The following is a 57,671-nucleotide window of genomic DNA, read 5'->3' as shown; positions in this document are numbered from 1 at the left end:
AGTATGAAATTGCCACAGGCGATAGAAATATCAATGGCGAATTATTAAAATCCTTTAAAAAGAACAGCAAAGACAATGGGCATTATCATTCTAATTGGCTTAATATGATGTTGCCACGATTGCATTTGGCTCATACTTTACTTTCTGATGATGGCGTGATATTTATCAGTATTGATGATAATGAACAGGCTCAATTAAAATTATTATGTGATGAGATTTTTGGGGGAGAGAATTTTGTTGCCACTCTTCCAAGACAAACATCAGCTCAAAGACCTTCACAAGAAAAATATATTTCTATTACGCATGACTATCTATTGGTTTATGCTAAAAATAAAAATTATGATTTTAACTCTGTAATTGAAAGAGATTTGTCAAATATCAAAAAAGATAGTAACGGAACATACATAGAAGGGGATACAAGCCCTATTCTAGCATCATCTACTCAAGGTTATTCGGCTGGTGGGGATTATGATATTGAATTCAATGGAAAAATATTTAAGCCTGAAGATAGTAGAGGGAACAGAAGACGCTGGCTTTGGACAAAAGAAAGAATGAATAGGGCGATAGAGTTAGGGATTATTATTGAAACAAGAACAACATTGCGTGTTAGAAATTATATTGATAAAGAATTTCAAGTTGGGACAAATATTTTAGTGGATAAAAATCCAAATTTAATTCTCACTTCCAATGATTTAATTAATCCAAATTATACCAATCACAAAGGCACGGCTTGCTTGCGAGATTTATTGCTAGAAAATTATTTTGATTTTTCAAAACCATTAGATTTAATCAAAATTTTAGCAAAATTACTAAATGGCGACAACTCCATTATCCTAGACTTTTTTGCAGGTTCGGCAACCACCGCCCACGCTGTCATGCAATTAAACACAGAAGATAATGGCAATCGACAATTTATAATGGTGCAATTACCAGAATTAACCGATGAAAAAAGCGAAGCCTATAAAGCTGGATTTAAAACCATCAGCGAAATATCCAAAGAACGCATTCGCCGTGCAGGAGCAAAAATCAAAGCCGAAAATCCCGATAAAACCCTTGATACAGGATTTAAGGTATTTAAATTAAGTGATAGTAATTTTAAAGCGTGGCAAATTGACGATGATGATATTGCCAAGCAATTAGAAATGTATATTGACCCCTTAAAAGATAATGCCAATGAGATAGATATTATCTATGAACTGTTATTAAAAATGGGATTAAAATTAACGGCGGATATTAAATTTGATAACGGCGTTTATTGGCTAACTTGTGAAAATAAATCGTACGCCATTGTGCTAAATTCATTATCCCAAGATGAGTTTAACGCCATTATTGCCAAAAAACCCGCCAAAACCACTGTATTGGACAAAGCATTTTTAAATGACAGCGAAAAATCCAATATAATTTTGCAATTTAAAGATGCTGGACTAAATTTTGAAAGTATTTAATCAGGGGAAATAAGAATGCAGCTCAAATACGAACATCTGGATTATCAAAAACAGGCGATTGATAGTATCGTAGATTTATTTCAAGGCGAAATTACGCATCATCAAGATGATTTTAGCTTGTCGGACAAAGACAATATGCGTGTGATTGCCAATGAATTATCTTTATCCAAAGATGATATTTTTAATAATTTAAAAAATATCCAAACGCAAAATCAGCTTTCTTTATCTGATAAATTGGATAATTTGTATTTTAGTGTAGAAATGGAAACGGGTACGGGCAAAACTTTTGTTTATTTAAATACCATTTTTGAGCTTTATCAACGCTATGGCTGGCGAAAATTTATCATTGTTGTGCCAAGTGTCGCCATTCGTGAAGGTGTATTACAAACTTTAAATAGCACAAAAGCCCATTTTAAAGATGAATTTAATTCGCCAATTTATCATTATGGTGAATATAGCGGTCAAAAAACCAATGCATTAAAACATTTTGCGACAAGTACAAATATTGAAATTTTGGTGATGAACATTCAATCTTTTGAAAAAGAAAGCAATATCATTAATCAACAGCGAGAAAATGGCGTATTAATGGAGTTAATCCAAGCAACGAATCCAATCATTATTATTGATGAACCACAAAATATCAGCAGTGATAAACGCAAAAATGCCATTGAAAATTTAAATCCATTATTTACGGTTGGATATTCGGCAACGCATAAAGAAATTATCAATAAAGTATACAGCCTAAATCCTGTACAGGCATTTGAAAAAAATTTGGTAAAACAAATTGTCGTTAATTCGGTGATATCACAAGATAAAAATAATGCCTTTATTGAACTAAAAGAAATCACAAACAAAAGCGGTTTGAAAGCCAAAATAATATTTGATATTAGCGAAAAACAGCAATTAAAACGCAAAGCAATTACCGTTAAGCTGGGCGATGATTTATATGAAAAATCAAAGCAAAACCCCAACTATCAAGGATTTATAATTACAGGCATTGATTTAGAAAACCAAATGATTAAATTCTCTAATGGTATCGAAATTGCCCGTGGTGTAAATATGGATTGTCTTAGAGATGAAATAATGAAACAGCAGATTCATTATACTATTAAAGAGCATTTAAAGCATGAAAAGGAGTTAAATAAAGACGGCATAAAAGTATTATCACTGTTTTTTATTGACAAGGTAGAAAATTATCGCACCAATGCACAAGGTGAATTGGGGAAATTTTATGAGTGGTTTGAAGAATTGTACGAATTAGAAACCAAACAATCAGCTAGTGGCGTACATAAAGGCTATTTTAGCCAAGACAAAAAAGGCAATGCTAAAAACAGCAATGGTACCACCAAAGATGATAATGATGCCTATGAGCTGATTATGAAAGATAAAGAGCGGTTATTGTCGCTTGATGAGCCTGTGCGATTTATTTTTAGTCATTCGGCATTAAAAGAGGGGTGGGATAATCCCAATGTTTTTCAAATTTGTACTTTGAATGAAACCACATCTGTAATTAAAAAACGCCAAGAAATTGGGCGTGGGCTTCGTTTACCTGTGAATCAAAAAGGCGAGCGAATTTATGATGAAAAAGTCAATATTTTGACCGTGATTCCCAATGAAAGTTATGAGCAATTTGCCAACAGTTTGCAACAAGAATATATTGATGATTGTGGCATTAAATTTGAAAAATCTCATCTTAAAAATGCCAAAAATGAACGCACGGTAACTTATCGTTTTGATGCGTTTACCGACCCATTATTTTTACAAATTTGGGAGCGTATTCGCCATAAAACCAGCTACCGTGTACAATTTGATAGCGATGAATTGATTGACAATGCCAGTCAAAAAATCCATGTCATGCCAAAAATTGACACACCAAAAATTGAAATTAAAAAAGCAAGGATGGTGCAAAACAGTGAAACAGGCATAGAAACGCAAGAGATTTTTTCTCAAAGTGAACATATTCAAACGAAGTTTGTGATACCTGATATTTTAAAAGTATTGCAACAAAAAACAGGTTTAACTCGCAATACATTGGTACAGATTTTACAGCAATCTGGTAGAATTGATGAAGTTAAGAGCAATCCACAACGCTTTATTGAAACTGTAGCAGAAATCATCAATGATGAATTGTACGATTTGATGAAAAATGGTATCTATTATCAAAAATTGGATAAAGTGTACGAACAAAGTTTATTTAAGACTTATAAAATTTATGCCAATCAATATACTTTTAATGTAAATAAAATGGATAAAACCATTTATAATGGTGTGTTGGATTTAGATTCAAATACCGAAAATCAATTTGCAACAGATTGTGAAAATTATGATGAGCAAGTGGCATTTTATTTTAAATTACCCAAAAAATTTAAAATCCCAACGCCGATTGGTAATTACAACCCAGATTGGGCGGTGGTTATAAAAAAGAATGGCGAGCAGGTTTATTTTATTGCTGAAACCAAAAATACAGGCGATAAATCCATTCAAGATGGGGTGGTGGTTGATAAATTGAAGTGGGAAGAGCGGTTTAAAATTGCGTGTGCAAAACGATTTTTTGAAATAAATGATGAAGTGGATTATCAAGTGGTACAAAAGATCAATGAATTGACCTAAAATAATATTAAACGATGTAAATATGTTAAAATAGAAAAATTCTTTACTTTTAGGACATAGCCATGCCAACTTTTGAACAACATAAACAAGCCCTACTGTGCAACGACCCACAATCCATCGCCGATTATGAACGCACGATGACGCACGCCGTCCAAGCGGTCAAGACATGGCTACAAGATGATAACATGTATACAGGTGGCAGTATCAGCCAGTTGCGTTCACAGATTGCTTTTAATCCAACCAAAGACGGCTTAGGCATTGATGGGGCGTTAGAGCGTGCGATAAATCTGTTTTTAAACAACAGCCTAAAGGTGCATCATCCGCATTCGCTTGCCCATTTGCATTGCCCAACCATGGTAACATCACAAATCGCCGAGATACTCATTAACGCCACCAACCAATCAATGGACTCATGGGACCAGTCGCCAGCAGGTTCACTCATGGAGGTTTTGCTCATTGACTGGTTACGCCAAAAGGTGGGTTATGGGGCAGGACAGGCAGGTGTGTTCACATCAGGCGGTACACAGTCCAACCTGATGGGCGTGCTTTTGGCTCGTGATTGGTGCATTGCCAAACATTATACCGATAAAGACGGCAAACCGTGGTCGGTACAGCGTGATGGTATCCCCCCCGATGCCATGCAAAATGTCAAAGTACTGTGCTCCCAAAATGCCCATTTTAGCGTACAAAAAAATATGGCGATGATGGGCATGGGTTTTGCTTCGGTTGTAAGCATCCCTGTCAATGACAATGCCCAAATGGATACCCAAGCTTTGGCCGATATTATGGCAGATTTGCACGCTGATGGTAACATCGTGGCGTGTGTTGTGGCAACGGCAGGGACAACCGACGCAGGGGCGATTGACGACATTAAAGCCATCCGTGCCTTGTGCGATAAATTCGGTGCGTGGCTACATGTAGATGCGGCGTGGGGTGGGGCGTTATTACTGTCTAATGATTATCGTTCTATGCTGGACGGCATTGAATTGACCGATTCGGTGACGCTGGATTTTCATAAGCACTATTTTCAAAGCATCTCTTGTGGGGCGTTCTTGCTAAAAGATGAGCAAAATTACCGCTTTATGCACTATGAGGCGGAGTATCTCAACTCAGCCTATGATGAAGAGCATGGCGTGCCAAATCTGGTCTCAAAATCCTTGCAAACCACACGCCGATTTGATGCCCTAAAACTGTGGCTGACGATAGAGGCGTTGGGCGAAGAGCTGTACGGCTCTATGATTGACCATGGGGTAAACTTAACAAAACAAGTGGCGGATTATATCCGTCATGCTGATGGGCTAGAATTGCTCGTTGAACCGCAGTTTGCTTCTGTGCTGTTTCGTGTCGTGCCAAAGGGTTATCCTGATGAGTATTTGGACAGCCTAAACCAAAATGTGGCAGATGAGTTATTTGCCCGAGGGGAAGCGAACATTGGCGTAACTCGTGTCATTGACAGCCGTCAAGATGTGCAGTCGTTAAAGATGACGACACTTAGCCCCATCGCAACGCTTGAAGATGTCAAAGCCTTGCTGGATCAAGTATTAGCAGAGGCACACAGAATTGGCGATGCCATCAAAGACGGCACTTATACGCCGCCCATTGGGTGAGTTGGGTGTTTTTGTTTTGAATGAATAAAAGTAAACAAAAGCCGCTTTGATCAATCAGCGGCTTTTTATTATTCATTATTCATGCAATGCCTTATAAATCGTACCAGCCAGCATGGGCCCAATGCCTTTGACCTGTGCGATCTCATCTTGTGATGCACCAAGCAGCTGTTGTATACCGCCAAAATGATTTAATAAATCACGCCTGCGGACTTGCCCAAGCCCTGGGATAACCTCAAGCACTGAGCTTGAGCGTTTTTTATCTCTTTTTTTGCGGTGGGCGGTGATGGCAAATCGATGCGCTTCATCTCGAATTTGCATGATGAGATGCAAAGCCTTGCTATCAGCAGGCAAATCTATCGGCTCATGTGCCACAAAATGTAGTACCTCAAGACCAGCTTTACGCCCCTCACCTTTTGCCACACCGACAAGCAAAGTATCGGTTAATTTGCCAAGCTCGCTTAATACTTCGATGGCAACATTTAATTGACCCTTGCCACCATCAATCAATAATAAATCAGGTAACGGATGTTTGGTATAGCGACGCATTAAGACCTGACGCATGGCCGCATAATCATCGCCTGCGGTAATATCATGAATGGCATATTGACGATAATCACGCTTTTTTGGGCCATTTTGGTCAAACACCACACATGAGCCGATGGCAGCTTCGCCCATGGTGTGGCTGATGTCAAAACATTCAATACGGTCAATGGTGCAAGTGGTGATGGGGGCAAGCACTTGTTTTAACTGCTCAAATCGTGCTTGTAGCTCCCGACTGTCTTTGAGCTTGGCTGATAACGCATTATTGGCATTTAAGTTTGCGATGGATAACCAATCATCACGGTGTGTGGTTACTTTGTGCTTAATCGTGGTGCGTTTGCCAAACTGTACTTGCAAAATATCTGCCAATATAGATGCCTCTTCAATAGCAACAGAGCTGATAATTTCATCAGGCAAATCATCACTCACCTGAAAATAAAACGACAATAAAAATTCTTTTAAACGCTCTTGGTTGCTCTTAATGGCTGGTTCGATATCATCAGGAAAATAGTTTTTTACCCCCAATACCTGACCGCCTCGCACCGTCAAAACACACACGGCAACCGCACCAGCATCAGCAGCAATGGCAAAGACATCCGCTTCACCCTGTAGGCGAAATACTGCCTGTTTGGCTTGTAAATCGCTAATCATGGCAAGCCGATCTCGATAAAAGGCGGCTTGTTCAAAGTTTAATGCCGCAGCAGCTTCCTCCATTTTTTTGACCAAAATGGCTTGCACTTCATGAGAATGCCCCTGTAAAAATGCCAAAGCAGCACGCACATCGGACTGGTATTGTTCGGCAGAAACCATACCAACGCAGGGCGCTTTACACCGTTTAATTTGGTATTCTAGACAAGGACGCTGCCTTTGTGCAAAAAAACTGTTCGTACAGCTTCTAATCATAAATAATCGCTGCATCAGCTGTACTGATTCTTTGGCATTGCGTGCCGATGGATAAGGACCAAAAAAACGCCCTTGAGTATACCGACCTTTACCACGACCAATGGACAGTCTGGGAAATTTATCCGTACTGATATAGATGTATAGATAAGATTTATCATCTCTTAGTAGGACATTATAAGGCGGTCGATGGTTTTTGATGAGATTTTGCTCGAGTAATAACGCTTCGGTTTCGCCACGGGTGATGATAATCTCAATCTGTTCAATGCGTTGTACCAGTGCTTGGGTTTTTGGGTGTTCGATGGTTTTGGCAAAATAGCTACCAACACGATTTTTTAGTGATTTTGCTTTACCAACATATAAAATCTCGCCTGATTTACCCAGCATTTTATAAATGCCTGGACGATTGGGTAGGGCGTTGGCGTGTTGTTTTAGTCGCTGTCTTTTTTGTGTTGGGCTTTCAGCTTGGGGGTGTGTTGTTGTCATGATATGAATATCAATTTAAGTAATGAATAACATTAAGAAGCTTAAGATAAAAAGAGCGTTAAGATAAAGCGGGATTGAGTGAACTTTATTGTAAAATATGATTCATTAAAGTATCAAAATCATCAAACGCAGCATCAGGGTTTGCTAAATCAATTTTTTCACCATAATTATAGCCATAACGCACAGCAAGCGTAGTTATGCCAGCGGCTTGCCCTGATAAAATATCATTTTTGGAATCACCAACCATAATGGCATCAGTCGGTGCGATGCCCAGTGATTGACACAGGTATAATAAAGGCGTTGGGTCGGGCTTTTTGACGCTGAGCGTATCACCGCCAATCACTTGGTCAAACAGTGTCAGCCATCCAAAATGTGATAAAATTTTAGGCAAATAACGCTCAGGCTTATTGGTACAAATTGCCAAATAAAACCCCGCTGCTTTTAATCGTTCAAGCCCTTGTATAACCCCTGCATAGCTTTGCGTATTTTCAATTGTTTTATGGGCATATTCTGCCAAAAATAACTCATGGGCATGGTGAATCATAGTCGTATCATAGATATGATGTGCTTGCATTGCTCGCTCAACCAATTTTAGCGAACCATTGCCCACCCAGCTTTTGATGATATCAATTGGCATAGGCGGTAAGTTAAGCTTGGCATACATGCCATTGACCGCCGCCGCCAAATCAGGGGCACTATCGATAAGCGTACCATCCAAATCAAATATAATCAGTTTTTTGCCAGTCATTGACAGTGTTTGCATGCTTTTTCCTTATTCTTAAAATTGGCGGCTGTTTGGTATTTTTTAAATCAGTCAATTTTTACCATTTGTCATATAATGACAAAGTACAAATTTAGCAATATTTTAGTGCATTTTTTGGCGAAGTTTTATGAAAACTGGTCATTGGTTGCAAAACTTTACACAGTACCTATAAAACTTGCACAGTTAATAAGAAATATTTTGTTACTATAGGGGCGTCATTTGGAACAAGACAGTTATTTGTAAATAGTTATTTGCAAAAGACGGCTAAAAGACAGAACAGCGTTTGTTTCAGTGATTAACTAGGAGAAAAACAATGAAAACTTTAAAAACACTATTGGCAGTATCAGCTTCTTCGTTATTGGCGATGAGTGCTAACGCTGCCATCAGCTATGGCAATTCTGCTGATGCCCAACCTTATGTTGGTGCCAAAATTGGTCAAGTAGATGCCAAGCAAATCAACGGTAAAAATACCGCTTATGGTATTTATGCAGGTTATAACTTTGACCAAAATTTTGGCGTAGAAGCCGAATTTGTTGGTTCAGACGCCAAAGAATTTAATGCAGGTATGAGTCCTGTAAAAGGTGATGTGAAGTCTTTTGGTGCTTATGGCACATATCGCTATAACTTCATCAATACCCCATTTTATGCCAAGGGCAAATTGGGCATTGCTAAGACTAAAGTAGATGTTACCAGCCGTAATGCAACTACATACTCAAACAAAAGCGACAAAACCAGCCTAGCAGGCGGTGTTGGTGTTGGCTTTAAACCATTAGCAAATGTGGGCGTTGAAGCAAGCTACAACTATCTATCAGAAGATGCCAATGCAATTAGTTTGGGCGCTCATTTGGCTTTTTAATTGCTGATTGATTAAATAACATAAAAAAGATCCTCGAATTGAGGGTCTTTTTTATTGACTGGTCTATCCGTAAGATAAGCCATCATGATAAATCATCTTTGCTTAAATGATGGCCAAAGTGTGGCGATGCGTTAACGGGGTATTATCCCAATGCTCAATGGCGTGGCGAAGAATCTTATGCGGTTTGGCGGCACGCATTTCTTTGACGGTGTGTTGACCTAATAGCTTTAGTGCGTATAAAAGCATTTCACTGGGCTTGGTTGTATTGATTGGTGTGGCAAGATTTTGTTTGGATAGCTTTTGCCCATCTGTATTCATCAGTAATGGCAAATGATAAAAATAGCTCGGTATTGGTAGGCGACATTTATGTAAAATATTAATTTGAGCGACTGTCATGGGCATAATATCCAGTCCACGCATGATGTGAGTGATATTTTGCAAACCATCATCAATGGCACAAGCCAAAATATAATTAATCATTTGGTTTTGGCGTTTGACCACAACATCACCAAGGCTTAACGCAGGATTATCCCAAATCACGCCTTGTAGCTCATCTACAAATGCTGTCTCAACATTGGGCAGCTGTAAGCGAATTTTACTTTTGGGGTGAGATTTATCCAAATCTTTATGTAGGCAAAAGCGTGGGTAGAGGGTTGGCTGGTTGAGTGCGTGGGGCTTAGCGTTTTGATTTCGGTGTGCCTCAAGTTGTTTTCTTGAGCATTGGCAGGCATAAGTGATGTCAGATAATCGATTGGATAAAATCTCATCATAAATATCTGTGCGTTTAGATTGGTAGGTAACTTCTTTGTCCCAATGTAACCCAAGCTTATCCAAATCATGTAAAATACTGTCTGTATACTTAGGCTGACAACGCTCAAAATCCACATCTTCGATGCGTAACAGCCAATCACCACCTAATGATTTGATATGACAAAAGCTCGCTACCGCCGTGGTCAGCGAGCCTAAATGCAGATGGTGTGTGGGCGAGGGTGCAAATCGCCCAATGGGTCTAGATATCAATGGGCTATTGACCGTGATTTTGTCTTTCTTTAATTTCAGACAGTGTCTTACAGTCGATACATTGTGTCGCCGTTGGGCGTGCTTCTAGGCGACGCAGACCAATTTCTGTACCACATGTCTCACAATAGCCATAATCTAAGGTCTCAATGTCAGCCAAAGACTTGTCAATTTTGCGGATAAGCTTACGCTCACGGTCACGGGTACGCAGTGCCAATGCAAACTCCTCTTCTTGAGTCGCTCGGTCGTTAATATCTGGCATGGTATTGGTTTCTTCGTGAATATAAGTCTTTGTGCGTTCAGCTTCTGTAATTAATTCTTCACGCCAGTTTTTTAAGATGGTGCGAAAATGTGCTAACTGTGCATCAGACATATAGTCTTCGCCTTCAGTAGGTTGATAAGGGGTAAAGGTGGCTGCGTTCATCATCCCGTTCATCCTTATGGGTGCAAGTATTCATGATAAAACAAAGCTTGCAGGCTATTAAACTGCCTTTCGGCAAAAAAATTGCGGTTACTATATCAAAAGATGATTAAAATAGCTAATATTAATTTGCATTATTAAGACAAAATGAATGCGTATTTTGCACAATTTGTATGTAACTTGATACGATGCCTTTGTTGTCAATCTGTATCATACGGCAGCCAGCAGGCGTGTCAGCAATTTGAAAATTATCCACAAAAGGCATGAATTGACGGTCTGTTGAAGGGCAGCTTAGCAACTGAACCTGATGTGCTGGTAGTGGATGCAGCGTATGTACTTGATGTACATGTCCGCACAAAATCGTGTGAACATGAGCGTGTTTTTTAATCACGCACCAAAAATCTTGATGATTTTTGAGTAGATGAGCATCTATCCAATCTGAACTGACCTTTGTGGGGTGGTGGTGTAGGGCGATGATGGTTTGTTCAAAGTGAGTGGTTAAAGTTTGATCAAGCCAAAGTAGTGTTTCATGAGTTAATAACCCAAATATTTCGCCTGATACACTGGAATTTAGTAATAAAATTTGCCAATCATGCCCTGCTTGAAAAGTATACCGAAAGCAATTTTTTAGGCGTCGATCGGGTAAAATCGGCACATGTATCCGCTCTTGGTGTGCCAAATGAATGCCAATTTCGTGTGTCACATCATGATTGCCAGCGACAGCCAAATAGGGTATTTTGGTTGCTTGTAGCTGATTAAATAACCAATCATAAGCATCGCTATTACCATCATTCACCAAATCACCTGTCAAAAGCCATAAATCTGGGTTTAGATGCTTTGCTGTCTGAAAAACTGCCAAAAATCGCTGATAACTGGGGGCTTGACCAATGTCCCCCGTTAGGTGTAGATCGGATAATTGAACGATATTAAAGGTATGGTTGTTGGTGATGTTAGGCATATTTGCTTAGGATTTTTTTGCAGGCAAAGGTAATAAAAAAACCAATGGCAAGCATGAGTACGATGGATAAGCCTGTTTGAATGTCAAGCCACACACTCCCCCAAACCCCTGCGGTAACAGCCATTTGGGCAAATATGATGGATAAAAATACCATCATCGTTGGCGATTGTGCAAACAAACGGGCAATCAAGGCAGGTAATATGAGAAGTCCGCTGATTAATAGACTGCCAACCGCCTGAAGTGCCACAGCACAAAATCCCGCCAAAAGCCCCATAAAAAATAGGTGTTGGTGTAATGGGTTAATGCCCTGAATTTGGGCAAGTGCTTCAGAGGTTGCCAGCTTAACCTGAGATTGCCAAATGCGTTTTAAAATAACTAAGCCCATTGCAATTAGTATACCCAGTCTTGGTAAATCCGACCAATCCATATCAAGCAAGCTACCAAACAAAAATCCAAGCACATTTGCTTGTTGCTGGGTTAGCTGAGTGAGTGTCAGTAACCCCAAACAAAGTAGCGTAGACGCTAACACTGCCAAGGTGGCATCATTGGGCAATCTTTTATCTTTGAGCAAGGTTAAAGCGATGATGACGGCAATGCTAATCATACCAATGCCCAAATCAGCAGGCAGGTTTAGCCATACGGCAAACGCTATACCGAGCAATGCACCATGTGCCAAAGTATCCGAAAAAAAAGCCATACGCCGCCACAAGACTAGGCATCCTAAGGGTGCGGATAATAATGCAATCAAGACACCAGCAATCCAAGCAGGTGCGATAATTGGTAGCCAGTCACTCATGCGGTGTCTCGATGTCTATGGTTGCTCTCAAGATGATCATGATCCAGATGATGATCGCAGTGTGTATGTTGATGGATGTAAGGTGCTTGATAGCCAAAAAGTTGTACAAATTCAGGTGCGATTGCAATTTGACTTGGCACACCTTGACAGCAGATGTGTTTATTTAAGCAGATGACACGGCGAGAGCCTTTCATGACCCAATGCAAATCGTGTGATACCACAAGCATCGCACATTGTAAAAACTCAGGCAGCTGATCTAAAAACTGATACAACCAGCTTTCACTTTCTGGATCTAGCCCTTGCATGGGTTCATCAAGGATTAATAGTTCAGGTTTATCTAATAAGGCGCGCACAAGTAGCACACGCTGCGTCTCGCCACCTGATAAATGATGCATCTGTTTGGATAATAACGATGTTATCGATAACTTGTCAAAAATATCATCTTTTTGAGCTTGATTTAATCGCTTTGGATTGGCCTGTCTGAGCAAATCTATGGCACGCAAGGGCAATATGGTTGGTATGTTAAAGCGTTGAGGCACATAGCTGATATGTCGCACTTTTTTGGTGATTTTACCGTGAGTTGGAGTTAATAAGCCCAAGATAAGCTTAACTAAGGTGGACTTGCCTGCACCATTTGGACCGATTAAGCTAATCATCTCGCCTGCATGAATATTCAGGCTGACACCACTCACCAAATCGCCATCGCTCACACGATAGCTGACTTGGTCTAATTGTAGGATGATAGGCGTATTATGGCTTTTGGTGGCAATCACGGCACACGCCTTTAAGCTCTATGGTGCTACGCTCAACCAAAAAGTTTGCATCTTTGGCGGCAAAATTCATCATACTATCAACAGGAAGATTGCTACATTCTTCCACTTTTTGACAGCATCGGCAGATTAAAAATGCCGCCGCGTGCCGATCTCTGGGGTGGCAACAAGGGACATAAGCATTCATGGAACTTAACTGGTGAATCAACCCTTCTTCAATCAAAAATTCCAATGAGCGATACACGGTTGGCGGTGCGATATTGGTTTTTTTTGCATTTGCATCAGATAAGCGGCTTTGTTGAAGTGCGCTGATTAAGTCATATGCACCCATGGGTTTTTCTGCTTGCAAAATTAGCTGAAAGACCTCTTCGCGCAGTGGCGTAAATCTGGCGCCTCGTTTGGCACAGTAGGCTTTTGCATCAGCCAAGCGCTGCTCGGGATTTTGATGATAACTATCATGATGATGGCTATGGCAGTGATGATGAGCTGAATGCATAACAACCTTTTAAAATTGGGTAATTAATCAATAATTATCAGTGATATCCGATTATGGGTATCCAATAATCCAATCACTGTGGGAGATTGATTTAGTCCATACATTGATAAATTTGACTGTGGATTAACGATTGACTTTATTTTTATCAGTTATATTATAGCAGTAGTAGTAATTATCAATCAAGACCATCATTTTAAGTTATATTACAAACAAAACCAAGTTATTATCCAATTTTTATGGCAAGTCTTATGTTATAAAATAACATTTTTATGACAGCTGTGCTATAATTTTAATCATTTTTAGACATCAGGGTACTTATCAATGACAACATTTGCATTACGAACGCTTTTTAAAAGCTCTGTTTTGTATCAATCTTTAAAAGCTGTGATCCTATTACCCATCACCACGATTTTTTCAGTATCTGCGATGGCTGGCATGGTCAGCGTTAGTAATTATCCGCTTGCACTTTTGAGCCATGAAGTTACCCAAGGTCAGCATGATGCCAAAGTGCTGCTTACCGCTGGAGATGTTGGGCATCATGGCTCACTATCACCAAGTAAAGTCAAATTGGTTGAAGATAGTGATTATGTCATTTGGTTTGGGGAATCGCTTGAACAAAATTTGGTCAAAACATTGGCAGATGCACCGAATGCAATTTCATTATTACAGTTTAATGCCTTCAACCGTCTGCCTTTAAGGCATATTGATGGCAGCCAAAAACCAGATTCAGAAGATGCACATATTTGGCTTGATCCAGAAAATGCTAAAGCCATTGTGCGTGCGTTGTCTGTGGTGCATGGTCATGCCAATCCAGAGCATAAAGCCAAATATGCCCAAAATGCCACAGATTTTGAGCGGCGTATGGATAAAGCCGTCCAAAGCGTACAGGTCAATGGCATGACACCATATTGGGCGTATCATGATGCTTTTCAGTATATCGAACAGGCGGCAGGACTGAAATTTGCAGGGGCTTTGACGCCTGATCATCACTTAAACCCAAAAGCCAGCCAATTTAAGCGACTGAATCAAACAAGACCGCAGCCATTTATGTGCCTTGCGTCTCAAGGGGTGGTCTCAGACGGCATTAAAAATAAACTTGGTAATGTCAATGTGACTATTATTCAAGAGGACATGAGTGGCATGGGTGAAGATTTTATCAGTGCATGGGTGGCACAGGTGAATGCACTGCAAACATGTGCTGGCATCAAATAATTCTTGCTTCGTGTCAGATGGCTCTTTATAATCAAGCCTTTTAATCAAAATCAAAATCATGAAGCTTATGAGCCGTCCTGCCCAGCGTAATAAAAAATCTGCCATCTATCAAGTCCAAATGCGTCAAATTTGGGTCGTTTTGGGCGTCATGATATTTGGCTTGGTACTCAGTTATGTGATGGCAGATGGCGATAGGCTGATTGCCAAAGGTTTGTCGATTGGTGCTTTGATTGCCTTTATTGGACAGTTGATTTTTACTCGCATCGCTTACCACACTGTGGGTGCTAAGCACGCTCGTCAAATCATGCTGAATACTTATTTGGGCTTTGTGATCAAATGGGCGACGACCTTAGCTTTATTTGCTTTTGTGTTCTTAAAGATTCAACCAATCAGCACAGTTTCGGTTATCATAGGATATATCATCTTGATTATCAGCCAAAATTTGGTCTTGATCAAGATGAAATAATTTGCCCATAAAATCCCCACTTGCATCATTTGTATCAGAATTATCAATCAATCAACCCATAAAGACCATGTATCTTAGATAGAAAAGCGAGTAATGTATCAGTAGCTTTTGTGAAACATTAGATTATTTTAAAATATTAGTAATATTAGCTATCATTGATAAAACTCTTGAAAATAGTTTGATAACAAATTGTTTGCTCTTAAGAAAATCATAAAATTATGCAATTTTCCCATAAATTTGTAAAATTTCGGCAATAAAATGGTGATTTGGTCTTTACATATTGCCAACACTAAAGTAAGATACTCTATTAGTTACAAGTACAATTTATTGTTATGAATTTCATAAGTATTTATGAAATTCATTGATTTTTTAAATCAATGCAAAAGTATGGATTTTGTCGAAATTAATGGACAAGGGAAGTACGGTTGATAAAATATTAATCAGCCAAGCTGCTAACAATGGATTGAAAAGAGTTAAATGGTAACTTCGTTTTTTGATTTGGCGTTTATCACCAATTTTTCTTTTTTGAGTTAAAATAAGAAGCTTATTTATGGCAGCCGAACAGACATCTACAGAATATATTGCTCACCATTTGACCAATTGGACATTTGGACACCACCCTGAATTGGGCTGGAAAGTGGCTCATGATGCCGCTGAAGCTCAGCAGATGGGATTTATGGCGATCCATGTGGACTCCATGCTTTGGTCAATTGGTTTGGGTATTTTCTTTTTGGCGCTTTTTTGGGCGGTTGGTCGTAAAGCGACTTCAGGCGTTCCAACTAAGCTACAAGCTTTTGTTGAGATGATTGTTGATTTCGTAGACAACAGTGTTCGTGAGTCTTACAATGGTCCATCAAAGCTGATAGCACCGCTGTCATTGACGATTTTTGTGTGGATTTTTTTGATGAACTTAATGGATTTGGTGCCTATTGACTGGATGCCAAGCCTGGCTCAATGGGTAGGTTCATTAATGGGTCATGATCCACATCATGTATATTTCAAAATTGTACCAACCACAGACCCAAATATTACTTTGGGTATGGCGATTGGCGTATTTTTCTTAATCATTGGTTTTGGTTTGAAATATAAAGGCGTTGGTGGCTTTATTGCAGAATTTACATTGCATCCTTTTAGTGCAAAAAATCCAATTTTGCAAGCTATCTTAATCCCAATTAACCTAGTACTTGAAATTGTTACCTTATTAGCAAAACCAATCTCATTGGGACTGCGTCTATTTGGTAACATGTACGCAGGTGAGCTTATTTTCATCTTGATTGCACTGATGCCATTTTGGATTCAGTGGGCACTGAGCGTGCCTTGGGCAATCTTCCATATTCTAGTTATTACTCTTCAGGCGTTCGTGTTTATGATGTTGACGATTGTATACTTGTCGTTAATCTCAGCAGAATCCGAACATTAATTTGAACCTTTTTTAATAACCCTTGATTTTAGGTCATAAGGAGACATCATGGATCCAGTAATCGCACAGTACACACTACTTGCAGTAGCTCTACTAATCGGTGCAGGTGCACTAGCAACAGGTATTGGTTTTGCTATCCTAGGCGGTAAATTCCTAGAAAGTACCGCTCGTCAACCTGAGCTTGGTTCACAACTACAGACCAAAATGTTCATCGTTGCAGGTCTGCTTGACGCTGTACCAATGATTGGTGTTGGTATCGCAATGCTTCTATTGTTCGCCAACCCATTCGCATAAGCTGAAACCGTCAGTTTAACGACCACCTTTGGGTCTTAGAAACAAAGGTGGGCATCACCTGACTTTCACTAACAACGAGGTGATTGGATGATCAATTTAACCATTTTCGGTCAGCTGATTGCTTTTGCAATCTTTGTGCTATTTTGCATGAAGTTTGTATGGCCACCACTGATCGGCGCGATTAATGAGCGTCAACGCAAAATCGAAGAAGGCTTAAATGCCGCAGAAAAAGCAAAAGCGGATTTGGTTTCTGCTGAAAAGCAAGTAGAGGCAGAATTTGCAGCTGCTAAAACCGAAGCTGCATCTATCATTGAGCGTGCGAATAAAACCGCTAACCAAATGATTGAAGATGCTAAAGAACAAGCTCGCCTTGAAGGCGAACGCATCATCGTTGCAGCTCATGCAGCTGTAGAGCAAGAAGCTGCCCAAACTCGTGAACAACTTCGCTCACAGGTTGCCAGTCTTGCTGTACTGGGTGCCGAAAAGATTTTGCAAGACAAAATCAATGAACAAGAACACGCCAGCATGCTTGAACAGTTGGCGGCTAAGCTGTAATTAGAGGATATCATGGCTGAACTTACTACCTTAGCTAGACCATATGCCAAAGCAGCATTTGATTACGCTAAAGAGCATAATGCGATCAGCAATTGGGAAGCTTTTTTGTTGATTGCAAGCGATGTTGTACGCAATGAAGATTTTGCTTCACTGCTGAACAATCCAGCCATTTCTGCACAACAAAAAGCAGATATTCTGATGGATGCCTATGGCAAATTAACAGCAGAGCAAGCATCACAAGCGTTAACCAACTTTATAAAACAGTTGGCAGAGCATGACAGATTGGCGCTTATGCCTGAGATCACTGCTCATTACACCAAGCTAAAATCACAAGAGCTTAAACAGGTTGATGCTTATGTAACTTCAGCCTTTCCACTAACCGAAGCTCAAAGTAAAAAGCTTCAAGAGCGATTAGCACTTTCAACAGGTTCTATCGTGATTTTGCACGAATCTGTAGACCCAAATTTGTTGGGTGGAGCTACGATCAAGGTGGGTGACAAGTTTACTGATGGCTCAGTGCGTGGCAAGTTAAAACAATTAAAGACTCAGCTAACTGCGTAAGTAGTCAGCTGTCTAAATCAAAGGAAACAAGGCAATGCAACAATTGAATCCAGCCGAAATCAGCAATCTGATTAAGCAGCGTATTCAAGACCTTGACGTAAGCGCAACTGCAAAAACTGAAGGCGTTATCGTCAGTGTCTCTGATGGTATTGTGCAAATCCATGGCCTAGAAGAAGCTATGTATGGCGAGATGATTGAGTTTGAAGGCGGTGTGTATGGTATGGCACTAAACCTTGAACAAGATTCAGTCGGTGCAGTTGTACTGGGTGAATATCTGTCCCTACAAGAAGGTCAAAAAGCATATTGCACAGGTCGTATTTTGGAAGTACCCGTAGGTCCTGAACTACTTGGTCGTGTCGTCGATGCATTGGGTAACCCAATCGATGGCAAAGGTCCTATTAATGCCAAGCTGACCGATAAAGTTGAAAAAATCGCTCCTGGTGTTATCGCTCGTCAGTCTGTTGATGAGCCTGTCATGACTGGTTATAAAGCAGTTGATACCATGATTCCTATTGGGCGTGGTCAGCGTGAGCTTATCATTGGCGACCGTCAAACTGGTAAAACCGCTTTGGCAATCGATGCGATTATTGCTCAGAAAAACTCAGGCATTAAGTGCGTGTATGTTGCTATTGGTCAAAAACGCTCAACCATTGCAAATGTGGTGCGTAAATTAGAAGAAACAGGCGCATTGGCTTATACGACTGTTGTTGTTGCGTCTGCCTCTGAGCCAGCAGCATTACAATATATCGCTCCATATTCTGGTTGTACGATGGGTGAGTACTTCCGTGATCGTGGTGAAGATGCCTTGATTGTTTATGACGACCTATCAAAACAAGCTGTCGCTTATCGTCAGATTTCCTTGCTATTACGCCGTCCACCAGGGCGTGAAGCATACCCTGGTGATGTATTTTATCTACACTCACGCCTGTTAGAGCGTGCATCTCGTGTCAATGCTGACTATGTAGAAGCATTTACCAATGGCGAGGTTAAAGGTAAAACTGGATCTTTGACAGCATTGCCCATCATTGAGACTCAAGCAGGGGATGTATCAGCATTCGTACCTACTAATGTGATCTCAATTACCGATGGTCAGATTTTCTTAGAGTCTAATCTATTTAACTCAGGTATTCGCCCTGCGGTAAACGCTGGTATCTCAGTATCTCGTGTGGGTGGTGCAGCTCAGACCAAAATCATCAAAAAGCTCTCAGGTGGTATCCGTACAGCACTTGCTCAGTATCGTGAACTTGCTGCGTTTGCCCAGTTTGCCTCTGATTTGGATGATGCAACCAAACAACAGTTGGAACATGGTGTGCGTGTGACTGAGCTGATGAAGCAAAAGCAATACGCACCGATGTCTATTGCTGATCAAGCGGCAGTTATCTACGCCTCAAATGAAGGCTATTTGTCTGATGTACCTGTAGAAAAAATTGGTGCATTTGAAGAGGCTTTCTTACGCTACCTACGCAACGATCATGCTGCATTGATGAGTGAAATTGATGAAACTGCCAACTATAATGATGACATCGAAAGTCGTCTAAAAGCTGCAGTTGAGTCATTTAAAGCATCAGCAAGCTACTGATTGTAGCAAAGAAATATGGTGTGTTAAGCGTTGGTTTTAACGCACCATAAACCCTTTTATAATAAGTCCAGTATTGGAATAATTATGGCAAGCTTAAAAGAAATTCGTGCTAAAGTAACCAGCATTAAAAGTACGCAAAAGATCACGCGTGCAATGCAGATGGTGGCTGCCAGTAAGATGCGTCGTGCCCAAGAGAGAATGGAATTGGGTCGTCCTTATTCAGATGGTATACGCCGTGTCATTTCACATTTGGTGCAAGCGCAATCAGATTATAAGCATCCCTATATGATTAACCGTCCGGTCAATCGTGTTGGTTTTGTGGTTGTAACTTCTGACCGTGGTTTGGCAGGTGGTTTGAACATCAATCTATTCAAAAACTTGTTAAAAACAGTCAAAAGCTATCAAGAGCAGTCAGTTGAAATTGAATTTGCAGTAATAGGTGCAAAAGGCGTGGGCTTTTTTAAGAACTTTGGCGGTAGAGTAACCTCAGCTGTCACTGATTATGGCGATAACCCTGCACTTGAGCAAATTAATACACCAGTTCAAACCATGCTTGATGATTATCTCAATGGAAAATTAGATCGCATTTACTTGGTGTATAACCAGTTTATCAATGCTATGGCTCAAAAACCCGTGGTTGAACAGATTGTACCATTGGCAGAGAGTGAGTTTGATGACACTGAGCTTCAGGCACACAGTTGGGATTATATTTATGAGCCAGACACCAAAACGCTCATTGATAGCCTACTATTGCGTTACATTGAATCTGTAGTCTACCAATCCGTTCGAGAGAATATTGCCTCTGAACAGTCAGCCCGTATGGTGGCGATGAAAGCAGCGACAGATAATGCTGGTAACTTAATTAAAGATTTACAATTGGTTTATAATAAGCTCAGACAGGCAGCGATTACACGAGAAATCTCGGAAATCGTTGGTGGTGCTGCCGCTGTTTCTTAGGGAATCATTTAAGGCGTTTAATATGTTAAATCATCATATTCGCCTGACTATTTCCGCTTTACTGACGGCACTTTTGGTAACAGGTTGTGTTTCTACTGGTAATGTTGCAATGAAAGAGCAAAACCAACAAACCATTGAGCAGACCATCATTAAGGGCAAGACCAATAAGCAAGAGATTTCTAGTAGATTTGGTTCTGCTGATAGCATCTCTTTTATGATAGTGGTAATAAAATTTGGACATACCGCCATACTCGCTCCAAACCGATGGCAAGAAATTTTATCCCTTATAATTTCTTTTCTTTGGGTGAAACCATACAGACCAAAGAACTTGTCATTTTATTTGACAGCAAAGGCATAGTTTCAAATTATACTTTTAGAGAAACCGCCAACCAATCCAAAGCTGGTTTGGCAGAATAAAAAACAAGATAAGCAAGCAGGAGAACGCAATGAGCGGTCGTATTGTACAGATTATTGGTGCGGTAATTGATGTTGAGTTTAGCCGTGGCGATGTCCCCCAAATCTTTGATGCACTTCATGTTGATGGTACTGAAACCACCCTTGAAGTCCAACAACAGTTAGGTGATGGTGTGGTGCGTACCATTGCCATGGGTTCTACCGAAGGCTTAAAGCGTGGCTTGCCTGTCTCTAATTCAGGTGCACCCATTTCGGTACCAGTCGGTCAAGCAACACTGGGTCGCATTATGGATGTCCTAGGTCGCCCAATCGATGAAGCAGGTCCGGTAAATGCTGAACAAAAATGGTCCATTCATCGTGAAGCACCAAGTTATGATGAACAGTCAAATAGTACAGAACTTTTAGAAACAGGCATCAAAGTGATTGATTTGCTTTGTCCATTTGCCAAAGGTGGTAAAGTCGGTCTGTTCGGTGGTGCTGGTGTTGGTAAGACCGTTAACATGATGGAGCTTATCAATAATATCGCCCTAAAACACTCAGGTCTGTCGGTTTTTGCTGGTGTGGGTGAGCGTACTCGTGAGGGTAATGACTTCTACCATGAAATGCAAGAAGCAGGCGTTGTTAATACCGAAGATTTTACTCAGTCAAAAGTTGCCATGGTTTATGGTCAGATGAATGAGCCACCAGGAAACCGTCTGCGTGTTGCCTTAACTGGTTTGACCATGGCAGAGTATTTCCGTGATGAAAAAGACGAAGCAACGGGCAAAGGCCGTGATGTTCTGCTGTTCGTTGATAATATTTATCGTTACACATTGGCAGGTACTGAGGTATCAGCACTTTTAGGTCGTATGCCATCTGCGGTAGGTTATCAACCGACTTTGGCCGAAGAGATGGGCTTGTTACAAGAGCGTATCACCTCCACCCAATCAGGCTCAATTACATCTGTGCAGGCGGTTTATGTGCCAGCAGATGACTTGACTGACCCATCACCTGCAACGACATTTGCACACTTAGATGCAACGGTTGTACTAAGCCGTGATATTGCATCACAAGGTATTTATCCTGCGGTTGACCCACTAGACTCAACATCTCGTCAGTTAGACCCACAGGTTATTGGTGAGGAGCATTACAGCGTAGCGCGTGGCGTGCAAGAGGTGCTACAACGCTACAAAGAGCTAAAAGACATCATTGCTATCTTGGGTATGGATGAATTGTCAGAAGAGGATAAACTGGTGGTTTATCGTGCTCGTAAAATCCAGCGTTTCTTGTCTCAGCCATTCCATGTGGCAGAAGTGTTCACAGGGGCACCTGGTAAATATGTGGCATTGCGTGATACCATCGCTGGCTTTAAAGCAATCATCAATGGTGAGTATGACGATCTACCAGAGCAAGCATTCTATATGGTTGGCGGTATTGACGAAGTTGTTGCTAAAGCTGAAAAATTAAAAGCATAAACTGACGCAGCCACAGTCAGGTAGGGATTTGGCTGTGGCATGATCTAACGACTGCTGGTCTATTGGGAGAATGATATGGCAACTTTTAAGTGCCGAGTGGTAAGTGCTAGAGAAGAGATATATGTCGGTGATATTAGTATGTTGATTGCAAATGGTCACTCTGGCGAAATTGGCATTCTGGCGGGTCATACACCATTGATTACTTTGCTAAAACCAGGTCCTATGCGTATGAAATCTGCCGATGGATCAAGCGAAGAGGTGGTTTATGTGTCAGGTGGCGTACTCGAGGTACAGCCTCATGTTGTGACAGTTTTGGCTGATTCTGCCGAACGAGCATATGATTTGGATGAAGCAAAAATTGCCGAAGCTCGTCGCAATGCTGAGCAGGCTTTGGCAAATCAAAGTGCCAATATTGACACAACTGCTGCTCTAACCGCATTGGCAGAATCATTAGCACAGTTACAAACCATTCAAAAATACAAAAATCGTGCTTAAGATGATTGACATGATTAAATCATGATAAAATAAAATCAGTTTAGGTTATTGTGGCGATCACATCACTTTAGGATAATTATGACTACTGAAAAAGAAAACATGCCTAGAATCTTAATCGTCGAAGATGATGAAAGATTGGCAATGCTGACACAAGATTATTTACGAAAAAATGGGCTTGATGTGGCTATTGAGACTGATGGTGCTCGTGCCATTCGTCGCATTATCGGTGAGCAGCCTGATTTGGTTGTGCTTGATGTCATGCTGCCTGGAAGTGATGGTTTGGCGGTTTGTCGTGAAGTTCGTGCACATTATCAGCAGCCTATCTTGATGTTGACTGCACGAACAGATGATATGGATCAAGTATTAGGGCTTGAAATGGGGGCGGATGATTATGTGGCAAAACCCGTTCAGCCCCGTGTGCTATTAGCTCGCATTCGTGCTTTATTGCGTCGCTCTGATACTGTGCCATCTGATACCTCTCCACAACGCTTAGAGTTTGGTGATTTGGTCATTGATAATGGTGGTCGTTCGGTTACGCTTAATGACGAATTGGTAGACTTTACCAGCGCTGAATATGATTTGTTGTGGTTGCTGGCATCAAATGCAGGTCGAATTTTATCTCGTGAAGATATTTTTGAAAGACTCCGTGGTATTGAATATGATGGTCAAGACCGTTCCATTGATGTGCGTATTTCTCGCATTCGCCCCAAAATTGGCGATGACTCAGAAAACCCAAAACGCATCAAAACTGTACGCAGTAAAGGCTATCTATTTGTTAAAGAAGGCAATTAATTCACGGCATTTTGTTTCGACAAAGTGATGCGTGTGAAGCCAGCTATTGCTGGCTTTCATTTTATCAGGCGCTGTTTGATATGACTTTGGTTAGTTTTACAGAAAGAAGTATCTTTTTTAGAATTTATGCAGGACTTTTGCTTGTCTGCTTATCTGTTGCTTTTTTTGCGTATCTATTGGTAGATACCATTAACCAAGAACGGGCTCAGTCTTATCGAGAAACAGTGGCAACGGGCGTTTTTTATTTGATTGGTCAAGGTGCCATTCATCAAGAAACCAACGCCCAAAAAAATTATTGGTTAAATGATATCAGTGCGTTATTTGGGAGTAATTTTGAAATTATTCCCATGGATGCTATCGAATTTAAAGCCAGAGAAATGCGTCGCATTGAAGAGGCAAAAACTGTTGTACGGTACGATCCTTACACCAATCAATCAACATTTTACCATCGTCTTGAGGGTACTGATGAGATTTTGACGGTCAAATTGGCTCAGGTTGGTGAGCGTCAAGTGCGTGCCATGACCATTTTTTTGTTAGATGATTTATCGTATTTTCATGGTTATGAGCAAAAACAGGCTCGCCTTGAATATTTGAGTGAAAAATTCAGTTATCCGATTTATCAACAGTCTATCAATAATTTGCATCTTGACCATGATCAAATTGCCAGACTAAAACGGGATGAATTGGTCATTTCTTATCAAGATGGGATTCGAGGTCAAAATTCTACCATGTCGTTCATTGTTGCCTCAGAGGTAGAAGATATGGTAATTGTAGTCGGTCCTGTGACTTTATTTAATTGGTTTCCGCTGAATCTTTTGGCAAGTGTTGCACTGATTTGTGTTTTATTGATTGCACTTGGCGTGTATGCTTTGATTTTTCCTTTAGAAAGGCGTCTTCAGTTGCTACAACTTGGTGTTAATCGTGTGGCTCAGGGTAATCTTGATACCAAAGTTCAAGTAGTGGGACAAGATGACATTGCCAGATTGTCAATGACATTTAATGCCATGACAGAACACATCAAACGCTTGATTGAATCACAAAGAGAGCTTACTCGAGCGGTATCACACGAACTGCGAACACCTGTTGCACGCATTCGCTTTGCGGTCGATATGCTTGCTGATACAGACGATGAAGACTCTCGGCAGCTGCAAAGACAGTTTATTGATGAAGATATTGAGTCGCTCAATGAATTGATTGATGAGATTTTGACTTACGCAAAGCTTGAGGAGGGTTCTCCGAAGCTTGATTGGGAGATGGTGAATTTGTGTGACCTGACCGAGCAAATTGAGCGTGAAACCAATGCATTAGGCAAGCCCATTCAACTGATTTGTAAATTACCACCTGCTAAAGCTGTGGCGATGGCAGATAGGCGGTATCTACACCGTGTGGTTCAAAATTTGGTTGGTAATGCACTGCGTTATGCACAATCAACCATCATGCTAAGTGCTGGCGTTGTTAAGGGTGAGGCGTTTATCAGTGTTGAAGATGATGGGCATGGTATTTCTGAGGAAAATCGTGAAAAAGTTTTTATCCCATTTGCCAGATTAGATGATAGCAGAACTCGGGCGTCGGGTGGTTATGGTTTGGGGTTGTCTATTGTTAGTCGAATTGCATTTTGGTTTAATGCCAAGCTATCGGTAGATGAAAGCCCAACGCTGCATGGTGCAAGGTTCATTATGAAATGGCCTGCAAAGCAAGTGGGCGTTGTGGTTGCAGCCGATGAGTTGACTCAAGACAGAGTTGAAAAAACCATCCATCAAAAAGGCAGTATTAAGCCAGATTAGCTGGCGTAGTGTCAAAATCATCATTTGGCGTATCATTAATCTGGGTCATTAACGGGATTTTGATACAAACTTGTAGCCCGCCATTGGGATGATTGATGGCCTCAACGACACCTTGATGCAGATGAGCAATGCGACTGACGATGGCAAGACCCAGTCCGCTGCCTTGTGTGGTACGAGCAGACTCACCACGCTCAAACGGCTGCATAATTCGCTCCAATTGGTCTTCAGCAACGCCTTCACCTTCATCTTTGACGCATAAAACCAGTGTTGGGTAGTGATCAAAGATATGATCATTTTGTGTGTTCTGAGCTGGGGGTATGATTTTTGCGATCAAATGTATTGGCTGCTCTCCATAGCGAATGGCGTTATTGACCAAATTGACAATTAACCGCTTTATTGATAAAGTTCGGACAGGCACAGGTTGAGTAATGGTTGAGTTGTAAATAAACTGAATACCATCAAACTGAACCAAAATTTCTTTAAATATTGCATCCAAATTGGTTGGTTTAACAGGCTCATCAGAACCATCTTTCATAAAAGAGATGAATTGTTCTAAAATGGCATCCATATCTTCAATGTCATAGACCAAACCCTCACGGAAAAATTCATCAGGCAGCATCTCGGCAGTCAGCCGCATACGAGTTAAAGGTGTTCGCAAATCATGACTGATACCTGCAAGCATAATAGTGCGTTCTTTTTGGGCTTGATTGAGGGTTGTAAAGAGCCGATTAAATGCTGTATTGGCTTTGCGAATTTCATTGGGCCCTGTTTGGGTGGGTAGGGTGGTTGCGTGACCATGAAGGATATAATTGTTTGCAGCACGCTCTAATTTTTTTAAAGGACGGTTTAGTCCTCGTACCAAAACTAAAATAGTCATAATGGTCAGTAGTGGCAAGCCAAATAAAAATCCGTAAATAACGCCTGTGCTGTACTGTGAATAATACATCATCGGCTCACGAATCCAGATATCAGGATGAGCGCTGTCATGAATCCAAAGTTTGGGGGTGGGTTTGAATTTAAAATACACTTCCACCTCACGACCAAGTGATTGCGATATTTCTTCTGCCATAATTTGGGTAAGATAAACAACTACAGGTTTATCGGTGATGCTTGGAAAATCTTGGGGATTGGTGATGATTTCAATGTGCGTATTGTCTGTTAGCCATTGCATAAATTCAGGATTATCATGCCATTTATCACCCACTGAGGTTAATAGTTTAATTTCCGTGGATAAATAACTGGCATGGTTTCTAAGCTCAGGCAAATAAAGGCTTCTCCAAAATAATGATATGGATAATGCAACACTAACAAAGACAATAAAGCATACCATGAGCAATGTTTGTAGCGTATTCGAATACAGTTTATAATTAAGTTTTGCTAAAAAAATTCGAAATTTTTTATTCGTGTTTTTATTCATGACCAGCTGCCTATGATTTGCCCAAGCGTATTTTAACACAGCTTGAACCGAGCTTTTTAAGCAAATTTTGATAAAAATTCATTTTTTGCTTTTAACTTGAGTAATTTCTTGTTATAATTAGTCTTTTAGTGGTTCAGGTTCGAACGGCTCATCCTCATTAATATCGAATCTGTACCATGCTCTAATTCTTGCAAATGATTTTTAGATTTTTATTTTATAAAAGAGAGTTATCATGGTAGTTATTCGTCTAGCTCGTGGCGGTTCAAAAAAGCGTCCATTTTATCAAGTTGTTGTTGCTGATAAGCGCGCATCTCGTGATGGTCGTTTTATCGAGAAAATCGGCTTTTTTAACCCAATGGCACGAGGTCAAGAAGTTGAAACCCGCATTGATTTAGAAGCTTATAATGCTTGGATTGCCAAAGGTGCACAGCCAACAGAGCGTGTTGCTTCTTTAGTCAAAGCTTTGAATAAAGCTGCTTAATCATTCTTATTAAGTACGGTTTGCGTTCAAATTGAGCGTAAACCGTTTTGTGCTATTTGATTTACTATTATATTGATGTATCAAAGATCCCATTTTTGGGTATTTTTAGATCATCAACCGATATTTAAGTACTTATTAACTTGTATATGACCAAGCCAAACCTTTGTAAAACAAATCTGGTACCTGATGCTTCTGAGATGATTAAGATTGCTACCTTAAAAAAACCTTACGGCATCAAAGGTTGGCTCTGGGTTTTTAGCCAGACCGACGAAAGAGCCAGCATTTTTCAGATGCAACCTTGGTGGATGAAAACGGCAACAGGGTTTAAGCCATTAACTGTTAAAGATTGGCGTATCCAAGGTCAGGGTTTGGTTGCTTGCTTTAATGAAGTGCCTGATCGCAATGTTGCTGAAACGATGAACGGTACGAGTATTTGGGTTTGTAAAGACCATTTACCTAAGCTTGCTGATGATGAATATTATTGGTCAGATTTGATCGGTTTGACTGTGATGAATGAGCAAGCAGAAAATCTTGGGGTTATCAAAGAGATGTTTGAGACAGGCGCTCATGAGATTATCTCGCTTAAGCCAACAGCACAGAGCATTGATAATGAACCTCGTTTGATCCCATGGCATAGCGATGTGGTGCTTTCGGTTGATTTGAGTGCTGGGACGATGCTTGTAGCTTGGCAGTCTGATTATTAGTCATCATTCGTAATTTGGTTTAGGGTAATTTGAGTGTTTTTTGCGGTCATTAGCATTTTGCCAGAGATGTTTAGTGCTATTAAAGAATATGGCATCGTGGGCCGTGCGGTTAAAAATGGTCAAGTCAATATCCAAGTCATCAACCCAAGAAATTTTACGACAGATAATTATAAACGCATAGATGAGCGTCCTTTTGGTGGCGGTCCTGGCATGGTGATGATGGCAGAACCGCTTGAAAAGGCAATTTTATATGCCAAAAAATTAGCTGGCAGGGCAGGTTGTGATATCCAAAATGGCAGATGCCCTGTGGTATATCTATCACCACAAGGCAAAACTTTAAGCGAGCCTTTGGTTGCCACCATGCCAAATCTTGATGGCATGATACTACTGTGTGGTCGATATGAAGGCATTGATGAGCGATTGATTACTTGCTATGTTGACCAAGAGATATCTATTGGAGATTATGTTCTGACAGGTGGTGAATTGCCTGCGATGGTATTGATGGATAGCGTCATTCGGCGATTGCCCCAGATTATGGGCGACGATCTGTCTGCCGAGCAAGATTCGTTTGTTGATGGCCTTTTGGATTATCCGCACTATACCAAACCGCTTGATTTTCATGGTCAAACTGTACCGTCAGTTTTACTTTCAGGACATCATGCCAATATTAATAAATGGCGTTTTTTAGAGCAAGTCAAACGCACCAAAGCCCGCCGCCCAGAGCTTTGGCAAAATTTTATACCAAATAAACAGCAAGCCAAGTGGCTAAAAGACTTGGAAGATTGATTTAAATTCATTAAAATCTGTATGGTTCAGATGTAGCGTGCGTGATGCCGCTTTATTAACGATGGTATGCGACTTTTTAACCATTGCCTAACTTTGTGTTTTGCAAGAAAGTTTTAGCCTCTGCCATGATTATCAGGAGAAATCTTGTGAGTAATAAACATCCTTTAGTTCAAGTTGTTGAAAATGCACAACTAAAAGACCATCCATCATTTGCACCAGGTGATACGGTTGTTGTTCAAGTTAAAGTTCGTGAAGGTGACCGTGAGCGTCAACAGGCCTTTGAAGGCGTGGTTATCGCTAAGCGTAACCGTGGACTAAACTCAGCATTCACTGTTCGTAAAATCTCAAGCGGTGTTGGCGTTGAGCGTGCATTCCAATTACATTCACCATTGATTGCCAGTATTGAAGTGAAGCGTCGTGGTGATGTTCGTCGTGCCAAACTTTACTATTTGCGTGAGCGTTCAGGTAAATCTGCACGTATTAAAGAAAAATTGGGTGTTCGCAAAACTGCAGAATAATTCTGCCATTTGCCCAACCCAAAAAAAATCCCCAAGTTATCGCCTTGGGGATTTTTTAGTGGATTTGCTTTATGTTTGGCTAAAAAAACCATAGAATTTTAAGACACATATCATTAAGTTAAGCTACTGGTAGATTATATATAGATAACCTAAATAAAGATAAGCTTAAGAAGATGATTGAGGTGAAGATGATTGAGGTGTTGCAGAGCTTGTGCATCCTTTTGGTGCAAGGTCTTTATCGACGGTGGTGGTACAATGCCAGCCGCCTGCTGCTGTGTGTGTCCAAGTGATACTTTGATTGTGCAAAGCATTGGCAGCAGTGTCACTAAAAGTCGCCTTAATCGTATTGGTGCCATTGGCCTGTTGTGCCAAACCAATATCCGTATTTTTTACCAAATCGCTTGAGATGACCGCATCACATTTGGTGCTGTCTGTAATGCCTTGGAGTAGACACATTTCAACAGCCGTACGCAGTTGGCTGGTTTCCATCATGACACGATTTACTTGGGCGGTAACGACGCGTTTTTGGTATTGAGGTATGGCAAACATCGCCAAAACGCCGATGATTAATATGACAATCATCAGCTCTATGAGAGTAAATCCTTGTTGTGCTTTCATACGATTATCCAAACAATTAAAATTCTCATTTTGCCATACCGTTTATAAATATACAATAAAAAATTATTAAAACAAGCGTTGTATTGTATCTTTAATCATCGTGCGAATATTAATCACATCAATTTAAAAGACAAACTTGGTAAATTTTTAATAGTTATTAGCCATTTAGATATATTTATTAATTTAATAGGATATTTTTTAAATAAATATTGAGTATCTTTGGATATTTTTTGTAATTATTGCAGTTTTGGGCTATTATTATCAGTGGAGAAGTAACGCTTGTTTGTATTCAAAACAGGTAAGGTTATCTTTAGGCACTTGTAAGTTTATCAATTATTCTTGATTTGCAAGCACCGATTAAGATTATTTAGTTTAAAAGAGGATATGCTATGTCGCAAATGCTAACCGAATACAGAGCCCATGTCGCTGAGCGTGAAGCCTTAGGCGTGCCACCACAACCATTAACTGATGTCCAAACTGCCGATTTGATTGAACTCCTAAAAAACCCTCCACAAGGCGAAGAAGAGTACTTGATAGACTTACTTGAAAACCGTGTGCCAGCAGGGGTTGACCAAGCCGCTTATGTCAAAGCCGCCTTTTTAAATGCCATCGTCAAAGGCGAGACCAGCTCTCCACTTATCAATAAAGAGCGTGCGGTATATCTATTAGGCACTATGTTAGGCGGCTATAATGTTGCACCTTTGGTTGAACTGCTTGATGATGATGAACTGGGCGAATTGGCTGCCAAAGCACTCAAAAAAACCCTTTTGGTCTTTGATGCTTTTCATGATATAGAAGAAAAAGCCAAAGCGGGCAATGCCAATGCCAAAGCCGTGCTAGAATCTTGGGCAGAAGGCGAGTGGTTTACAAGTCGTCCCAAAGTGCCAGAAGAGATGACCATCACCGTATTTAAAGTCACTGGCGAGACCAACACAGATGACCTATCACCTGCCCAAGATGCGTGGAGTCGCCCTGACATTCCGCTACACGCCAACGCCATGCTAAAAAATGAGCGTGAGGGCATTCATCCAGAAAAAAATGGTGAGGTTGGTCCTTTGACCCAAATCCAAGAGCTGCTTGACAGAGGTCATCCTGTTGCCTATGTGGGCGATGTTGTTGGTACAGGTTCTAGCCGTAAATCAGCAACCAACTCTGTATTGTGGTTCTTTGGTGAAGAGATTCCCCACATTCCAAACAAAAAAGATGGCGGTGTGTGTTTGGGCGGTAAAATTGCCCCCATTTTCTTTAATACCATGGAAGATGCTGGGGCGTTGCCTGTTGAGATTGATGTAACCGAGATGAACATGGGTGATGAGATTACCCTAAAAATTGACCACGCAAATGCAACTGTTGCCGCCTTTAAAGATGGCACACAAATTGCCAAATCTAAACTAAAAACCCCTGTACTGCTAGATGAGGTGCGTGCTGGTGGTCGCATTAACCTTATCATCGGTCGCAACTTAACAAGCAAGGCTCGTGAATCCTTGGGTCTTGAACCATCCACTCTATTTCGCACCCCAGAGCAACCTGCCGATACTGGCAAAGGCTTTACCTTAGCCCAAAAAATGGTGGGTCGTGCCTGTGGTCTACCAGAGGGGCAAGGCATTCGTCCAGATACCTACTGTGAACCGAAGATGACAACCGTAGGCTCACAAGACACCACAGGCCCGATGACCCGTGATGAGCTCAAAGATTTGGCATGTCTGGGCTTCTCATCTGACCTTGTCATGCAGTCGTTTTGTCATACCGCCGCTTATCCAAAGCCGATTGATGTGGTAACGCATCACACCCTACCTGATTTTATCATGAACCGTGGCGGTGTCAGCTTACGCCCAGGCGATGGGGTGATTCACTCATGGCTAAACCGCATGTTGTTGCCTGACACCGTTGGTACCGGTGGCGACAGTCATACTCGCTTTCCTATTGGCATCTCATTTCCAGCAGGTTCAGGCCTTGTGGCATTCGCTGCTGCCACTGGTGTGATGCCACTTGACATGCCTGAATCTGTACTGGTCAAATTCAAAGGCAAAATGCAACCTGGCATTACTTTGCGTGATTTGGTTCATGCCATTCCTTACTATGCCATCCAAGCGGGTGATTTGACGGTTGAGAAAAAGGGCAAGAAAAATATCTTTTCTGGTCGCATCTTAGAGATTGATTTGACTGAGATGGAAAACGACTTGACCGTTGAACAAGCGTTTGAGTTATCCGACGCTTCTGCTGAACGCTCTGCCGCAGGCTGTGCCATCACGGTATCAGAAGAAAAAGTGGCAGAATACTTACGCTCTAACATCGTCATGCTAAAATGGATGATTGCCGAAGGTTATGGCGATGCTCGTACACTGGCTCGCCGTGCTGAAAATATGCAAAAATGGCTTGACAACCCAAGCCTACTAAAAGCAGATGCTGATGCTGAGTACGCCAAAGTATATGAGATTGACCTTGCTGACATCAAAGAGCCAATCCTATGCTGTCCAAATGACCCTGATGATGCCAAACTGCTCTCAGAGGTTGCAGGCGATAAGATTGATGAGGTATTCATCGGTTCGTGCATGACCAACATTGGGCATTTTCGTGCCGCAGGTAAGCTGTTGCAAGAAGTACCAGCGGGCAGCCTAACCACTCGCTTGTGGATTGCACCACCCACTAAAATGGATGAACGCCAACTGATGGATGAGGGTTATTACAACACTTATGCCCAGGCAGGAGCAAGAACCGAAATGCCCGGCTGTTCACTGTGCATGGGCAACCAAGCACGCATCGCACCCAACTGTACCGCCGTTTCAACATCCACCCGTAATTTCCCAAATCGCTTAGGTCAAGGGGCAAATGTCTATCTGGCATCTGCTGAACTTGCCTCTGTGGCATCTGTACTGGGCAGACTGCCAACTGTTGAAGAGTATATGGGGTATGCAGGTAAACTAGAATCCATGGAGGCGGAAGTTTATAACTACCTAAACTTTGACCAAATGGGTGAATATACTGGCAGAGCTGATAGAATTGATGTTGCACAGCTGAACTAAGATATCATCTTTATTCAAAATACCGTTATCTGATGATGACGGTATTTTTTGTTTAAGATTGAAAAATCATTTGTACAGATAATTATTTTTTGCTATTATTAGTATATACAATTTATTACGATATTTACTAATTTAAATTTTAGCAAAAAGGACATTTTTATGAACCAATTTACTCGCACTGACACAAGCCGTGTCATCAAAGCCCCAACAGGCACAGCATTGACCTGTAAAAGCTGGCTTAGCGAAGCCCCTTACCGCATGATACAAAATAACCTACACCCTGATGTCGCCGAAAACCCCCAAAGTCTTGTGGTCTATGGCGGAATTGGGCGGGCGGCACGCAACTGGGAATGTTATGACCAAATTTTGGCAAGTCTAAAACAGCTAGAAGATGACCAAACACTGCTTATCCAATCAGGCAAACCCGTTGGCGTGTTCAACACTCACGAAAATGCCCCCAGAGTGTTAATTGCCAACTCCAACCTTGTGCCACGCTGGGCAACTTGGGAGCATTTTAACGAGCTTGACCGCAAAGATTTGTTCATGTATGGGCAGATGACCGCAGGCAGCTGGATTTACATTGGCACACAAGGCATTGTGCAGGGTACTTATGAGACCTTTGCCGAAGCAGGGCGGCAGCACTTTGGCACAAAAAAAGGCGACAAAAGCACCGATAACTGGAAAGGGCGTTGGATTTTGACCGCAGGGCTTGGTGGCATGGGTGGGGCTCAGCCACTGGCAGCGACTTTTGCAGGGGCGACATCGCTTAACATTGAATGCCAACAGTCAAGCATTGATTTTCGTTTGCGTACAGGCTATGTGGATAAGCAGGCAAACGACTTAGACCACGCTTATGAACTTATCAAAGAACACACCAGTAAAGGTGAGGCGGTATCCATCGCTCTTTTGGGCAATGCCGCTCAAATTTTGCCACAGATTGTTCAGCGTGCCAAAAATGGCGACATCAAGCCTGATTTTGTTACCGACCAAACATCAGCCCATGACTTAATTCATGGTTACCTGCCCATTGGCTGGACGGTAGATGATTGGAGGGCTGCCCAACAAGACCCAAGCCAACATGCCAAATTGACCCAAGAGGCTGCCAAATCGTGTGCCATTCATGTGCAAGCCATGCTTGATTTGCAAAAGATGGGCGTGCCTGCCACCGATTATGGCAATAATATCCGTCAAGTTGCCTTTGACGCTGGGGTGAAAAATGCCTTTGATTTTCCAGGCTTTGTGCCTGCTTATATTCGTCCGCTATTTTGTCAAGGCAAGGGCCCGTTTCGTTGGGTGGCACTTTCTGGCGACCCTGAGGACATTTATAAAACCGACCAAAAAATCAAAGAGCTGTTCCCAGAGAACACACATGTACATAATTGGCTGGACATGGCAAAAGACCGCATTCACTTTCAAGGTCTGCCTGCCCGCATTTGCTGGCTGGGTTTGGGTGAGCGAGACAAGGCAGGTCTGGCATTTAATGAGATGGTGAAAAATGGCGAACTAAAAGGCCCGATTGTCATCGGACGAGACCACCTAGACACAGGGTCGGTTGCCAGCCCCAACCGAGAAAGTGAATCCATGAAAGATGGCACCGATGCGGTGTCCGACTGGGCATTATTAAATGGCATGCTCAATGTGGCAGGCGGGGCAACCTGGGTAAGCCTGCACCATGGCGGTGGTGTGGGCATGGGTTATAGCCAGCATTCTGGCATGGTGATTGTCGCCGATGGCACAGAAGCGGCCGCCAAACGCCTTGCCAATGTGCTGGTCAATGACTGTGGCAGTGGCGTCATGCGTCATGCTGATGCAGGCTATGAATTGGCGATTGAAACTGCCAAAAACTATGGCTTAAATCTGCCGATGGTGAAATAAGTTGTCAATGATGGTTTTAAAAAATGTTCAGTTGTCGCCAATAAACCCAAATCAACAAACTTAATAAACTTAAAACAAATTATTGTTTGGAGAAACCATGAATTCGCTCATATTAACCCCACGAAACCTCACCTTTGCCCAGCTTCGCCAAGTGTACGATGGCCCTGTCAAAATCAGCCTTGACCCAACAGCGTATGAAGCGATTGACGCATCTCGTCAAGCGGTGCAAGCCATCATTGCCAAAGATAAGCCCGCCTATGGCATTAACACTGGCTTTGGCCTGCTTGCCAAAAAACGCATCAGTGATGATGAGCTTGAGCTGCTTCAACGCAATTTGATTTTATCGCATTCGGTTGGCACAGGCGACAGATTGCCTGATGAGGTGGTACGACTGATTATGGTGATGAAAGTATCAAGCTTGGCTCAAGGCGTGTCAGGCGTTCGCCGTGAAGTGGTGGACAGCCTTTTGGGCTTAATCAATCACAACATCATTCCCCACATTCCTGCCAAAGGCTCGGTTGGGGCATCAGGGGATTTGGCGCCTTTATCACACATGACGCTTGCCATGTTGGGATTTGGCGATGTGTCTGTGAATGGCGAAAACATGTCAGCAAAAAAGGCCCTTGATGACGCAGGGTTAACTCCGATTGTGTTGGCGGCCAAAGAAGGATTGGCACTGATTAACGGCACGCAAACATCGACCGCCTTGGCTTTGCGTGGCTATTTTATGGCACAAGATTTGCTGGCGGCCGCCACGGTGGTTGGCAGCATGTCCATTGACGCTGCCAAAGGTTCAGATGCCCCATTTGACGCTCGCATTCATGACGCTCGTGGGCATCATGGTCAGGCACAAATCGCCAGTGCTCATCGCCAGTTAATCGCTGACAGCCAAATCCGTGCATCACACAAAGAAGATGATGAAAGAGTACAAGACCCTTATTGTTTGCGTTGTCAGCCACAAGTGATGGGGGCGTGTTTGGATGTGATTAACCAAGCGGGCAAAACTTTGTTGATTGAAGCCAATGCCGTTACTGATAACCCCTTGATTTTTAATGACAATGATGGCCCTGTGGCAATCTCAGGCGGTAACTTTCATGCCGAACCTGTGGCATTTGCTGCTGACATGTTGGCACTTGCCATCAGTGAGATTGGTTCAATGAGTGAACGGCGTATCGCTTTGCTCATTGATGCCACTTTATCGGGCTTGCCTGCCTTTTTGGTCAAAAATCCAGGGGTGAACTCAGGATTTATGATAGCCCATGTGACCGCCGCCGCTTTGGCCTCTGAAAATAAATCACACGCTCACCCAGCATCTGTCGACAGCATTCCAACCTCTGCCAACCAAGAAGACCATGTGTCAATGGCGACTTATGCAGGCAGGCGTTTATATGACATGGCTTGTAATACCGCCACCATTGTGGGCATTGAGCTTTTGGCAGCGGCTCAAGGCGTGGATTTTCATCTGGAAGAGGGTTTACACACATCGCCAAAACTTGCCAGTGTTCATCAAACATTACGCCAAAGCGTCGCCCATTATGACAAAGACCGCTACTTTGCCCCAGACATCGAAAACGCCAAACAGCTGGTGATTGATGGCAAGCTGATTGACAGCTGGCGGGAGTTGCGTACGGATTGGTTTTTGGCAAAATAGCATCAATGTGTGTCTGTCATGTTGTCATGTCTGTGTTTTTTCATAAAGGGAAATGATTCAATGTCCTTTTATGAAAGAACCATTCAAGCTTTATAGGTTAGGAAATCATTATGACACCCCCCAATGTTTATCATCAAGCCCCTGATTTTAAGGCATACACAGGCAGGGCAGAACCTTTTGAAAATGACAAAGCTTGCTATTGGTATCAGTACATTCAAGCGTTTGATGATGCTCTTAATCGAAAAAACAATCAAAAAAACCAGCCAAAAATTGCCCTAATTGGATTTGCTTGCGACCAAGGGGTGAACCGCAACCAAGGACGCATTGGGGCTAAGCATGCCCCTGATGCCATTAAAAGCAGTTTTGCCAAATTACCAATTTCATATCAAACACAACAAGCCTTTCAATCAATGGCGGGCATCGTGACCGATGCAGGCAATGTTGTCTGTGATGATGATGACACAATTTGCCCCAATTTGTTAGAAATTGCTCAACAAGATTATGCTGATAAAATCAGCACGGTGCTAAACGCCAATGCCTTGCCGATTGGTTTGGGCGGTGGGCATGAAATCGCTTGGGGGTCGTTTTTAGGCTTGTGGCAACACATGGCAGTCGCCCCCACGCCTTTGGCAAACATTGGCATCATCAATTTAGATGCCCATTTTGATTTGCGTCAAGACCAATACGCCACTTCTGGCACACCGTTTCGCCAAATTGCTGAGCATTTGGACATAAAAGAGCAGCCATTTCATTATTTGTGCATAGGCATCAGTCAGTTTAGCAACACCGCCAGTTTATATGAGCAAGCCTTTGATTTGGGGGTGAGTGTGATTGGTGATGATGATTGCCATCGCCTTGATTGGCAAGCGATTGAACAAAAAATTTTGGCGTTTATTGCGCCGCTAGATGTGATTTATTTGACCATTGATATGGACTGTTTGGCAGGTTCTGTCATGCCTGCGGTGAGTGCGGTGGCGGCTAAAGGCTTAAGCCTTGATTTTGTTGAGCGTTGTGTTTTGCTGATTATCAATACAGGCAAAGTTAAGGTGATTGACATGGCAGAAGTGTCACCAAAATATGACATTGATGGGCGTGGGTTAAAAGTTGCTGGTCGTTTATTGGCGGTGATGGTTGAAGCGGTTTTATCATCATCACCGTTCAAATCATTGCCATTGTCTAGATAAATCAGACCTAATTGCCAAATCAAGCACATTTCTAGCACAGTGTTTTAAATTGTTTTAAATCAAGCACAGTGTTAACACAATGTTAAATTTAACCATTTGTTATGTATGATAAAACCATGAAAAATACCATGATGAAAACACATTTTGACTTATTAATCACCCATGCCAATATCGCCACCATGAACAGCGATTTTGGCTTTCATCTTGATAATCAAAGTAATCAAAGCAATCAAACAACCAAGACGGCAACGCCCTATGGGCAACTGACCAATCATGCCATTGGCATCAATGATGGCAAAATTACATGGATAGGCCATCATGATGATGCATCGTCATTCACCGCTGATAGGTTGATTGACGCTCAAGGCAAATGGCTTACCCCAGCCTTGATTGATTGCCACACCCATTTGGTGTATGCAGGCAACCGCAGTGATGAGTTTGAAGCACGGCTAACAGGGGTAAGTTATGAACAAATCGCCAAAAATGGCGGTGGCATCATCTCAACCGTCAATGCCACACGCCAAGCCAGCTTTGATGAATTATACGCCCAAAGTGAAAAACGCCTAAAAGCATTGCTTGCTGAAGGGGTAAAAACCATTGAAATCAAATCAGGCTATGGGCTGGATTTGCAAAACGAACGCAAAATGTTGCAAGTTGCTCGCAAGCTTGGACAAGATTATGGCATCACGGTCAAAACCACCTATTTGGCAGCTCACGCCACACCGCCGGAGTATAAAGACGATGACGGCAATGCCCAAAACGATGCTTATATTGATAAAGTCTGTGAGTGGTTGCCAATTTTGCATCAAGAGGGTTTGGTCGATGCGGTAGATGCGTTTTGTGAAAACATCGCCTTTAACAAACAGCAGGTAAAAAAAGTCTTTGAGGTTGCTCAATCGTTGGGATTGCCTGTCAAATTACACGCCGAACAATTAAGCGATATGAGTGGTGGGGCGTTGGTGGCAAGTTTTGATGGTTTGTCTGCTGACCATATTGAATACCTAAGCGATGATAGCATTCAACGCATGGCACAATCAGGTACGGTGGGCGTGCTACTGCCAACGGCATTTTATGTGTTAAAAGAAACGCAATTACCTCCGATTGACAAAATGCGACAGCAAGGCGTATCTATGGCAATATCCACCGACTGCAACCCCGGAACATCGCCGTCTACTTCTATTTTGCTGGCGATGAACATGGCGTGTACCTTATTTCAGCTCACGCCAGAAGAGGTACTGGCAGGCACAACATTAAACGCCGCCAAAGCGTTGGGATTGCAAGACAGTAAAGGCAAAATTGCCATTGGTTATGATGCGGACATTGCCCTTTGGGACATTGAGCGTCCTGCGGATTTAAGTTATTTGATTGGGCAAAATAAGTGTGTTGATGTGATTTAGGTGGGTGGTCAGATTGATACGATTAACGCCCAATAAACCAACGCCAAGGCTGTAACGCACCGATTGCCATGCCAATTAAACCCATAACTAAGGTCGTATTTAGCATCTCGCCAAGTAGTGGTACTGCAATGATACTGGCAATAAAGGGTGCTAAGTTGGCGATACTACCTGCTTTGAAGATACCAATTTTTGCGACAGCTTCGGCATAAGTTAATGTGGCAATAATGACCACAAAGATACCATGAAAAATACCCTGAATTGCCAAATGCGTAGGTGTGGCGGTATGAAAAGCAGGCGTGATAAATATGGCATAAATCAGCGAATAGATGACTGCCGACCAAATCGCAACGCCGCACATGATATGCCATGCCGAAAAGCTCCACTTACGAAGCAATACCGAAAACAAGCCCCAGCATAAACCACTGGTAATAAACATCAAATCGCCACGCCCAAAATACCCATCGCCAATGATTATGCTGATGGTCATTAAAAGTAAAGTCATCACGATGATTGATAAGCCGATGCCTGTTTGTCGGTCGATGGGCGACCTTAGCATTATATAGCCAATAAGAGCGGCAAATAGCGGAAATGTACCATTTAAAAAAACCACGCCATGTGCCACAGGTGCATAAAAAAATCCGTTATAAACAAAGATACAATACCCAATACTGCCTACTAGAGCCAATATCAGCAGTTTAAAATCAAACAAAAATTGATAATCTTTTTTCCACCATAAAATGGGTAAAAGTACAGCAGCAGCGATACCAAATCGCAAAAGCAACACATCCCAAATCTGAATATGCCAATAGGCATTCATGCGAGCCATTAGCCCAAAAGCACCCCAAATGCACATGGTGATAAAGGTAAACAGATAGCCTTGTTGTTTATCAGATAAGCAATGAAATACAGCCATAACCAACCGCACAGACAAAAAGGTCATTGTATCATGTAAATCCCCGAACCTAAGCAATGAATGCCTAAAAATATGTTGGTGTGATGGTGAAATGGGTAAAATATTGTTACAAAAATGACCCATTGGTCAAAGTTGATATTTTTTGAGTGAAAATTTGCGTTCTATGGTTTACAAACCTGCGTGGAATGTGTATTGTATTGGGGAGTATGTTTTTATTTTATTTACCCAAAACTATTTTATTTACCCAAAACAAGTGATAAAAAAGAGGATTTTATGAAAATATTAGTCGCAGTCAAGCGTGTTGTTGACCATAATGTTAAAGTGCGTGTCAAAGCCGATGAATCAGGCGTTGAGCTTGCTAATGCTAAGATGAGCGTTAATCCATTTTGTGAAATCGCCATTGAAGAGGCGGTTCGCCTAAAAGAAAAAGGTGTCGCCAGTGAGATTATTGCAGTTTCTATTGGCACGAGCCAATCATCAGAGCAAATTCGCTCAGCATTGGCATTGGGTGCTGACCGTGGTATTTTGGTTGAAACAGACGCCAAAGCACAGCCATTACAAGTCGCCAAAATCCTAAAAGGTGTGGCAGAAGCTGAAGGTGTGCAGATTGTACTACTGGGTAAACAGGCCATTGATGATGATAATAACCAAACAGGGCAAATGCTTGCCGCCTTAATGGGTGTGGGTCAAGGCACATTTGCATCAGAGGTGGTTGTTGAAGGCGATAAAGTGCATGTGACTCGTGAAATTGATGGCGGTTTACAAACGGTGGCATTACCATTGCCTGTAGTGATTACAACTGACTTGCGTTTGAATGAACCTCGTTTTCCTAAGTTGCCAAATATCATGGCAGCCAAGAAAAAACCCCTTGATACCAAATCTCCTGCAGATTTTGGGGTGGAAATGAACGCTAAGCTTGAAACCATCAAAGTATCTGCACCAAAAGAGCGTTCGGCAGGCGTTAAAGTGTCATCCGTTGATGAGTTGATTGACAAGCTAAAAAATGAAGCGCGTGTTATTTAATACCCATGATAAATCGATAAAGCTTAAGGATAAAAATTATGACAATTTTAGTATATGCAGAACATGATAATAAAGAATTAAAGCCAGCAACCCTTGCAACTGTTACCGCAGCTGTGCAAATGGGCAGTGATGTACATCTTTTGGTAGCAGGTGCTGATTGCCAAGCTGTGGCACAAGAAGCCGCCAAGGTAGCAGGTGTGAGCAAGGTTTTGGTGGCAGATAATGCCGCTTATACCAATCAGCTGGCAGAAAATATCTCGTTGCTGGTCAAGGCTTTGGCAACTGATTATAGCCATGTTGTTGCCCCTGCAACCACCACTGGCAAGAACTTTTTGCCACGAGTGGCGGCACTGTTAGATGTCAGCATGGTATCAGACATCACTGCCGTCATAGATGCCAATACTTTTGAGCGTCCAATTTATGCTGGTAACGCAATCGCTACAGTCAAATCAAGTGAAAATGTGGTCGTGGTGTCAGTGCGTGGTACAGCATTTGAGCCAGCAGAATTGACGGGCAGTGCTTCTATTGAAGCGGTGGGTATTGCCGAAGATACCGATAAATCAAGTTTTGTGAAAGAAGAGCTTGCCAAAACTGACCGCCCAGAGCTGACCTCAGCCAACATTGTCGTTTCAGGTGGTCGAGCATTGGCAAGTGGTGAGAATTTCACCAAATACATTGAGCCTTTGGCTGATAAGCTGGGTGCTGCGGTTGGTGCCAGTCGTGCTGCTGTTGATGCAGGTTTTGTACCTAATGATATGCAAGTGGGACAAACTGGTAAAATCGTTGCACCTAATTTGTACATTGCCATCGGTATTTCAGGGGCGATTCAGCATTTAGCAGGCATGAAGGATTCAAAAACCATCGTGGCGATCAACAACGACCCAGAGTCGCCCATTGCATCGGTGGCTGATTATTTCTTAGAAGGTGATTTGTTTGATGTCGTGCCTGAACTGATTGACAAGCTATGAGCTAAGCGATCAATCATTGATATGGACACAGTTGATGACTTGTATCCAAAATTTGTATCCAAAAAAGCATCCAAATTGATTGGGTGCTTTTTTTTGATGCATAAGTTTTTGGGGCATGCTACGCTTGATAATCGATTAATACTTTAAAAAGTTTATTAAAAATTTATAAAAATAAAAGGGTTGTTTTTAGATGAAAATTAAATCAATTATTAAGTTTTATCATCGTTTAAACAATGTGATTAAGCATGGCTATGGCGTTTAACCATCATACAAGATAATGACGCTGACGCAACATTTCATAAAAACATACCGAACCTGCAATACCAACATTTAGGCTTTCTTGTCCGCCTGGTTGTGGTAAGGCGATGGGTATTGCGTTGTTTAAAAATTCATCACGCACGCCTTGACCTTCGTGTCCTAGCACCCAAGCGATGGGGCTGGTTAAATCATGGTCATAGATCACTTTATTTGTATGTGAACTTGTCGCATATAACGGCGTTTTTAGCTTTTGTAAAATCTCATTAACAGCGATATGTTCATAAATTGATATTGAAAAATGAGCACCCATACCTGCACGCAGGCATTTGGGTGACCACAAATGAGCAGTATTAGGCGAGGTGATGACTGTCTGAATACCAACCGCTGAGGCAGTTCGTAATAGTGTGCCGATATTACCCAAATCCTGCAAGCCATCAAGAATTAAGCAGTCACCGCTGATTGTTGGTAATGACTGATGAGGAATATCAATCACAGCCATGACACTGATACTTTCACCCAGCGTGCGTATTTGTTGGTATAAAGTATCGCTGATGATGGTGATTTGTTTGGGGTCAATTTGGGATAATAACGGTAAAACCTCATCATGAACCGTGGCAGATTCTGAGACAATAAGCCTGTGGACGGCTGGCATTTGTTTAAGGTAGGCTTCCACCAAATGCACGCCCTCGATAACCGTTTGCCTGCTTTTTTTGCGAGTGCGATGATGGCCAAGTAGAGCGTGAGTGTGTTTGATGATGGGGTTATCTTTAGAGGTGATGGTCATAATTGTATGATAAATGATAAATGATAAATGATAAATGATAAATGATAAATGATAAATGATAAATGATAACATAAGCCGATGAATCAAACGCCGCACCAGTGGCGGCGTTTGATTGAGTTATGCCATCTCACCATTTGCCAAGATACCTGCTTTGGCATGTAAATTTTTGACATAATCAACCTCTTCTTTGGCACCAAGTACCACAGGAATACGCTGATGAATGTGGCTAGGCTGAATGTCCATAATGCGTACCACGCCATCAGTACTTGCACCGCCTGCTTGCTCAATGATAAAGCTCATCGGATTGGCTTCATACATCAATCGCAGCTTACCTGCCTTACCTGCAATTTTGGTGTCAAAAGGATACATAAACACCCCACCACGAATCAAAATACGATGCACATCTGCAATCATCGCTGCCACCCAACGCATATTATAATCTTTATTGCGGATACCCATATCACCTGCAACCAAACCATTGATATATTCTTTGATGGGGTCTAGCCAATAGCGATAATTTGATGCATTGATGGCGTATTCTGCTGCACTTTCATCAATTTTTACTTGATTATCGATAAGTAGGTATTCTTGTGTCGTTGGGTCAAGACTGAACATGATGACACCTTGCCCCAGCGTCATTGCCAGCATGGTACTGGTACCATAAATAAAATAGCCTGCTGCCAATTGTGAAGTACCTTTTTGTAAAAAGTCGGCTTCGGTGGCTTGGCTACCCACACGCTGATACGGCAAAATAGAAAAAATCGTACCCACAGTCATATTAATATCAATATTTGATGAGCCATCTAACGGATCAAAAGTGACCAGTAATGTTCCATCATCATGAGCAGGGCTAATTTCATCCAGCTCTTCGGAGGCAACGCCTGCACAGTGTGGGTTCTTGGTTAGGGCATCAAGGAGTAAATTATTGGCGATGACATCGAGTTTTTTTTGGGCTTCGCCTTGAATATTTTGGTTACCTGCTTCGCCGTGGATGCCTGCCAACGCCCCTTTATCAAGTAAGGCACTGATGGCGATACTGCTGTTTGCCAAAGTGCCGAGCGTGCTGGCAAGCTCATCACTTGCGTGTGATTGTAAATATTGGGTTAATGTCATCATAAAATATCCTTAAAAATATCTTTACAATTATCATCATCAAATCAGCAGACTAAGCCAATCAGACCGTGATAATTTTTTGGCATATTTTACCATAAATCTGATGGTCTGTGTGTTGCCTTGTTGGTATGGATTTTTGTGGGTTTATTTTGTAAAACAATATTGTTTTGAATGGGAAAAATTTGTTAAAATGACTTAATTTTATTTTGCCACGGCACAAGCACGCACCTAAGGAAAACCCATGACCGCCACCACCGCCCGCCTAAATCAAACCCTTGTCCGCCCACAGCTTATCCCCAATGACGATGCTGGCATACGCCATTTTATCGGTGTGGAGGGACTGACACGCCCACAGCTTGAAGGGATTATTGATAAAGCGATGGGTTATTTTGATGAAGATGGCAAGCTGATTAACACCACAGAGCTGTCAGGCAAGACGGTGATGAATCTGTTTTTTGAAAATTCCACACGCACTCGCACCACCTTTGAGGCCGCCCAAAAACGCTTGGGTGCTAATGTGCTAAACCTTGACATCGCGCGTTCAAGCACCAACAAAGGCGAGACTTTGCGTGATACCCTTTGGAATTTGGAGGCGATGAGTGCCGATATGTTTGTGGTGCGTCATTCTGCCAGTGGGGCGGCCCATTATATGGCGACCGAGGTTACCCCCAATGTTGCCATCATCAACGCAGGCGACGGCTGGCACGCCCACCCAACGCAGGCAATGCTTGACATGCTCACCATTTACCGTGAAGCAGATAAGCCCTTTGATGAACTTTCTGTGGCGATTGTTGGCGACATCAAGCACAGCCGTGTGGCTCGTTCGGACATTTCGGCTTTGACGACTTTGGGGGTGCGTGATATTCGTGTCATCGCCCCCAAGACTTTGTTACCAAAAGGCATTGAACGCTATGGCGTCTTAGTATTTGATGACATTGATAAAGGCGTGGCAGATGCTGATGTGATTATTGGCTTACGCATCCAAAATGAACGCATCGGCTCACCACTTTTGCCATCAACTTCTGAGTATTTTAAAATGTATGGCATCACCGAACAACGGCTAAAACTTGCCAAGCCCAATGCCCTGGTCATGCACCCAGGACCCATGAACCGTGGTATTGAAATCGCATCAAGCGTGGCAGACGGCAGTCAGTCGGTGATTTTAAAACAAGTCAATAACGGCATTGCGGTGCGTATGGCAGTGATGGCGATGGCGATGTCAGGGCAACGATAAGCAGGTGATTTTAAAGCTTACAACTAAGATGGATTTTTACTTTTTATTTTTATAAGGATAAAGTCATGTTAACAAAATTCACAGCGTTAGCCATGGGTGTGTTGTTGTCGGTATCGGCAATGGCGGCGGATATGGCGACGGCGGATATGGCAACTTTGACACGCCAAGCCCAAAGTGGTGATGCAGCTGCTCAGTTTGATTTGGCTTATGAGTATTATCAGCAAGGTAACCATGCCAAAGCGTTTGAATGGTTTACCAAAGCCGCCCATCAAGGCGATGCACAAGCCCAATATAATCTGGGCGTGATGTATGCCCAAGGCCTGGGCGTACGCCAAGATTATCACAAAGCATTTGAATGGTTTACCAAAGCCGCAGGTCAAGGGCATGCAAAAGCTCAATTTAATCTGGGTGTGATGTATCACGAAGGTGAAGGCGTGCGTCAAGATTATAAAAAGGCGGTTGAATGGTACGCTAAAGCCGCCCATCAAGGGTTTGCAGAGGCTCAATATAATCTGGGGCAGATGTATAGACAAGGTCATGGCGTACACCAAGACTATTATAAAGCAGTTGAGTGGTACACCAAAGCCGCCCATCAAGGTGATGCAGCTGCTCAATCTAATCTGGGCGTGATGTATGACAAAGGTCATGGCGTACGCCAAGATTATCAAAAAGCCATCGAATGGTACACCAAATCCGCCAATCAAGGGTATGCAGAGGCTCAATTTAATCTGGGCGCGATGTATTACAATGGTCATGGCGTACGACAAAATAAAAGCACCGCCAAACGCTATTTTGGTCAAGCCTGTGATCATGGAGATCAGTTAGGCTGTGATCACTACCGTAGGCTAAACCAACAAGGCTACTAGGTGCTGATGATGCCCCGTATCCCAAATCAAGCAAAGAAAGAGACAGTGATGAAAAATCTACTTCCCCCCAACTGGCGATTTGACACCGCCCAACTCAAAGGCATAAGCACAGATGGCAAATGGCTATTACCGCCCCTTGTTGATCTGTGTGCCAGATTGCGAGAACCGGGACATCAGTCACATGGTACGCTGGCAAGCGAGGGGCGAGCGGCACGCCAAAATGGCTTTTTGCATGTGGTCATGCCACCTGATACCAGCCCTGTGCTAGAAAACGGCTCACTGTTAAAGGGTCTCAAACAAAAAGCATGGGCAGACGGTGGCATTTACTTGCATGTTTTGGGGGCATTGAGTGCAGGCTTAGAGGGTAAACAACCTGCCAATCTGGCAGGACTAAAACAAGGCGGTGCTATCGGCGTGAGCAATACAGCGGCAGGTTTTGAGAGTGATTTGGTATTGTTACGCTGTTTAGAATATGCAGCGACCTTTGACATCAAAGTCTTCTTCTACCCTGATGAACCCAGTTTATCGGCAGGGGGTGTGGCTCACGATGGCTATATCGCATCTTTTCATGGATTGCAAGGCATTCCGTGGCTGGCTGAGACCATTGCACTGTCTAAGCAAATTTTGATGACCGAAGAGACAGGCATTCATGCACATTTTAGCCAAATCACTTGTCGCACCTCGGTAGAGCTAATCCGTCATGCCAAACAAAAGGGCTTGCCCATTACCTGTGATGTGGCGATGCACCAGTTGCACCTGACCGATGATGACATTGAGGGTTATAACGCTCATGCTTATGTATTGCCCCCTTTGCGTAGTAACACCGACCAAAAAGCTCTTATCAAGGGTCTTCAAGACGGTACGATTGACGCCATCTGTTCTCATCATGAACCACTGTCAAGCAGTGCCAAACAAGCCCCCTTTGCCCAATGCCAAGCAGGCATCAGTAACTTTGACACCTTTGTGTCATTGGGGGTGAAACTGGTGGCAGATGGCGTGTTAAGTACTGAGCAGTTGGTAGAAAAAATCTGCCTAAATCCTGCCAAAATCGCAGGCATTACAGATTATGAGCGCATTGGTGGGGCGGTACTCATTGACCCAAATCAAGCATGGACGGTAACCAAAGACACCATGCTATCAGCAGGCAAGAACACGCCATTTTTGGGGCAGACGCTGACGGGAAGGGTGGAGAAAGTCTTTTTTGATGGCTAAAACTGCTATTTTTGATGACAATGGGTGATACATCATGAATAAAACCCTATTTTTATTTGTGCCAGCAACACGCCTTGATTGGGTATCAAAAGCCAAGCAATCTAAAGCAAATGCCATCATCATTGACCTAGAAGATGCCGTCGCAGATGACCAAAAAAATCACGCACGCACAGCACTGATGGCATTAGATGCCAAAGGCGAGTGTGGCTATTGGCTGCGTATCAATGCCGTGCATAGCATGCATCATCTTGATGATATTACTTGTATGCTTAAGCTTAATCATCTGCTTGGCGTTGTGTTGCCAAAATGCCAAAATAAACACCAAGTTGAAAGCGTGTATCACCACATTCATAAGCCTGTCATTGCCATGATTGAGACAGCAGTGGGGATGGCAAATATTGCTAGTATCGCACAAGCTGATGGGCTTTGGGCGATGAGTTTTGGTAGATTGGATTTGATGTATGAGCTGGGTGTGCAACCAGATTCGCCAGCATCACAGCTGATTTTTGATAAAATTCGTACTGATTTATTGATTCATTCTGTGGCAAATGGTCTTCATCCGCCCATTGAGACCATTTTTAATGATTTTGAAGATGAAACAGGATTGGCCGCTTGTGTACGCCACTGGTGCGATTTTGGGTTTGCAGGTCAGATGATGATTCATCCAAAACAAATTGCCGTTGCTGATGGCGTGCTAACAGCACAAGCCGAACAAATGGCTTTTGCCCATGCCATTTGCCAAAAATACCAAAAAACAGGCGAGACGGTCTTTGCCATTGATGGTAAGATGGTTGATTTGCCACTGATTAACTGGGCAAAAAACCTAATAAAAGTCGCCAAAAATTAGGCATTATCTGTCGTAATGGCAATGGCTTGATTGATGTTTAATTGACCTTGCAGCACCATGAATAATCTGTCTATGCCTAAGGCAATGCCGCAACAATCAGGCAGATGATCGCAGGCAGCAAGCAGACGATAGTCAATGGGCATGATGGGCAGACCTTGGCGGTGGCGTTCATGATTATCTTGCTCAAAACGCTTTAGCAGCTCTTGGCTGTTGGCAAGTTCATCATAAGCATTGGCAATCTCAACGCCATGAATATACAGCTCAAAGCGTCTTGCAATCTCATAACCATCAGCATCGACCGCTGTTTTGGCAAGGGCGGCGGTAAGCTTTGGATAATTGATAACCAAGGTGGGGTTTTGTAAGCCTAATTTTGGCTCGATAAGATGGCTAAATAATAAATCTAACCAGCCTTGTTTGTCATCGCCCATATCCAAATGAATGTTGTGAGCGACAGCACACTGACGCAAGATATCTGGCGTACTCATATCATCAAATGGGTGTATGCCCAAATAATGTACAAATGCTTGGGCGTAGCTAATTTGGGTTAAGTGGATGGGTTTTTGATAAACAACGCTTAATAGTTCTGATAATTCATCAGCCAATGCATCTAGGCTAAAATTTGGGCGATACCATTCTAGCATGGTAAACTCAATATTATGGCGATGGCCTTTTTCGTTATCACGAAATACTTGGCATATCTGATAAATGGGCGTCTGATAAGCAGCAAGCAATCGCTTCATCGCAAACTCAGGCGATGTATGTAGATAGCCTTTGGTTTGACCTGTAGCACCTTGGAATGTTGCTTGAACCGATTGGATATATACATCAGTATTGGCTGCTTGCGATAATATCGGTGTTGTGACCTCCATGATATTGCGTGCCTCAAAAAATGCTCGAATATGCTGTAGCATCTGAGCCCGTTTTTTGGCATTCATCAAAGTTAAGGTAGGTGCATACTCACTGGCCATCATACAAAAATTTGCCTTATTATTAATAAATATTTAAAAATTAAACTGTTGTTAATCAAAAATCCATTCTCGCCGTAAATGGTAATTTTTGCGAAGCATGTCAAATTGATTACCCAAAATATGTGGACAAGCTGCCGCTTTTAGTGCTTCAAAATCAGCCTGAATATCATAAAACCAAGCCAGTGGCTGTTGGTTTTGATGGTTTAAGAGCATAGAAAAATGATAAGGGTTGGGCGGTAGTAATGCCAAAAAGTGCTGGAGGATTGGTAAGTTAAAGGTTTGGCAAAAGGCTTGATAAATCATATCAGTCCCACGGATTTTACCTTCAAGGGTATAGCCTGCAATGTGTGGTGTTGCCAGTTTGAGTGCATAAAGTAGCTGTTGGCTGATGAATGGCTCATTAGGAAAAACATCTAACACAACCGATAATTGCTTTTGGTTAATGGCAGCTAACAGGGCGGATTCATCAATAATTTCTCCTCGAGCACTGTTAATCAGTAAGGCCTTTGGGCGGATTTTTGCCAAGGTTTGAGCGTTTAGCATTTGATAAGTTGGGTGGCTACCTGTTTTTGTCAATGGTGTATGAATGCTGATGACATCACAATCTAAAATCTCATCTAAGCTTGCATTGTTGATAGAGTCAGTCGCCAAAAAAGGATCAAAGCCAAATACCTGCCAGCCCAGTCGTTTGGCATAGCGTGCTAGAGTATTGCCAATATTGCCAAGTCCGATAATGCCTAATCGTAGATTGGTTTTTGGGGATTGATGGGTATGTAATATGGCTGTTATGACATATTGGGCAACCGAATGCTTACTACAGCCTGATGCATTGGCAAAATTGATATGATGGTCGGCAAGATACTTGGTGTCAATATGGTCAATACCGATCGTTGCAGAGCCGATAAACTTAAGCGGTGTGTTGCTCAAGTCGCCCAAATTTTCTTGGGTTACCTGCGTTACTGAGCGAATGAATAATGCATCTGGTTGATGGGTGATGAGACTTTGGCGGTCAATGGCACGCCCTGCCATCTTGATAAGCTCCACCTGATGACATAAAAGATAATCATCAAGATTGGCAATATTTTCATCAGCAAGAACCCGAAGCATTAGTCATCCTTAGTTAAGTTAGGTTGTTGTTTATTGCTGGGGGTGGGGTTGGTATCAGCCAATAACGCTTTACCATCTGCGACCACAAAGCCGCTTGCTTGGTTAATAAAAATCTCATTTTTGTGCTGACTTATCCACTCACGCCACACCGCCAAGCCAATGGCAAGCACCACAGGCCCGATGAACAACCCCACAAAACCAAATGCCGTCAAGCCCCCAAGTACACCAATAAAGATGATGATGAAGGGGATTTTGGTTGCACCACTGATGACGATGGGTCGAATCAAATTATCCACCCAGCTGATGACTAAAATTCCCCATAAGCCAAGTCCAATGCCTTCGGTGGTATGTCCTTGCGATAATAACCACACCGCCACACCGCCCCATGCAAAGGGCGTACCAAAGGGGATGAGTGCCACCACAAAGGTGATGAGTGTGAGTAAAATGGGGTTGGGAGCGTTGGTAAAAGCATAGCCCATCCCTGCCAAAATCGCCTGAGCCAAGGCAGTCAATCCAATGCCATACACCACCGCTTGTGTGGTTGCTCCTACCGAGTCAATGTAATCATCAATGCGGTCGCCGATGATGTTACGCATGGCTTGACGGATTTGGCGTACCAAACTTTTACCATCTCTATAAAAGAAAAACAATGTCATCAGAGCCATGCCAAGTTTGGCAAGGTTTTTTAGCACCGCATCAAAGGCCATTTTGCCATAATACAAATGCGACTGCACCCAAGCACGCACCGCCTCCATCGTGGTTTCAGGGTTTTTGTTAATCTCCCAAAGCGTGTCTTTAATCGTCTGTCCGATAACAGGTAAGTCCTTGATTTGGCTGGGTAAATCTAAATATCCTGCTTGTAGGCGACGAATTACCATGCCAACAAAACTTAGCACTTCATGTTGTAGGTAGAACACACCCACAATAAGCGGTACGCCAATCATGAGCGAGATGCAAAAAGTCATCAAAAACGCACTAAAACTGGGGCTTAGACGGACTTTGGTGTGAAAAAAAGTATAAATGGGAAAGGTAACATATGCCAAAATCCCTGCCCATAATGCTGGCACGATAAAAAATCGCACTACTTTAAAGCACAGTACAATCAAGATAACAAGCAAGGTCAAAGCGAGTAGGCGTTGTAAGACGAACTCTCTATTCCATTGTTCAATCATGGTTTCATCATGGTTCAATCGCGGTTTTGGCGTGGTTTTTGAAGTTTAACATAACAAACTCAAAGAAGAAATTGAATTGGGAATGTCGCTACTTATTATGCCAAAAACTTGATAAAAATGCTTGGGGATTTTGTGGTGTTTGCGTTGCACAAGATTAAGCAAATCTGTTAAAAAAACCACTAGGGTAACGCGTGAGCAAGCCTATTTAGACCACCTGCAAAGGCGATTTTGTCCTTGTTGCTGTATGGTTTTTGTCCGCCCATGCTTTTGGGGTCAAGCACACCCGTACCACGAAGCGACTCCATAAAATCTCGGGCATTTAATCTGGGTTTGATGTTATCTTTGCGAAATTCCTCACCCCGTGGGGTCAAAACCTTTGCCCCTTTTTCTAGCACATCATTGGCAAGCGGAATGTCGCTTGTGATGACCAAATCGTTGGGCTGCGCTGTCTGTAAGATATATTCATCCGCCACATCAAAGCCAGCACCAACCACAACATACGATAAAAATGGCGATGGTGGCAGTTTGGTCATCCGATTTGCCACAAATACCGCCATCGTTTGGGTGCGATTGGCGGTTTTGATGATGAGCTCTTTGGCAATGACAGGCAGTGCGTCGGCGTCAATGAGTATTTTCATAGCGAACAAGTTCAGTCATGGATAAAATACCAGTCGTTATGATGTGAGCAATTGTGTGATATTGGTTACAATCCCATCATTATCATCACTCATCACCGTAATATGTCCAATCTTACGACCGTCTCGCTCTGCCTTGTGATAATGATGAAAATGCACTCCTGTATGGGTCAAAAGCTCGCTGACATCAGGATATTTGCCGATGACATTTAGCATGACAGACGGCTTGATGATGCCTGTATCGCCAAGCGGTAAGCCCAATACGGCTCGGATGTGGTTTTCAAATTGGCTGGTATTTGCCCCCTCAATCGTCCAATGTCCAGAGTTATGCACGCGTGGGGCAATCTCATTGGCGATGAGTCCATCATCACTGACAAAAAGTTCTAAGGTCAAAACACCAACATAATCAAGATGACTTAGGATTTTACTGATATTGGATTGGGCTTGCTCGGTGAGATGGTCGGCGTTGGCAGCAGGTGCAATGGTTTTTGATAAAATGCCATTGGTGTGATGATTTTCAACCAAAGGATAGTAACAAATATCACCGTTTTGACTACGCACAGCGATGATAGAGACTTCACGGCTAAAGTGAATGAACCCTTCGGCAATGAGTGGTGCAGGTGCGTCGGTCAACCCGCCATCACCAGTGACAGCGTCGCCAAGCTCCTCCCAAGCGGTGGCGATGTCGCTTTGTGTTTTGATGACAAATTGTCCTTTGCCGTCATAGCCGCCTCGGCTGGTCTTTAAGACCAAAGGTAACCCAAGTTTGTTGGTGGCAGTTTGTAGCTCATCTAAGCTGTTTACTGCCATAAATGGTACGGTGTCAATATTTAGCCGATTAAACAATACCTTTTCTGCCAATCGGTCTTGGGCGATTTCCAAAGCATTGGTCGGCGGAAACAGACTGCCTTTATGCTCAAGGCTTGCCAGTGATTTAGCCGTCTTGATAGGCGTATTTTCAAATTCCAATGTAAAGACATCGCTGGCGGTGATAAAATCATCAAGCTCATTGTATTTAAATACTTGTCCATATAAAGCAGCTGGCACACCGTCAGCATCTTCTAAAAAAACGCAACGATGGCCGAGCTTTAAGGCGGCTTGAGCCAACATCATGCCAAGCTGCCCACCGCCAAGAATACCGATGGTTTTGATGGAATCAGTCATAAAAGATATCCAAAAATTAGCAAAAAATTTTGGATATTATCGCATATTTTAATAAAAAATGGGCGTTAATTTGCCAAATGCTGATTCATCAGTGATTGACAATCCCTGGATGGGGGCTTGTTAGCACCGTCTGGGTCTGTTTTTGGCGAAATTCATCCAGTTTTGTGGCAAGGGCATCATCATCGATGGCAAGTATCTGTATTGCCAGCAGTCCAGCATTGAACGCACCAGCATCTCCAATGGCGAGCGTACCGACCGCCACGCCTTTGGGCATTTGTACGATGGATAATAAACTGTCCCAGCCTGACAGTGTGCTTGATTTGACGGGTACGCCAAGCACAGGCAATGGGGTTTGGCTGGCACACATACCAGGCAGATGAGCCGCTCCGCCTGCCCCTGCGATGATGACTTTTAAGCCCTTATCTTTGGCGGTTTTGGCATAGTCAAAGAGTTTATCTGGTGTGCGATGTGCTGAGACGACTTGACACTCAAAGGGGATGCCAAAATCTGCCAAAATCTGTGCCGATAAAGACATGGTTGCCCAATCGGACTGACTGCCCATGATGATACCAACCTTTGGGGTGCCAGTGGGGGATGTGATGGGAGCAGGACTTGGGGCGTGTTGGGTGTTTGACATGATAATCCTTAAAAATAATAAACGAATAAGTTAGCACATTTGCTAAAAAATGGCAATTTCTGTCTTTATTCTTTGGATTTATCTGCGGTATGAATATACTGTACAAAATTTTCATTTGATAGTACGGGGTTTTTGGTATCAAATTGATAAGCAGTCAGGTAGCCATTCATACCAGCGGAATAGTCAGTACAAACCACCTGATTTGATAAGATGCTTGGCGTGCCATCAAGCCAATAATGGCCAATAAAAATTGGCTGATGAGTGGTCAGCTCAAAATCCATCGGCAAAGGTTTGATATCTAAGTCGCTGGGCAGGTTCATTGTCGCTCTAGTGCCAAGCTGTGCAATCTCAGACAGTGGGTGATTTTGCCAGTCTTTTTGCCACCATTTGATACGAGTACGCCTACGCACGATGTCATGCCCATCCACGAGTACAACACCTGCAGGTAAGGGGCTTTCGATACCCTTTAAAAGTCTTTCAAGCGCATAAAACTCGGTAGAGCCACTCATAGCGGTTGCGATGATACCACGCTGGGTGATGCGATGGTCAGGGGTGAGATAGGGTGCAAGTGCTGCTTGTGCCTTCGTATCCCAGCAGGCGTGTACGATATTCAATTCAGGCAGCTCAAGCCATAGCGGTAGTTCATAAAGGCGAGAGAGCCAATAATAGTAGTCATCAGAACCAATGGGTGCTTCATCCAAAAATGCTTGATGCTGCTTGGTATTTCGGCTGGTATGGGGGCGACAATAGCCACCATCAGGATGTGGCGTAGCGTAGCCGATAGCATTGTATTCGTGATTGCCCATGATGGCAAGTGCTTGATTGTTGTCAAGCATGTCAAAGACAATTTGTAATGTGGCTAACTGCTGATTGCCCCTGTCAATAAAATCACCAATAAAAATCGCTTGATGACCGTGTGGGGCGATATGACTGATGCCATCATGAATATAGCCCAATTTATCAAGCAGTCCTGCTAATTTGTCGGCGTGTCCATGAATGTCGCCAATAATGTCATAAATCATCACAATCCCCTTGTATCTTAATCTACTTTTTGCCTGCTACTATAGCACATTTACCCAAAAAGAACATTGGCTAAAATCACGACACAAAGTCACTGATACCAAATCAAATTAGCATTATCATAAAAATGGTCGCTGGACTTTTATAACCAAGGCTGTTATAGTGGCTAAATTTATGGGTGATTGGTTTATGCCGATTAAGCCTGATTTATTGCAAATTTTGTATCAAGATGCGTGCATGGTGATTATCAATAAACCTGCAAATATGTTGGTGCATCGCTCTTGGCTGGATAAACATGAAACTTGTTTTGTGATGCAAACTTTGCGTAACCAAATCAATCAACATGTCTACCCTGTACATCGTCTTGATAGACCAACCTCAGGCGTATTGGTCTTTGCCCTAGACAGTCAGACAGCAGGATTATTAGCCAAACAATTTGAGAATCATCACATCCAAAAATCTTACTTGGCGGTGGTGCGTGGTATTATTGGTACTGGGCGGATTGATTATGCACTAAAACCCCGCCTTGATAAAATTGCCGATAAGTTTAGTAATCCCAATCAAGCATCCAAATCTGCCATAACTGATTATCAGGTTCTTGCCACAACACAGCAACCATTTATATCGTGTCGGCGTTTTGATAGTTCTCGATATTCTTTGGTTCGCTTAACACCAATCACAGGGCGAAAGCATCAGTTGCGTCGCCATATGAAGCATATTTTTCATCCCATTGTTGGTGATACCACTTATGGCGATAAAGTGCAAAATCGTGCTGTGCTTGCTCATGTTGGCGTCAAAAGACTGTTGTTGCATGCTCATCAGTTACAGTTTTGTCATCCGTTATATGATGAGATGATCCGTATTGTTGCACCCTTAGATACGGCCTTTTGTCAAGTAATGACAGCGTTTGGGTGGTCTGATGTGGACTTGATGGCTTAAAAAACAACCTCAAAAGGGCTTGACGATTACCAAAATCACGACTGCAATTAATATGACAACAGGAATTTCATTAAACCATCGCCAATAAACATGGCTCTTATAGTGCGGGTTTTGAGCCAGTTTTAGGCGAAATTTACCACATGCTAAATGATAGATGCTAAGCAAAATAACCAACAATAGCTTTGCATGTAACCAGCCTTGAGATAAGTATAAGCTTGGCGAGAAGCTTATCATCCAAAGACCAAAACCCCATGTGGCAATCATCGATGGTGTCATGATACCACGATACAATTTACGCTCCATCAGGCTAAAGCGTTCGATACTGGTTGTATCTTGGCTCATGGCATGATAGACAAATAATCTAGGCAAATAAAAAATTCCTGCAAACCAACAAACCATCGAAATAACATGAAAAGCCTTGATATATAAAAACACAGTTTCACCCATTAAAAATCATTGTTGGTGATATTTTACCATCAATGATAAACGCTGACACATTGCATTGATAAAAACAAGCAGACAAAAATAACAATAAAGACGATGAGAGATTATCGTCTTTATTTAAATGAATGGCTGTCACAAAAAAATTGATTGGTTAAAATGCCATTTGTGCACCCACAAATCCACCAACTTTTGTATCATGATCTTGGTGATTGGCTTGTATGCCAGCATTCAAATGAGTGTTATTACCCAAAGCAAGTGTTGCACCTAAATGTGCGTGCGTTGTGTGCTTTTTATCAAAGGGCACGGTTGTGACAAAGCTGCGATGATAATCACGGTTGGATAATACAGCTGTCTCAACAGTTTTGTTATTGTCTTTAAACTCATGCTGATAACCCAATCCTGCCAAAAGGTTTAGTTTATCATTCATGGCATAATCAATATTAACGCCAATATCAGCTTGCAAAGACTGATGGTCAGGCAGCTTAAAACTTAGAGCAGTTGATAGATTTGGTTGATTTTCAAAGAAGCGATTCTGCTTGATATCTTGAGCATGAATACCGACATAAGGACGATAGGTAACATTGTTTTGGGTAAATCCATAGCTGCCTTGTACACTTGCATATCGACGCTTACCTGTGGCATGTGCTTGATGGTTGCGATTCTCACCGTCCCACATGATTTGGCGTAAGCTTTGTGTACTTAAATGGTCAACCCCAAGGTTGGCACTGATGCGTAAGTGATCAAAATCATGGCGATGATACAAACCAATGCCTGTTTGTTTGACATCAGCGGTTATAGAATCGCTTAGATGATAATCTTGTTGTTGGTAGGTTAAATATGCCCCTGTATGCTGGTTAGGTCGTGCAATATCAAGTCCAAGTTTGATGGTAGGGCGGTCTATTTTATTGCGTGTATCAAGCGATTGATTGCTGATGCTGCCATCAATCCATAGCGATTGTTGATGATTGTTAAGACTGTCTAAGCGGCGTACCAATTGTTGCTGGCTTTGTTGACCATGTTTAATCAGATGCTGGGGTAGTTGACCCATTTGGTTGGGGCTATCGA

55 protein-coding genes (2 of these 55 running past the window's edge) are annotated in these 57,671 nt (G+C 42.4%); 33 read left to right on the top strand and 22 right to left on the bottom strand.

The window, feature by feature from the left end; genetic code table 11:
- The 3 genes from A4U55_RS04985 to A4U55_RS04975 all read left to right on the top strand — a co-directional run.
- Positions 1-1,445 carry the 3' portion of a site-specific DNA-methyltransferase gene (locus A4U55_RS04985; protein WP_003671354.1) on the top strand. It extends 169 nt beyond the left edge of the window, so the window shows 1,445 of its 1,614 coding nt (coding positions 170-1,614); its start codon lies off the left edge, out of view; it ends in the stop codon at positions 1,443-1,445.
- A 15-nt stretch (positions 1,446-1,460) separates the two neighbouring features.
- Positions 1,461-4,055, top strand: a complete 2,595-nt coding sequence (locus tag A4U55_RS04980) for a restriction endonuclease (RefSeq protein ID WP_042510217.1) — start codon at positions 1,461-1,463, stop codon at positions 4,053-4,055.
- A gap of 62 nt (positions 4,056-4,117) precedes the next feature.
- Positions 4,118-5,662: a pyridoxal phosphate-dependent decarboxylase family protein gene (locus A4U55_RS04975; RefSeq protein ID WP_063454075.1), complete on the top strand. Its 1,545-nt coding sequence runs from the start codon at positions 4,118-4,120 to the stop codon at positions 5,660-5,662.
- 75 nt (positions 5,663-5,737) lie between these two features.
- On the opposite strand, the gene uvrC is transcribed toward A4U55_RS04975, so the two are convergent.
- Positions 5,738-7,588 (bottom strand): excinuclease ABC subunit UvrC, encoded by a 1,851-nt coding sequence (gene uvrC, locus A4U55_RS04970; RefSeq protein ID WP_003658934.1) that lies wholly within the window; start codon positions 7,586-7,588, stop codon positions 5,738-5,740.
- Between the two features lie 85 nt (positions 7,589-7,673).
- Entirely contained in the window at positions 7,674-8,351 is a 678-nt protein-coding gene (locus A4U55_RS04965; RefSeq protein ID WP_003658936.1) for a phosphoglycolate phosphatase, read from the bottom strand.
- A gap of 313 nt (positions 8,352-8,664) precedes the next feature.
- Between A4U55_RS04965 and A4U55_RS04960 the strand changes: the two genes are divergently transcribed.
- Positions 8,665-9,207: a porin family protein gene (locus tag A4U55_RS04960; RefSeq protein ID WP_003658939.1), complete on the top strand. Its 543-nt coding sequence runs from the start codon at positions 8,665-8,667 to the stop codon at positions 9,205-9,207.
- Between the two features lie 102 nt (positions 9,208-9,309).
- Here the strand turns inward: A4U55_RS04960 and gluQRS are convergent, their stop codons facing one another.
- From gluQRS to A4U55_RS04930, 6 genes are all read right to left on the bottom strand, one after another.
- Positions 9,310-10,227 (bottom strand): tRNA glutamyl-Q(34) synthetase GluQRS, encoded by a 918-nt coding sequence (gene gluQRS / locus A4U55_RS04955; RefSeq protein ID WP_003663344.1) that lies wholly within the window; start codon positions 10,225-10,227, stop codon positions 9,310-9,312.
- Between the two features lie 4 nt (positions 10,228-10,231).
- Positions 10,232-10,651, bottom strand: coding sequence for an RNA polymerase-binding protein DksA (gene dksA / locus A4U55_RS04950; RefSeq protein ID WP_003658944.1), 420 nt, complete (start codon positions 10,649-10,651; stop codon positions 10,232-10,234).
- 118 nt (positions 10,652-10,769) lie between these two features.
- Positions 10,770-11,603 carry a metallophosphoesterase gene (locus A4U55_RS04945; protein ID WP_003672886.1) on the bottom strand — a complete coding sequence of 278 codons (834 nt, stop codon included), beginning with the start codon at positions 11,601-11,603 and terminating at the stop codon, positions 10,770-10,772.
- The gene (locus A4U55_RS04940; RefSeq protein ID WP_003658948.1) at positions 11,596-12,399 is read right to left on the bottom strand and encodes a metal ABC transporter permease; all 804 of its coding nucleotides are present in this window, start codon (positions 12,397-12,399) and stop codon (positions 11,596-11,598) included. The genes A4U55_RS04945 and A4U55_RS04940 overlap by 8 nt, the downstream gene beginning before the upstream one ends.
- Entirely contained in the window at positions 12,396-13,172 is a 777-nt protein-coding gene (locus A4U55_RS04935) for a metal ABC transporter ATP-binding protein (RefSeq protein ID WP_063454074.1), read from the bottom strand. Before A4U55_RS04935 ends, A4U55_RS04940 begins: the two co-directional genes overlap by 4 nt.
- Positions 13,150-13,665: a Fur family transcriptional regulator gene (locus A4U55_RS04930; RefSeq protein WP_003669351.1), complete on the bottom strand. Its 516-nt coding sequence runs from the start codon at positions 13,663-13,665 to the stop codon at positions 13,150-13,152. Before A4U55_RS04930 ends, A4U55_RS04935 begins: the two co-directional genes overlap by 23 nt.
- A 321-nt stretch (positions 13,666-13,986) precedes the next feature.
- Here A4U55_RS04930 and A4U55_RS04925 point away from each other — a divergent pair, with 321 nt between their 5' ends.
- From A4U55_RS04925 to A4U55_RS04865, 13 genes are all read left to right on the top strand, one after another.
- Complete coding sequence (locus A4U55_RS04925) at positions 13,987-14,877, top strand: metal ABC transporter substrate-binding protein (protein ID WP_003658954.1); 891 nt, start codon at positions 13,987-13,989, stop codon at positions 14,875-14,877.
- A gap of 67 nt (positions 14,878-14,944) precedes the next feature.
- Entirely contained in the window at positions 14,945-15,343 is a 399-nt protein-coding gene (locus A4U55_RS04920) for an ATP synthase subunit I (RefSeq protein WP_003658956.1), read from the top strand.
- 550 nt (positions 15,344-15,893) lie between these two features.
- On the top strand, positions 15,894-16,763 hold the full coding sequence (gene atpB / locus A4U55_RS04915; protein ID WP_003672888.1) for a F0F1 ATP synthase subunit A: 870 nt from the start codon (positions 15,894-15,896) through the stop codon (positions 16,761-16,763).
- Positions 16,764-16,811: 48 nt separating this feature from the next.
- Positions 16,812-17,057 carry a F0F1 ATP synthase subunit C gene (atpE, locus tag A4U55_RS04910; RefSeq protein ID WP_003658962.1) on the top strand — a complete coding sequence of 82 codons (246 nt, stop codon included), beginning with the start codon at positions 16,812-16,814 and terminating at the stop codon, positions 17,055-17,057.
- An 87-nt stretch (positions 17,058-17,144) separates the two neighbouring features.
- Positions 17,145-17,612, top strand: a complete 468-nt coding sequence (locus tag A4U55_RS04905; RefSeq protein WP_003658964.1) for a F0F1 ATP synthase subunit B — start codon at positions 17,145-17,147, stop codon at positions 17,610-17,612.
- A 12-nt stretch (positions 17,613-17,624) separates the two neighbouring features.
- Positions 17,625-18,173, top strand: coding sequence for a F0F1 ATP synthase subunit delta (locus A4U55_RS04900; protein ID WP_003658966.1), 549 nt, complete (start codon positions 17,625-17,627; stop codon positions 18,171-18,173).
- A gap of 34 nt (positions 18,174-18,207) precedes the next feature.
- A complete protein-coding gene (gene atpA, locus A4U55_RS04895) occupies positions 18,208-19,752 on the top strand; it encodes a F0F1 ATP synthase subunit alpha (RefSeq protein WP_003658968.1) in 1,545 nt (514 codons plus the stop codon).
- A gap of 84 nt (positions 19,753-19,836) precedes the next feature.
- The gene (gene atpG / locus A4U55_RS04890; protein ID WP_003658971.1) at positions 19,837-20,709 is read left to right on the top strand and encodes a F0F1 ATP synthase subunit gamma; all 873 of its coding nucleotides are present in this window, start codon (positions 19,837-19,839) and stop codon (positions 20,707-20,709) included.
- A gap of 22 nt (positions 20,710-20,731) precedes the next feature.
- Positions 20,732-21,067 (top strand): hypothetical protein, encoded by a 336-nt coding sequence (locus tag A4U55_RS04885; protein WP_003658973.1) that lies wholly within the window; start codon positions 20,732-20,734, stop codon positions 21,065-21,067.
- An 88-nt stretch (positions 21,068-21,155) separates the two neighbouring features.
- A complete protein-coding gene (gene atpD, locus A4U55_RS04880) occupies positions 21,156-22,577 on the top strand; it encodes a F0F1 ATP synthase subunit beta (protein ID WP_003658974.1) in 1,422 nt (473 codons plus the stop codon).
- 75 nt (positions 22,578-22,652) lie between these two features.
- The gene (locus tag A4U55_RS04875; RefSeq protein WP_003658976.1) at positions 22,653-23,072 is read left to right on the top strand and encodes a F0F1 ATP synthase subunit epsilon; all 420 of its coding nucleotides are present in this window, start codon (positions 22,653-22,655) and stop codon (positions 23,070-23,072) included.
- Between the two features lie 78 nt (positions 23,073-23,150).
- Positions 23,151-23,864 (top strand): response regulator, encoded by a 714-nt coding sequence (locus A4U55_RS04870; RefSeq protein ID WP_003658977.1) that lies wholly within the window; start codon positions 23,151-23,153, stop codon positions 23,862-23,864.
- An 80-nt stretch (positions 23,865-23,944) separates the two neighbouring features.
- Positions 23,945-25,648 carry an ATP-binding protein gene (locus tag A4U55_RS04865; protein WP_013107726.1) on the top strand — a complete coding sequence of 568 codons (1,704 nt, stop codon included), beginning with the start codon at positions 23,945-23,947 and terminating at the stop codon, positions 25,646-25,648.
- On the opposite strand, the gene A4U55_RS04860 is transcribed toward A4U55_RS04865, so the two are convergent.
- Positions 25,635-27,065 carry an ATP-binding protein gene (locus A4U55_RS04860; RefSeq protein ID WP_003660872.1) on the bottom strand — a complete coding sequence of 477 codons (1,431 nt, stop codon included), beginning with the start codon at positions 27,063-27,065 and terminating at the stop codon, positions 25,635-25,637. The genes A4U55_RS04865 and A4U55_RS04860 overlap by 14 nt on opposite strands.
- A gap of 232 nt (positions 27,066-27,297) precedes the next feature.
- Between A4U55_RS04860 and rpsP the strand changes: the two genes are divergently transcribed.
- The 4 genes from rpsP to rplS all read left to right on the top strand — a co-directional run bounded on the left by rpsP (position 27,298) and on the right by rplS (position 29,554).
- Positions 27,298-27,546 (top strand): 30S ribosomal protein S16, encoded by a 249-nt coding sequence (gene rpsP, locus A4U55_RS04855; protein ID WP_003658982.1) that lies wholly within the window; start codon positions 27,298-27,300, stop codon positions 27,544-27,546.
- A 146-nt stretch (positions 27,547-27,692) separates the two neighbouring features.
- On the top strand, positions 27,693-28,250 hold the full coding sequence (rimM, locus tag A4U55_RS04850) for a ribosome maturation factor RimM (RefSeq protein WP_003658984.1): 558 nt from the start codon (positions 27,693-27,695) through the stop codon (positions 28,248-28,250).
- Between the two features lie 33 nt (positions 28,251-28,283).
- The gene (trmD, locus tag A4U55_RS04845; RefSeq protein ID WP_003660868.1) at positions 28,284-29,036 is read left to right on the top strand and encodes a tRNA (guanosine(37)-N1)-methyltransferase TrmD; all 753 of its coding nucleotides are present in this window, start codon (positions 28,284-28,286) and stop codon (positions 29,034-29,036) included.
- Positions 29,037-29,182: 146 nt separating this feature from the next.
- Complete coding sequence (gene rplS, locus A4U55_RS04840; RefSeq protein WP_003658988.1) at positions 29,183-29,554, top strand: 50S ribosomal protein L19; 372 nt, start codon at positions 29,183-29,185, stop codon at positions 29,552-29,554.
- A gap of 165 nt (positions 29,555-29,719) precedes the next feature.
- On the opposite strand, the gene A4U55_RS04835 is transcribed toward rplS, so the two are convergent.
- Positions 29,720-30,172, bottom strand: a complete 453-nt coding sequence (locus A4U55_RS04835; protein WP_003660866.1) for a pilin — start codon at positions 30,170-30,172, stop codon at positions 29,720-29,722.
- Positions 30,173-30,570: 398 nt separating this feature from the next.
- Here A4U55_RS04835 and A4U55_RS04830 point away from each other — a divergent pair, with 398 nt between their 5' ends.
- From A4U55_RS04830 to hutI, 5 genes are all read left to right on the top strand, one after another.
- Positions 30,571-33,195 (top strand): bifunctional aconitate hydratase 2/2-methylisocitrate dehydratase, encoded by a 2,625-nt coding sequence (locus A4U55_RS04830; protein WP_003660864.1) that lies wholly within the window; start codon positions 30,571-30,573, stop codon positions 33,193-33,195.
- Positions 33,196-33,354: 159 nt separating this feature from the next.
- Positions 33,355-35,070 carry a urocanate hydratase gene (gene hutU, locus A4U55_RS04825; protein WP_003665283.1) on the top strand — a complete coding sequence of 572 codons (1,716 nt, stop codon included), beginning with the start codon at positions 33,355-33,357 and terminating at the stop codon, positions 35,068-35,070.
- A gap of 97 nt (positions 35,071-35,167) precedes the next feature.
- Positions 35,168-36,721, top strand: coding sequence for a histidine ammonia-lyase (gene hutH / locus A4U55_RS04820; protein ID WP_003660862.1), 1,554 nt, complete (start codon positions 35,168-35,170; stop codon positions 36,719-36,721).
- Between the two features lie 110 nt (positions 36,722-36,831).
- A complete protein-coding gene (hutG, locus tag A4U55_RS04815; protein WP_063454073.1) occupies positions 36,832-37,905 on the top strand; it encodes a formimidoylglutamase in 1,074 nt (357 codons plus the stop codon).
- Between the two features lie 116 nt (positions 37,906-38,021).
- A complete protein-coding gene (hutI, locus tag A4U55_RS04810) occupies positions 38,022-39,302 on the top strand; it encodes an imidazolonepropionase (RefSeq protein WP_063454072.1) in 1,281 nt (426 codons plus the stop codon).
- Between the two features lie 22 nt (positions 39,303-39,324).
- On the opposite strand, the gene A4U55_RS04805 is transcribed toward hutI, so the two are convergent.
- Positions 39,325-40,242, bottom strand: a complete 918-nt coding sequence (locus tag A4U55_RS04805) for a DMT family transporter (RefSeq protein WP_003659001.1) — start codon at positions 40,240-40,242, stop codon at positions 39,325-39,327.
- A gap of 246 nt (positions 40,243-40,488) precedes the next feature.
- Between A4U55_RS04805 and A4U55_RS04800 the strand changes: the two genes are divergently transcribed.
- Both A4U55_RS04800 and A4U55_RS04795 read left to right on the top strand, forming a co-directional pair.
- On the top strand, positions 40,489-41,238 hold the full coding sequence (locus A4U55_RS04800) for an electron transfer flavoprotein subunit beta/FixA family protein (RefSeq protein WP_003669332.1): 750 nt from the start codon (positions 40,489-40,491) through the stop codon (positions 41,236-41,238).
- A gap of 38 nt (positions 41,239-41,276) precedes the next feature.
- Positions 41,277-42,206: an electron transfer flavoprotein subunit alpha/FixB family protein gene (locus A4U55_RS04795; RefSeq protein ID WP_063454071.1), complete on the top strand. Its 930-nt coding sequence runs from the start codon at positions 41,277-41,279 to the stop codon at positions 42,204-42,206.
- Between the two features lie 265 nt (positions 42,207-42,471).
- On the opposite strand, the gene A4U55_RS04790 is transcribed toward A4U55_RS04795, so the two are convergent.
- Positions 42,472-43,248, bottom strand: coding sequence for a TrmH family RNA methyltransferase (locus A4U55_RS04790; protein WP_049166769.1), 777 nt, complete (start codon positions 43,246-43,248; stop codon positions 42,472-42,474).
- A 117-nt stretch (positions 43,249-43,365) separates the two neighbouring features.
- Positions 43,366-44,364 carry a class 1 fructose-bisphosphatase gene (locus A4U55_RS04785; protein ID WP_049166873.1) on the bottom strand — a complete coding sequence of 333 codons (999 nt, stop codon included), beginning with the start codon at positions 44,362-44,364 and terminating at the stop codon, positions 43,366-43,368.
- Positions 44,365-44,602: 238 nt separating this feature from the next.
- Between A4U55_RS04785 and A4U55_RS04780 the strand changes: the two genes are divergently transcribed.
- From A4U55_RS04780 to A4U55_RS04765, 4 genes are all read left to right on the top strand, one after another.
- A complete protein-coding gene (locus tag A4U55_RS04780; RefSeq protein ID WP_049166872.1) occupies positions 44,603-45,595 on the top strand; it encodes an aspartate carbamoyltransferase catalytic subunit in 993 nt (330 codons plus the stop codon).
- A gap of 65 nt (positions 45,596-45,660) precedes the next feature.
- Entirely contained in the window at positions 45,661-46,461 is an 801-nt protein-coding gene (locus A4U55_RS04775) for a tetratricopeptide repeat protein (RefSeq protein ID WP_049166871.1), read from the top strand.
- A gap of 48 nt (positions 46,462-46,509) precedes the next feature.
- The gene (locus A4U55_RS04770; RefSeq protein WP_049166876.1) at positions 46,510-47,673 is read left to right on the top strand and encodes a dihydroorotase; all 1,164 of its coding nucleotides are present in this window, start codon (positions 46,510-46,512) and stop codon (positions 47,671-47,673) included.
- 34 nt (positions 47,674-47,707) lie between these two features.
- Entirely contained in the window at positions 47,708-48,520 is an 813-nt protein-coding gene (locus tag A4U55_RS04765) for an HpcH/HpaI aldolase/citrate lyase family protein (protein ID WP_063454070.1), read from the top strand.
- Here A4U55_RS04765 and epmA read toward each other — a convergent pair.
- The 7 genes from epmA to A4U55_RS04730 all read right to left on the bottom strand — a co-directional run bounded on the left by epmA (position 48,517) and on the right by A4U55_RS04730 (position 55,225).
- Entirely contained in the window at positions 48,517-49,491 is a 975-nt protein-coding gene (gene epmA, locus A4U55_RS04760; protein ID WP_063454069.1) for an EF-P lysine aminoacylase EpmA, read from the bottom strand. The genes A4U55_RS04765 and epmA overlap by 4 nt on opposite strands.
- A gap of 48 nt (positions 49,492-49,539) precedes the next feature.
- On the bottom strand, positions 49,540-50,595 hold the full coding sequence (locus A4U55_RS04755) for a 4-phosphoerythronate dehydrogenase (protein WP_038519955.1): 1,056 nt from the start codon (positions 50,593-50,595) through the stop codon (positions 49,540-49,542).
- Positions 50,595-51,767, bottom strand: coding sequence for an AI-2E family transporter (locus tag A4U55_RS04750; RefSeq protein ID WP_003659021.1), 1,173 nt, complete (start codon positions 51,765-51,767; stop codon positions 50,595-50,597). Before A4U55_RS04750 ends, A4U55_RS04755 begins: the two co-directional genes overlap by 1 nt.
- A 179-nt stretch (positions 51,768-51,946) precedes the next feature.
- Complete coding sequence (locus A4U55_RS04745; protein WP_003672903.1) at positions 51,947-52,405, bottom strand: YaiI/YqxD family protein; 459 nt, start codon at positions 52,403-52,405, stop codon at positions 51,947-51,949.
- Positions 52,406-52,441: 36 nt separating this feature from the next.
- Positions 52,442-53,566 (bottom strand): 5-(carboxyamino)imidazole ribonucleotide synthase, encoded by a 1,125-nt coding sequence (locus tag A4U55_RS04740; protein WP_003659024.1) that lies wholly within the window; start codon positions 53,564-53,566, stop codon positions 52,442-52,444.
- A gap of 88 nt (positions 53,567-53,654) precedes the next feature.
- Positions 53,655-54,203, bottom strand: coding sequence for a 5-(carboxyamino)imidazole ribonucleotide mutase (purE, locus tag A4U55_RS04735; protein ID WP_003659025.1), 549 nt, complete (start codon positions 54,201-54,203; stop codon positions 53,655-53,657).
- 65 nt (positions 54,204-54,268) lie between these two features.
- Positions 54,269-55,225 carry a metallophosphoesterase gene (locus A4U55_RS04730; protein ID WP_003673623.1) on the bottom strand — a complete coding sequence of 319 codons (957 nt, stop codon included), beginning with the start codon at positions 55,223-55,225 and terminating at the stop codon, positions 54,269-54,271.
- A 172-nt stretch (positions 55,226-55,397) separates the two neighbouring features.
- Between A4U55_RS04730 and truC the strand changes: the two genes are divergently transcribed.
- The gene (gene truC, locus A4U55_RS04725; protein WP_063454068.1) at positions 55,398-56,162 is read left to right on the top strand and encodes a tRNA pseudouridine(65) synthase TruC; all 765 of its coding nucleotides are present in this window, start codon (positions 55,398-55,400) and stop codon (positions 56,160-56,162) included.
- Between the two features lie 9 nt (positions 56,163-56,171).
- Here the strand turns inward: truC and hemJ are convergent, their stop codons facing one another.
- Positions 56,172-56,609 carry a protoporphyrinogen oxidase HemJ gene (gene hemJ, locus A4U55_RS04720; RefSeq protein WP_003659031.1) on the bottom strand — a complete coding sequence of 146 codons (438 nt, stop codon included), beginning with the start codon at positions 56,607-56,609 and terminating at the stop codon, positions 56,172-56,174.
- 148 nt (positions 56,610-56,757) lie between these two features.
- Positions 56,758-57,671: the final stretch of an autotransporter outer membrane beta-barrel domain-containing protein gene (locus tag A4U55_RS04715; protein ID WP_003672907.1), read on the bottom strand. 1,039 nt of this gene lie beyond the right edge of the window; only the last 914 of its 1,953 coding nucleotides appear in the window; the start codon falls outside the window, past its right edge; its stop codon occupies positions 56,758-56,760.

Source organism: Moraxella catarrhalis, assembly GCF_001632285.1.
In the GTDB taxonomy this organism is placed as follows: Bacteria; Pseudomonadota; Gammaproteobacteria; order Pseudomonadales; family Moraxellaceae; genus Moraxella; species Moraxella catarrhalis.
The sequence above is the reverse complement of the archived record's forward strand: the minus strand, read 5'-3'. Positions and strand labels throughout refer to the sequence as shown.

Coding starts and splice junctions, on each gene's coding strand:
- A4U55_RS04980 (WP_042510217.1), top strand. CDS start 1,461: ATGCAGCTCAAATACGAACATCTGGATTATCAAAAACAGGCGATTGAT.
- A4U55_RS04975 (WP_063454075.1), top strand. CDS start 4,118: ATGCCAACTTTTGAACAACATAAACAAGCCCTACTGTGCAACGACCCA.
- uvrC (WP_003658934.1), bottom strand. CDS start 7,588: ATGACAACAACACACCCCCAAGCTGAAAGCCCAACACAAAAAAGACAG.
- A4U55_RS04965 (WP_003658936.1), bottom strand. CDS start 8,351: ATGCAAACACTGTCAATGACTGGCAAAAAACTGATTATATTTGATTTG.
- A4U55_RS04960 (WP_003658939.1), top strand. CDS start 8,665: ATGAAAACTTTAAAAACACTATTGGCAGTATCAGCTTCTTCGTTATTG.
- dksA (WP_003658944.1), bottom strand. CDS start 10,651: ATGATGAACGCAGCCACCTTTACCCCTTATCAACCTACTGAAGGCGAA.
- A4U55_RS04945 (WP_003672886.1), bottom strand. CDS start 11,603: ATGCCTAACATCACCAACAACCATACCTTTAATATCGTTCAATTATCC.
- A4U55_RS04940 (WP_003658948.1), bottom strand. CDS start 12,399: ATGAGTGACTGGCTACCAATTATCGCACCTGCTTGGATTGCTGGTGTC.
- A4U55_RS04930 (WP_003669351.1), bottom strand. CDS start 13,665: ATGCATTCAGCTCATCATCACTGCCATAGCCATCATCATGATAGTTAT.
- A4U55_RS04925 (WP_003658954.1), top strand. CDS start 13,987: ATGACAACATTTGCATTACGAACGCTTTTTAAAAGCTCTGTTTTGTAT.
- A4U55_RS04920 (WP_003658956.1), top strand. CDS start 14,945: ATGAGCCGTCCTGCCCAGCGTAATAAAAAATCTGCCATCTATCAAGTC.
- atpB (WP_003672888.1), top strand. CDS start 15,894: ATGGCAGCCGAACAGACATCTACAGAATATATTGCTCACCATTTGACC.
- atpE (WP_003658962.1), top strand. CDS start 16,812: ATGGATCCAGTAATCGCACAGTACACACTACTTGCAGTAGCTCTACTA.
- A4U55_RS04905 (WP_003658964.1), top strand. CDS start 17,145: ATGATCAATTTAACCATTTTCGGTCAGCTGATTGCTTTTGCAATCTTT.
- A4U55_RS04900 (WP_003658966.1), top strand. CDS start 17,625: ATGGCTGAACTTACTACCTTAGCTAGACCATATGCCAAAGCAGCATTT.
- atpA (WP_003658968.1), top strand. CDS start 18,208: ATGCAACAATTGAATCCAGCCGAAATCAGCAATCTGATTAAGCAGCGT.
- atpG (WP_003658971.1), top strand. CDS start 19,837: ATGGCAAGCTTAAAAGAAATTCGTGCTAAAGTAACCAGCATTAAAAGT.
- A4U55_RS04885 (WP_003658973.1), top strand. CDS start 20,732: ATGTTAAATCATCATATTCGCCTGACTATTTCCGCTTTACTGACGGCA.
- atpD (WP_003658974.1), top strand. CDS start 21,156: ATGAGCGGTCGTATTGTACAGATTATTGGTGCGGTAATTGATGTTGAG.
- A4U55_RS04875 (WP_003658976.1), top strand. CDS start 22,653: ATGGCAACTTTTAAGTGCCGAGTGGTAAGTGCTAGAGAAGAGATATAT.
- A4U55_RS04870 (WP_003658977.1), top strand. CDS start 23,151: ATGACTACTGAAAAAGAAAACATGCCTAGAATCTTAATCGTCGAAGAT.
- A4U55_RS04865 (WP_013107726.1), top strand. CDS start 23,945: ATGACTTTGGTTAGTTTTACAGAAAGAAGTATCTTTTTTAGAATTTAT.
- A4U55_RS04860 (WP_003660872.1), bottom strand. CDS start 27,065: ATGAATAAAAACACGAATAAAAAATTTCGAATTTTTTTAGCAAAACTT.
- rpsP (WP_003658982.1), top strand. CDS start 27,298: ATGGTAGTTATTCGTCTAGCTCGTGGCGGTTCAAAAAAGCGTCCATTT.
- rimM (WP_003658984.1), top strand. CDS start 27,693: ATGACCAAGCCAAACCTTTGTAAAACAAATCTGGTACCTGATGCTTCT.
- A4U55_RS04835 (WP_003660866.1), bottom strand. CDS start 30,172: ATGAAAGCACAACAAGGATTTACTCTCATAGAGCTGATGATTGTCATA.
- A4U55_RS04830 (WP_003660864.1), top strand. CDS start 30,571: ATGCTAACCGAATACAGAGCCCATGTCGCTGAGCGTGAAGCCTTAGGC.
- hutU (WP_003665283.1), top strand. CDS start 33,355: ATGAACCAATTTACTCGCACTGACACAAGCCGTGTCATCAAAGCCCCA.
- hutH (WP_003660862.1), top strand. CDS start 35,168: ATGAATTCGCTCATATTAACCCCACGAAACCTCACCTTTGCCCAGCTT.
- hutG (WP_063454073.1), top strand. CDS start 36,832: ATGACACCCCCCAATGTTTATCATCAAGCCCCTGATTTTAAGGCATAC.
- hutI (WP_063454072.1), top strand. CDS start 38,022: ATGAAAAATACCATGATGAAAACACATTTTGACTTATTAATCACCCAT.
- A4U55_RS04805 (WP_003659001.1), bottom strand. CDS start 40,242: ATGACCTTTTTGTCTGTGCGGTTGGTTATGGCTGTATTTCATTGCTTA.
- A4U55_RS04800 (WP_003669332.1), top strand. CDS start 40,489: ATGAAAATATTAGTCGCAGTCAAGCGTGTTGTTGACCATAATGTTAAA.
- A4U55_RS04795 (WP_063454071.1), top strand. CDS start 41,277: ATGACAATTTTAGTATATGCAGAACATGATAATAAAGAATTAAAGCCA.
- A4U55_RS04790 (WP_049166769.1), bottom strand. CDS start 43,248: ATGACCATCACCTCTAAAGATAACCCCATCATCAAACACACTCACGCT.
- A4U55_RS04785 (WP_049166873.1), bottom strand. CDS start 44,364: ATGATGACATTAACCCAATATTTACAATCACACGCAAGTGATGAGCTT.
- A4U55_RS04780 (WP_049166872.1), top strand. CDS start 44,603: ATGACCGCCACCACCGCCCGCCTAAATCAAACCCTTGTCCGCCCACAG.
- A4U55_RS04775 (WP_049166871.1), top strand. CDS start 45,661: ATGTTAACAAAATTCACAGCGTTAGCCATGGGTGTGTTGTTGTCGGTA.
- A4U55_RS04770 (WP_049166876.1), top strand. CDS start 46,510: ATGAAAAATCTACTTCCCCCCAACTGGCGATTTGACACCGCCCAACTC.
- A4U55_RS04765 (WP_063454070.1), top strand. CDS start 47,708: ATGAATAAAACCCTATTTTTATTTGTGCCAGCAACACGCCTTGATTGG.
- epmA (WP_063454069.1), bottom strand. CDS start 49,491: ATGATGGCCAGTGAGTATGCACCTACCTTAACTTTGATGAATGCCAAA.
- A4U55_RS04755 (WP_038519955.1), bottom strand. CDS start 50,595: ATGCTTCGGGTTCTTGCTGATGAAAATATTGCCAATCTTGATGATTAT.
- A4U55_RS04750 (WP_003659021.1), bottom strand. CDS start 51,767: ATGATTGAACAATGGAATAGAGAGTTCGTCTTACAACGCCTACTCGCT.
- A4U55_RS04745 (WP_003672903.1), bottom strand. CDS start 52,405: ATGAAAATACTCATTGACGCCGACGCACTGCCTGTCATTGCCAAAGAG.
- A4U55_RS04740 (WP_003659024.1), bottom strand. CDS start 53,566: ATGACTGATTCCATCAAAACCATCGGTATTCTTGGCGGTGGGCAGCTT.
- purE (WP_003659025.1), bottom strand. CDS start 54,203: ATGTCAAACACCCAACACGCCCCAAGTCCTGCTCCCATCACATCCCCC.
- A4U55_RS04730 (WP_003673623.1), bottom strand. CDS start 55,225: ATGATTTATGACATTATTGGCGACATTCATGGACACGCCGACAAATTA.
- truC (WP_063454068.1), top strand. CDS start 55,398: ATGGGTGATTGGTTTATGCCGATTAAGCCTGATTTATTGCAAATTTTG.
- hemJ (WP_003659031.1), bottom strand. CDS start 56,609: ATGGGTGAAACTGTGTTTTTATATATCAAGGCTTTTCATGTTATTTCG.